This window comes from Bradyrhizobium sp. 521_C7_N1_3, from assembly GCF_052075975.1.
Classification (GTDB): domain Bacteria; phylum Pseudomonadota; class Alphaproteobacteria; order Rhizobiales; family Xanthobacteraceae; genus Bradyrhizobium; species Bradyrhizobium japonicum.
This window is the reverse complement of sequence record NZ_CP197232.1, coordinates 9640397-9695013: the sequence shown is the minus strand read 5'-3', so window position 1 is coordinate 9695013 and position 54617 is coordinate 9640397. Positions and strand designations below refer to the sequence as shown.

General features: G+C 63.9%; 57 protein-coding genes and 2 tRNA genes (2 of these 59 running past the window's edge). 39 read left to right on the top strand and 20 right to left on the bottom strand.

Annotated features, from left to right (window positions below):
- Together AB7008_RS46015 and AB7008_RS46010 are read left to right on the top strand one after the other, a co-directional pair.
- Positions 1 to 125, top strand: the 3' portion of a protein-coding gene (locus AB7008_RS46015) for a hypothetical protein (RefSeq protein ID WP_014491478.1). Its footprint begins 112 nt before the window's first position; the window shows 125 of its 237 coding nt (coding positions 113-237); its start codon lies off the left edge, out of view; its stop codon occupies positions 123 to 125.
- Positions 122 to 571 (top strand): DUF3085 domain-containing protein, encoded by a 450-nt coding sequence (locus AB7008_RS46010; protein WP_441260987.1) that lies wholly within the window; start codon positions 122 to 124, stop codon positions 569 to 571. Before AB7008_RS46015 ends, AB7008_RS46010 begins: the two co-directional genes overlap by 4 nt.
- Positions 572 to 584: 13 nt before the next feature.
- Here the strand turns inward: AB7008_RS46010 and AB7008_RS46005 are convergent, their stop codons facing one another.
- Positions 585 to 2339 carry a SulP family inorganic anion transporter gene (locus AB7008_RS46005; RefSeq protein WP_441260986.1) on the bottom strand — a complete coding sequence of 585 codons (1755 nt, stop codon included), beginning with the start codon at positions 2337 to 2339 and terminating at the stop codon, positions 585 to 587.
- A 371-nt stretch (positions 2340 to 2710) separates the two neighbouring features.
- On the opposite strand from AB7008_RS46005, the gene AB7008_RS46000 reads away from it, so the two are divergent.
- The 3 genes from AB7008_RS46000 to AB7008_RS45990 all read left to right on the top strand — a co-directional run bounded on the left by AB7008_RS46000 (position 2711) and on the right by AB7008_RS45990 (position 4548).
- Positions 2711 to 3199 (top strand): Twin-arginine translocation pathway signal, encoded by a 489-nt coding sequence (locus AB7008_RS46000; protein WP_304491787.1) that lies wholly within the window; start codon positions 2711 to 2713, stop codon positions 3197 to 3199.
- Positions 3200 to 3210: 11 nt separating this feature from the next.
- Positions 3211 to 3849, top strand: a complete 639-nt coding sequence (locus AB7008_RS45995) for a ferric reductase-like transmembrane domain-containing protein (RefSeq protein WP_304491786.1) — start codon at positions 3211 to 3213, stop codon at positions 3847 to 3849.
- Between the two features lie 210 nt (positions 3850 to 4059).
- The gene (locus AB7008_RS45990; RefSeq protein WP_038957677.1) at positions 4060 to 4548 is read left to right on the top strand and encodes a cyclic nucleotide-binding domain-containing protein; all 489 of its coding nucleotides are present in this window, start codon (positions 4060 to 4062) and stop codon (positions 4546 to 4548) included.
- A gap of 58 nt (positions 4549 to 4606) precedes the next feature.
- On the opposite strand, the gene AB7008_RS45985 is transcribed toward AB7008_RS45990, so the two are convergent.
- Positions 4607 to 5098, bottom strand: a complete 492-nt coding sequence (locus AB7008_RS45985) for a septal ring lytic transglycosylase RlpA family protein (RefSeq protein ID WP_028159141.1) — start codon at positions 5096 to 5098, stop codon at positions 4607 to 4609.
- Between the two features lie 1045 nt (positions 5099 to 6143).
- Between AB7008_RS45985 and AB7008_RS45980 the strand changes: the two genes are divergently transcribed.
- Both AB7008_RS45980 and AB7008_RS45975 read left to right on the top strand, forming a co-directional pair.
- Positions 6144 to 6329: a hypothetical protein gene (locus AB7008_RS45980; RefSeq protein ID WP_304491785.1), complete on the top strand. Its 186-nt coding sequence runs from the start codon at positions 6144 to 6146 to the stop codon at positions 6327 to 6329.
- A 278-nt stretch (positions 6330 to 6607) separates the two neighbouring features.
- Positions 6608 to 8404 (top strand): ATP-binding protein, encoded by a 1797-nt coding sequence (locus tag AB7008_RS45975; protein WP_304491784.1) that lies wholly within the window; start codon positions 6608 to 6610, stop codon positions 8402 to 8404.
- A gap of 321 nt (positions 8405 to 8725) precedes the next feature.
- Here the strand turns inward: AB7008_RS45975 and AB7008_RS45970 are convergent, their stop codons facing one another.
- Entirely contained in the window at positions 8726 to 8872 is a 147-nt protein-coding gene (locus AB7008_RS45970) for a helix-turn-helix domain-containing protein (RefSeq protein WP_304491783.1), read from the bottom strand.
- A gap of 37 nt (positions 8873 to 8909) precedes the next feature.
- A tRNA-Thr gene (locus AB7008_RS45965) sits at positions 8910 to 8984 on the bottom strand.
- A gap of 318 nt (positions 8985 to 9302) precedes the next feature.
- On the opposite strand from AB7008_RS45965, the gene AB7008_RS45960 reads away from it, so the two are divergent.
- From AB7008_RS45960 to AB7008_RS45940, 5 genes are all read left to right on the top strand, one after another.
- Positions 9303 to 9491, top strand: a complete 189-nt coding sequence (locus AB7008_RS45960) for a hypothetical protein (protein ID WP_304491782.1) — start codon at positions 9303 to 9305, stop codon at positions 9489 to 9491.
- A 41-nt stretch (positions 9492 to 9532) separates the two neighbouring features.
- Entirely contained in the window at positions 9533 to 11239 is a 1707-nt protein-coding gene (locus tag AB7008_RS45955; protein ID WP_441261290.1) for an FAD-dependent oxidoreductase, read from the top strand.
- A 236-nt stretch (positions 11240 to 11475) separates the two neighbouring features.
- Positions 11476 to 11784: an EthD family reductase gene (locus AB7008_RS45950; RefSeq protein ID WP_028151418.1), complete on the top strand. Its 309-nt coding sequence runs from the start codon at positions 11476 to 11478 to the stop codon at positions 11782 to 11784.
- A gap of 281 nt (positions 11785 to 12065) precedes the next feature.
- Complete coding sequence (locus AB7008_RS45945) at positions 12066 to 12575, top strand: hypothetical protein (RefSeq protein ID WP_028159144.1); 510 nt, start codon at positions 12066 to 12068, stop codon at positions 12573 to 12575.
- A gap of 114 nt (positions 12576 to 12689) precedes the next feature.
- Positions 12690 to 13514, top strand: a complete 825-nt coding sequence (locus AB7008_RS45940) for an alpha/beta fold hydrolase (protein WP_248880318.1) — start codon at positions 12690 to 12692, stop codon at positions 13512 to 13514.
- A gap of 215 nt (positions 13515 to 13729) precedes the next feature.
- On the opposite strand, the gene AB7008_RS45935 is transcribed toward AB7008_RS45940, so the two are convergent.
- Positions 13730 to 14383, bottom strand: coding sequence for a TetR/AcrR family transcriptional regulator (locus AB7008_RS45935; protein ID WP_441260985.1), 654 nt, complete (start codon positions 14381 to 14383; stop codon positions 13730 to 13732).
- Between the two features lie 84 nt (positions 14384 to 14467).
- Here AB7008_RS45935 and AB7008_RS45930 point away from each other — a divergent pair, with 84 nt between their 5' ends.
- From AB7008_RS45930 to AB7008_RS45885, 10 genes are all read left to right on the top strand, one after another.
- Positions 14468 to 15406: an SDR family oxidoreductase gene (locus AB7008_RS45930; RefSeq protein ID WP_441260984.1), complete on the top strand. Its 939-nt coding sequence runs from the start codon at positions 14468 to 14470 to the stop codon at positions 15404 to 15406.
- A 26-nt stretch (positions 15407 to 15432) separates the two neighbouring features.
- Complete coding sequence (locus tag AB7008_RS45925; RefSeq protein WP_304491781.1) at positions 15433 to 16092, top strand: NAD(P)H-binding protein; 660 nt, start codon at positions 15433 to 15435, stop codon at positions 16090 to 16092.
- An 81-nt stretch (positions 16093 to 16173) separates the two neighbouring features.
- Positions 16174 to 16623, top strand: coding sequence for a DUF2948 family protein (locus tag AB7008_RS45920; protein WP_041957341.1), 450 nt, complete (start codon positions 16174 to 16176; stop codon positions 16621 to 16623).
- Positions 16624 to 16767: 144 nt separating this feature from the next.
- Complete coding sequence (gene hisD / locus AB7008_RS45915; protein WP_248880313.1) at positions 16768 to 18063, top strand: histidinol dehydrogenase; 1296 nt, start codon at positions 16768 to 16770, stop codon at positions 18061 to 18063.
- On the top strand, positions 18060 to 18557 hold the full coding sequence (locus AB7008_RS45910) for a UPF0262 family protein (RefSeq protein WP_304491780.1): 498 nt from the start codon (positions 18060 to 18062) through the stop codon (positions 18555 to 18557). The genes hisD and AB7008_RS45910 overlap by 4 nt, the downstream gene beginning before the upstream one ends.
- Before the next feature lie 132 nt (positions 18558 to 18689).
- On the top strand, positions 18690 to 19157 hold the full coding sequence (locus tag AB7008_RS45905; RefSeq protein ID WP_014491499.1) for an arsenate-mycothiol transferase ArsC: 468 nt from the start codon (positions 18690 to 18692) through the stop codon (positions 19155 to 19157).
- 145 nt (positions 19158 to 19302) lie between these two features.
- Positions 19303 to 19932, top strand: a complete 630-nt coding sequence (locus AB7008_RS45900; protein ID WP_014491500.1) for a Maf-like protein — start codon at positions 19303 to 19305, stop codon at positions 19930 to 19932.
- Positions 19933 to 20077: 145 nt separating this feature from the next.
- Positions 20078 to 20260, top strand: a complete 183-nt coding sequence (yacG, locus tag AB7008_RS45895) for a DNA gyrase inhibitor YacG (RefSeq protein WP_248880311.1) — start codon at positions 20078 to 20080, stop codon at positions 20258 to 20260.
- A gap of 184 nt (positions 20261 to 20444) precedes the next feature.
- Positions 20445 to 20520, top strand: a tRNA-Phe gene (locus AB7008_RS45890).
- A gap of 573 nt (positions 20521 to 21093) precedes the next feature.
- Positions 21094 to 22035, top strand: coding sequence for a class I SAM-dependent methyltransferase (locus tag AB7008_RS45885; protein ID WP_441260983.1), 942 nt, complete (start codon positions 21094 to 21096; stop codon positions 22033 to 22035).
- A 68-nt stretch (positions 22036 to 22103) separates the two neighbouring features.
- Here the strand turns inward: AB7008_RS45885 and hflX are convergent, their stop codons facing one another.
- Positions 22104 to 23507, bottom strand: coding sequence for a GTPase HflX (gene hflX / locus AB7008_RS45880; protein ID WP_304491778.1), 1404 nt, complete (start codon positions 23505 to 23507; stop codon positions 22104 to 22106).
- A 432-nt stretch (positions 23508 to 23939) separates the two neighbouring features.
- Between hflX and AB7008_RS45875 the strand changes: the two genes are divergently transcribed.
- Entirely contained in the window at positions 23940 to 24191 is a 252-nt protein-coding gene (locus AB7008_RS45875; protein WP_441260982.1) for a hypothetical protein, read from the top strand.
- Between the two features lie 688 nt (positions 24192 to 24879).
- On the opposite strand, the gene AB7008_RS45870 is transcribed toward AB7008_RS45875, so the two are convergent.
- Entirely contained in the window at positions 24880 to 25263 is a 384-nt protein-coding gene (locus tag AB7008_RS45870; protein WP_014491504.1) for an SHOCT domain-containing protein, read from the bottom strand.
- Positions 25264 to 25419: 156 nt separating this feature from the next.
- Here AB7008_RS45870 and AB7008_RS45865 point away from each other — a divergent pair, with 156 nt between their 5' ends.
- Positions 25420 to 25545, top strand: coding sequence for a hypothetical protein (locus AB7008_RS45865; protein ID WP_259181515.1), 126 nt, complete (start codon positions 25420 to 25422; stop codon positions 25543 to 25545).
- Positions 25546 to 25665: 120 nt separating this feature from the next.
- Here the strand turns inward: AB7008_RS45865 and AB7008_RS45860 are convergent, their stop codons facing one another.
- Complete coding sequence (locus AB7008_RS45860) at positions 25666 to 25893, bottom strand: DUF3551 domain-containing protein (RefSeq protein ID WP_441260981.1); 228 nt, start codon at positions 25891 to 25893, stop codon at positions 25666 to 25668.
- Between the two features lie 721 nt (positions 25894 to 26614).
- Positions 26615 to 28735: an ATP-binding protein gene (locus AB7008_RS45855; RefSeq protein ID WP_441260980.1), complete on the bottom strand. Its 2121-nt coding sequence runs from the start codon at positions 28733 to 28735 to the stop codon at positions 26615 to 26617.
- A 142-nt stretch (positions 28736 to 28877) separates the two neighbouring features.
- Here AB7008_RS45855 and AB7008_RS45850 point away from each other — a divergent pair, with 142 nt between their 5' ends.
- From AB7008_RS45850 to AB7008_RS45840, 3 genes are read left to right on the top strand one after another with little or no spacing between them, the layout of a single operon-like run.
- Positions 28878 to 29540: an FABP family protein gene (locus tag AB7008_RS45850; RefSeq protein ID WP_441260979.1), complete on the top strand. Its 663-nt coding sequence runs from the start codon at positions 28878 to 28880 to the stop codon at positions 29538 to 29540.
- Positions 29541 to 29559: 19 nt separating this feature from the next.
- Positions 29560 to 30270, top strand: coding sequence for a RibD family protein (locus AB7008_RS45845; RefSeq protein WP_014491508.1), 711 nt, complete (start codon positions 29560 to 29562; stop codon positions 30268 to 30270).
- Between the two features lie 9 nt (positions 30271 to 30279).
- Entirely contained in the window at positions 30280 to 31548 is a 1269-nt protein-coding gene (locus AB7008_RS45840) for a flavin monoamine oxidase family protein (protein ID WP_441260978.1), read from the top strand.
- Positions 31549 to 31579: 31 nt separating this feature from the next.
- Here the strand turns inward: AB7008_RS45840 and AB7008_RS45835 are convergent, their stop codons facing one another.
- The 7 genes from AB7008_RS45835 to AB7008_RS45805 form a co-directional block, all read right to left on the bottom strand.
- Entirely contained in the window at positions 31580 to 31903 is a 324-nt protein-coding gene (locus tag AB7008_RS45835; RefSeq protein WP_014491510.1) for a hypothetical protein, read from the bottom strand.
- 121 nt (positions 31904 to 32024) lie between these two features.
- The gene (locus AB7008_RS45830; protein ID WP_248880303.1) at positions 32025 to 32600 is read right to left on the bottom strand and encodes a cysteine hydrolase family protein; all 576 of its coding nucleotides are present in this window, start codon (positions 32598 to 32600) and stop codon (positions 32025 to 32027) included.
- A 131-nt stretch (positions 32601 to 32731) separates the two neighbouring features.
- A complete protein-coding gene (locus tag AB7008_RS45825; RefSeq protein ID WP_441260977.1) occupies positions 32732 to 33079 on the bottom strand; it encodes a DUF3088 domain-containing protein in 348 nt (115 codons plus the stop codon).
- Positions 33080 to 33134: 55 nt separating this feature from the next.
- Complete coding sequence (locus tag AB7008_RS45820) at positions 33135 to 33710, bottom strand: hypothetical protein (RefSeq protein ID WP_014491513.1); 576 nt, start codon at positions 33708 to 33710, stop codon at positions 33135 to 33137.
- Between the two features lie 202 nt (positions 33711 to 33912).
- Positions 33913 to 35229 (bottom strand): tetratricopeptide repeat protein, encoded by a 1317-nt coding sequence (locus AB7008_RS45815; RefSeq protein ID WP_441260976.1) that lies wholly within the window; start codon positions 35227 to 35229, stop codon positions 33913 to 33915.
- Positions 35230 to 35241: 12 nt separating this feature from the next.
- Positions 35242 to 36264: an aldo/keto reductase gene (locus tag AB7008_RS45810; RefSeq protein ID WP_441260975.1), complete on the bottom strand. Its 1023-nt coding sequence runs from the start codon at positions 36262 to 36264 to the stop codon at positions 35242 to 35244.
- A gap of 203 nt (positions 36265 to 36467) precedes the next feature.
- Positions 36468 to 36893 (bottom strand): PaaI family thioesterase, encoded by a 426-nt coding sequence (locus tag AB7008_RS45805; RefSeq protein WP_441260974.1) that lies wholly within the window; start codon positions 36891 to 36893, stop codon positions 36468 to 36470.
- Positions 36894 to 36964: 71 nt separating this feature from the next.
- On the opposite strand from AB7008_RS45805, the gene AB7008_RS45800 reads away from it, so the two are divergent.
- Positions 36965 to 37591: an NUDIX hydrolase gene (locus tag AB7008_RS45800; protein WP_441260973.1), complete on the top strand. Its 627-nt coding sequence runs from the start codon at positions 36965 to 36967 to the stop codon at positions 37589 to 37591.
- A gap of 56 nt (positions 37592 to 37647) precedes the next feature.
- Positions 37648 to 38859, top strand: a complete 1212-nt coding sequence (locus tag AB7008_RS45795; protein ID WP_441260972.1) for a hypothetical protein — start codon at positions 37648 to 37650, stop codon at positions 38857 to 38859.
- Between the two features lie 173 nt (positions 38860 to 39032).
- On the opposite strand, the gene AB7008_RS45790 is transcribed toward AB7008_RS45795, so the two are convergent.
- Positions 39033 to 39341, bottom strand: coding sequence for a hypothetical protein (locus AB7008_RS45790; RefSeq protein WP_028159164.1), 309 nt, complete (start codon positions 39339 to 39341; stop codon positions 39033 to 39035).
- Positions 39342 to 39538: 197 nt separating this feature from the next.
- Between AB7008_RS45790 and AB7008_RS45785 the strand changes: the two genes are divergently transcribed.
- The 5 genes from AB7008_RS45785 (at position 39539) to AB7008_RS45765 (ending at position 44725) form a co-directional block, all read left to right on the top strand.
- Complete coding sequence (locus tag AB7008_RS45785) at positions 39539 to 40018, top strand: hypothetical protein (protein WP_028159165.1); 480 nt, start codon at positions 39539 to 39541, stop codon at positions 40016 to 40018.
- A 195-nt stretch (positions 40019 to 40213) separates the two neighbouring features.
- A complete protein-coding gene (locus AB7008_RS45780; protein ID WP_248880295.1) occupies positions 40214 to 41161 on the top strand; it encodes a TAXI family TRAP transporter solute-binding subunit in 948 nt (315 codons plus the stop codon).
- A 184-nt stretch (positions 41162 to 41345) separates the two neighbouring features.
- Complete coding sequence (locus tag AB7008_RS45775) at positions 41346 to 43454, top strand: TRAP transporter permease (RefSeq protein WP_304491766.1); 2109 nt, start codon at positions 41346 to 41348, stop codon at positions 43452 to 43454.
- Complete coding sequence (locus AB7008_RS45770) at positions 43415 to 43828, top strand: DUF1850 domain-containing protein (protein ID WP_304491765.1); 414 nt, start codon at positions 43415 to 43417, stop codon at positions 43826 to 43828. Before AB7008_RS45775 ends, AB7008_RS45770 begins: the two co-directional genes overlap by 40 nt.
- Positions 43829 to 43918: 90 nt before the next feature.
- Entirely contained in the window at positions 43919 to 44725 is an 807-nt protein-coding gene (locus AB7008_RS45765) for an SDR family NAD(P)-dependent oxidoreductase (protein WP_441260971.1), read from the top strand.
- 172 nt (positions 44726 to 44897) lie between these two features.
- Here AB7008_RS45765 and AB7008_RS45760 read toward each other — a convergent pair whose 3' ends face one another.
- Together AB7008_RS45760 and AB7008_RS45755 are read right to left on the bottom strand one after the other, a co-directional pair.
- Complete coding sequence (locus tag AB7008_RS45760) at positions 44898 to 45668, bottom strand: hypothetical protein (RefSeq protein ID WP_304491763.1); 771 nt, start codon at positions 45666 to 45668, stop codon at positions 44898 to 44900.
- A gap of 203 nt (positions 45669 to 45871) precedes the next feature.
- Positions 45872 to 47449 (bottom strand): cation:proton antiporter, encoded by a 1578-nt coding sequence (locus AB7008_RS45755; protein ID WP_080669635.1) that lies wholly within the window; start codon positions 47447 to 47449, stop codon positions 45872 to 45874.
- Positions 47450 to 47555: 106 nt separating this feature from the next.
- Between AB7008_RS45755 and AB7008_RS45750 the strand changes: the two genes are divergently transcribed.
- The 4 genes from AB7008_RS45750 to AB7008_RS45735 all read left to right on the top strand — a co-directional run bounded on the left by AB7008_RS45750 (position 47556) and on the right by AB7008_RS45735 (position 52586).
- Entirely contained in the window at positions 47556 to 48320 is a 765-nt protein-coding gene (locus tag AB7008_RS45750) for a hypothetical protein (protein ID WP_304491762.1), read from the top strand.
- 210 nt (positions 48321 to 48530) lie between these two features.
- Positions 48531 to 49916 carry a tetratricopeptide repeat protein gene (locus tag AB7008_RS45745; protein WP_441260970.1) on the top strand — a complete coding sequence of 462 codons (1386 nt, stop codon included), beginning with the start codon at positions 48531 to 48533 and terminating at the stop codon, positions 49914 to 49916.
- Positions 49917 to 50242: 326 nt separating this feature from the next.
- Complete coding sequence (locus AB7008_RS45740; protein WP_441260969.1) at positions 50243 to 52153, top strand: propionyl-CoA synthetase; 1911 nt, start codon at positions 50243 to 50245, stop codon at positions 52151 to 52153.
- Between the two features lie 163 nt (positions 52154 to 52316).
- Positions 52317 to 52586: a hypothetical protein gene (locus tag AB7008_RS45735; RefSeq protein ID WP_039154465.1), complete on the top strand. Its 270-nt coding sequence runs from the start codon at positions 52317 to 52319 to the stop codon at positions 52584 to 52586.
- Positions 52587 to 52771: 185 nt separating this feature from the next.
- Here the strand turns inward: AB7008_RS45735 and AB7008_RS45730 are convergent, their stop codons facing one another.
- Positions 52772 to 53467, bottom strand: a complete 696-nt coding sequence (locus AB7008_RS45730; protein WP_014491531.1) for a DUF1013 domain-containing protein — start codon at positions 53465 to 53467, stop codon at positions 52772 to 52774.
- Positions 53468 to 53732: 265 nt separating this feature from the next.
- Between AB7008_RS45730 and ispH the strand changes: the two genes are divergently transcribed.
- Positions 53733 to 54617, top strand: partial view of a 4-hydroxy-3-methylbut-2-enyl diphosphate reductase gene (gene ispH / locus AB7008_RS45725; protein WP_014491532.1) — the 5' portion only. It continues 84 nt past the right edge of the window; only the first 885 of its 969 coding nucleotides appear in the window; it begins with the start codon at positions 53733 to 53735; the stop codon falls past the right edge of the window.

Sequence of the window (54617 nt, the reverse complement as noted above, 5' to 3'; positions counted from 1 at the left end):
CCGAAACCTATTGGCTGACGTTCGCTCTGCCGAATGATGCCCAGATCGTGTGCGTTGTGCCACGCGACCAGATTGCCGACGCGATCACGTATAACCACGCAGCTCGGCGGAACCAATTCCAGTGAAGCTGACCTTCCCTCATGCAAGGCTGAAGGCGCTCTGGAACGAGGCCGTCCGGCAATGGCCGGTTGCGGTGCGAGCCATGAACGGTCGAGATTCACCCGGTTTCTGGCTTGTCGGTGGCCAAGGCATCTATCTCGTGCATAACGGCGCCAGGCCTCGGGGCAGCGTGACTCTGGCCTACGCAAACGAATGCGACCCGCTCAAAGTGCCGGTCCAAAGTTGGTTGGGTATCAAGCGCGCCATCTTCGGCGATAACGATGGGAGGGAATTCGTCGATCTGGTGATGATCGGCACTGCCGTCGATGCCGGCGCCGACGTCGAGGTGACCTTCGAGCCCGACACGATGACGGTGGCTGTCGTCGAAAAAGGAACGGCGAGCATACGACTGCAATCGCCGCGCATCCGGGACAAAAATGATACCGCGTCAGGACGCAGTTGTCGGGTTTGAGTCTGAATCTCGGCTAACGACCAGACGCGGTATCTTGGCCCGCTGCTCTCGCCAAGCCCTGCACATCGTCGTCCTCCCAGTCCTCCCATTCCACGTTGTTGGTTTCGAGATAACGGGCGACGGCTACGCCGATTGTCGGGAAGAAGTAATGCTCTCCAAGCTGCGCGAAGAGGCCAAATCTTTTCAGCTTGTCCTTCACGGGATCTTTGAGTTCGGCAAAACAAAACTCTATGCCTTGCGCGTGCAACGATCGGTCCAGTTCGGCAACCACGTCGCAGGCGGTGACGTCTACGCTCGTGACCGGCTCTGCCGCAACAACCAGCCAACGCACGGGTGTTGGCGATGTCGCTACGGCATCCAGGACGCGTTCCCTGAAGAATTCGGCGTTGGCAAAAAACAGAGGTGCATCCCAGCGAAACAGGACCAGCCCGGGGACCCGGCGCGCATCCGGATATCGTGTGATGTCGTGATAGCCTTTGACGCCGTAGGCGCGCCCCAATACGGCGGAGTGTGGGCGCCAACCGTCCCACAGGAACTCGATGATGGCGATTGCGATCGCAAGACCAATTCCTGGAATGACTCCGAGCACTGCTACACCGACAAAGCAGATGATGGCCAGCCAGAATTCCCATCGTTGAATGCGATAGATTCGTTTGAGGTCGGTAACTTCAATCAAGCCAATCGCCGATGCGATGACGACGGCGGCCAATGCGGCGGTGGGTAAATGTTGAAGCAGGCTCGGCGCGACCAGGAGGAGCAACGCGATGGCAAGCGCGCCTACGACGCTGGTGAGTTGAGTGCGGGCACCGGCGGCTTCCGCGACGGGTGTCCGTGAACTGCTGCTGCTGATCGGGAAGCCCTGGAAAAATCCCGTCGCCAGATTGGCGGCACCGAGCCCGACCATCTCTTGGTTGGGATCGACCCGAGACCCCAATCGCGCAGCGTAGGCACGTGAAAGTACGCTCGTATCGGCAAACGAAACCATCGCTACTGCACAACCGCCGACCAGCACCGGGACGAGATCGCTGGAGGTAATCCATGGGACAACGAAGCCCGGCAGGCCCTGGGGAAGGGGGCCCAGCACCTTGACGCCGTATTGCGTCCCGAGATCAAGCACCCCGACGACGAGCGTGGCCCCAACGACCGCGATCAGAAGGCCCGGTACCCGCTTGTTGTTCCTGAGAAGCAGGATCACGATCAACGTGGCGAGGCCAATCGCGAACGCGACCCAGTTTATCTGCCCCCCAAGGATCGCGCTGACAATCGCCCACAGGCTTCGCAGTGGCCCCTCGCTCTCGATGGAAAAGCCGAAGAGCTTGGGCAGCTGGCTGATCAATACGGTCAGGGCAATTCCGTTCATATACCCGTAGCGTATCGGCTTCGAGAGAAGCTCGGTGATAAAGCCAAGGCGCGCGACACCTGCCAGGATACAGACCGTCCCTGAGACAATCGCCATCATGCCCGCGAGTGTTACGGCCCGCAGGGGATCGCCCTGGGCCAAGGGAGCGATGACTCCAAGGAGTATTGCCGCCAGCGCCGAGTCCGGGCCAAGGACGAGAATGCGGCTTGGGCCGAACAGCGCGTAGGCCAGCAGCGGCACGATCGTTGCGTACAAACCGTAGATGCCCGGCAGGCCCGATGCAGCTGCATAGGCAATGCCGACCGGGACCAGCATTGTCGCCAGGACGATGCCGGCGAAGATATCGTGCGGAAGCGATGCCGCCTCATATTGACGGAGAGTGTCGAGTCCGGGCAACCAGCGCTTCATTGATGGTCTCTCCCAGCCCGCATTGAGCAAGTTTGCCCCGCATGATGCATTGGACCGATCAGGCTATTACGCCCGCAGCAGGCTGAACAGTGGCCCGGCGCTATGGCCGAAGCAGCACAGCGGGCCATGGGTGCCAGCCGGCGCCAAGTTTTCCCCTGCGCCCTCTTCACGGAAGAGGGGAAGGACCAAAACCGAACGCGGGTGTTTCATGCCACGAGAACGGCGTTCGTTCGCCGCTGGTTGAGTGGCTCGCACCTCCGTTCACAACCCTGTTATTGCGACCTATGGCGCCCGTTGTCTCAACTGGGCGTTTTGCGCCTGTTGTTGTACCCTTGGTGAGACAACTGCTGGGGTCGCGAGGAGGAACTGACATGACCATGGTCGTACTCAACCGACGCTATCTCCTCGCCGCGGGCGGCTCGGTCCTGGCGGCCGGGATGTCCGGGCTCCTGTTGCCTGCCCGCGCGGACGGCCTCGCACCGACCGAGTCGATGTCGGGTGGCGCGAACAACTACCGCAAGGGCGCGGCGATCGTGGACCGGATCGGCAAGGGCGGCTTCTGGATGAGCGGCACCGTACGCCGCGCAGGCGACGGGGCGCCACTCGCCGGGCAGCGCATCCAGATCTGGGCGCACACGACCGAGGGGCAGGAGCACGAGCCGCAGAGTCATGGCGCCACGCTCACCGACAAGGACGGCAAGTTCCGGCTCGAGATGCCGCAGATCATTCCGATCTTCGGCCAGCCGCATGGTCACCTCGCCTATGACAGCGGTGAGTTCAAGACCGTCTTCCTGCGGCCGGTGATGCGGAGCGCGAAGGAGACGAGCCTGGAAGCGCACTTCGTCCTGCAGCCGGCCTGACCGGGTTGCGAATGAAGGGGTGGAGACTGGCCCGGGTGATCCTGATCTGGGTCGCCCTTGCTTTCGCCATTGGCGTGCCGATCGCCGCGGCAGCGGCAAGCGAGCAGCTCGCATGGCGCGGTCCGCTCTACATCCTGGCCGGGTTTGCGGGGATCGTTGCCCTCGGCCTCGTGCTCGTTCAGCCCCTGCTGATCGGCGGATATCTGCCGGGATTCCCGGCCTATCGCGGACGGCGTGCACATCACTGGATCGGCGGCACGCTGGTCGCGGCGATCGTGATCCATGTCGCTGGCCTCTGGGTCACCAGTCCGCCCGACATGATCGACGCGCTGACCTTCTCATCGCCGACGCCGTTCTCTCCCTTTGGCGTAACCGCGATGTGGGCCATCTTCGCGGTCGCGCTTTTGGCCGCCCTGCGCCGGCGATTGGGACTGCGACCGCGGACCTGGCGCTTCATTCACATGCCGCTGGCGATCGTCATTGTCGCAGGCAGCGTGATCCATTGCCTGCTGATCGAGGGGACGATGGAGACGATCTCGAAGGCGGCGCTCTGCGCGCTCGTCCTCGCGGCAACCGTAAAAGCCATGATCGACCTGCAGGTGTGGCGAAAGCGAAGGACGTTGCGCGGCGAGAGCACTGCGCCGCAGTAACATGGCCTCGCGTAGATGGCCGCGCTTAGGATGGGTAGAGCGAAGCGAAACCCATCGCACTGTGTCTGCGCGGAAGCATGATGGGTTTCGCAAGCGCTCTACCCATCCTACGAAATTTTTGCTGACCGCCTTGTTCAAACACGTTCGGCGTCGTCAGCACCAATCTCCGCTCCGCTTGTCGCAGATAGCGACGGGGCGTATCCTAGCGCGATGGTTGTCAGTGCCCCCGAGCTGAAAGCGTTCCTGCTCGCGACACCGTTCTTCGGCGGTCTTCCGGATCCGAGCCTCGACCTGCTGATTTCGATGCTGGTCGAGTGCCGCTTTGATGCCGGCGCGACCGTCGTGGCGGAAGGCGAGCCGGGTCGCTCGCTGTTCATCGTCAAATCCGGCCGGCTGGCGGTGAGCAAGCAGGCGAACTCGGGGAGCGTCATTCCGATTTCCGTCCTGGAGGCTGGCGATTTCTTCGGTGAAATGACGCTGATTGAAATGCAGAATCGCTCCGCCACGGTGGTCGCGGAGAGTCCGACGGTGTTGTACGAGCTGACGGCGCAAAAGCTCTACGCCTGCTACAAGGCCGATATCCACGCCTATGTGATCGTCCTGCAGAACGTCAATCGCGAGCTATGCCGGCGGCTGCGCCGCGCCGACGATCGCCTCACCGGACACCAGGCGGGCGAAGACGAAACCCCTGCGCGATGAATGTGGCCCCGGATTACGCTTGCGCGCCATCCGGGCTACGCCACTTCGCGCGGGACGTTCAGCCCACCGGTCCCGGGATCCAATCGTCCCCTGAAAGTGGGCTGACCCTCACGCCAGCAATGACTCCGAGCTCCAGGGTTGGATCGAAGTGGCGCATCGTCCGCTCGTTGAGGTCGATGATGCGGCCAGGCCTTAAGGGCCCCACGTCATTTATCTTGACGATGACCTTCTTGCCGACGGCCTCGACGAGGGCATATTTCGGCCTCGCGCCAAATTGGACCCCACCGAATTTCCCGCGCAAATTCGTCTTGATGGCAGCCGCCCAGACAGAGGGATCATAGCGCTCGCCGGAGGCTGTGTTCGGACCGCCCTCTTCCTTGCCGGGCTTGAACGGATTGTACATGGATGCGGCGCCAACGATCGCCTCCCCGGAGGCGGCATCGACGACGGCGCTTGAGTGAGCGCCACGGCCTTCACTTCGAGCAACGGTAATGGAAACGGCAAGCGCAACCAGGGCGCCGCAAATTGCGGCGCTCGAGCGGAACAGCATTATAACTCCTGTGATTTTTTCGATCGTCCGGTTCCGACACCGCAAGCATGGTCAAGCGAACGCGGAGGCGTTCATGAACTTGCGCCAATGCTTTGCGGGATTTGAGCCAACCCCTGGCTACGGAACCGATGTGCGAACCAGAGCGGCCCGCACGCAGTGTTTTAGGTTGTCACCGACTAAGACAGAGAATGCGTCAGCAGCATGACCTGATGGAACCTGCGGTGAGTGACATGTGCGATGTCGCCACAAGCTGACATGCTCGCGCTAATTGATCCGTCGGGCAAAACACCCGCCGCTCGCACAAACCCGTCAATCCTCTTCAGTAAAAATATTCCGCTTTACCGAAATTCGGAATTACGGCATTGTCTCCGCCATCCCGGCCCGAGAAGAGGGGCGATCGTACGTCGTCACGAACGTGGGCCGGGGTGCGGTGGACGCGGCGGTGCCGGGCACGCGAATGCGGGACCAGGGCGAGATGAACCTCGTGAGGGCCTTGACTGCGTGCGGAACGGACGGCGCCTGTGTCCGGCGAAGCCCTTGGGCGGAGCTGGATCGCTGCGTACGGCGAAAACGCGTGGTCCTGACCGTCGTTGCTACGGTCAAGCCTTGCGGAGATGGATCGGGGCTCTACCGGGTTTCGAGGCATCGCCAATTCGCGAGGTGACGGAGGCCAGAAGGAACTCGGCTCCGGGGAGAGCGCGCATAAGCCGTCAGACCATCGCGCAGGGAAGGCCGGGTGTTTTTCCGGCCCACCTGTTTCCCGCCTGCGCATTTGCGTGTGCAAAGTCCTGGCGCAGCGGATCATGGGTGCCAGCCGGCACCCGGCCTTCCCTGCGCCCTCTTCACGGAAGAGGGCGAAAGAGGAGAGCAAAACTCGGGCGCCAGGTGCCGCGAGAATGCTGATCTGTGCCTGATGTGAGCCAGAGAATGGTGCTGCCGACTGGGGGAAGCGTGTTAACTTGGGCGGCCAATATCGCTGGGAGCTCGAGCTCACGACGGATGAAATTGTCCGCCTTTTAAGAGCAAGCTTGGATCTGAGCTCGTCGTGACTCTGCTCGATCATCATGGGTTCACCGTTTCCGACGCGCTTCAGAAGAAGATGATCGGCAACATCAAGATTGCCGATCTAACGCTTGGCGAGTTGGCAAAACTTTCGTCACCGGTGGAGGAGGTAGCTTCGACGCCCGAGGCAGCTCCGAAGGGGGGCACTCCCTTTCGCAGGCGGATATAGTTGTCGGGTCGACCAGGGGACAGGCATGGCCGGCCTATAGCGCCGGTGCTGCTGGATGAACTTGCCACTGTCGCAGTTCGTGTTTAGGTTGTGAGTGCTAACGGTGCGATTGGTGAGTCCCAGGCGTCTTGCCTCACACAAATCAAATGCTCCGGAGGCAACTTTCCGCGGATTCTGTCCCCTGAGAGCATTTTGGGTGAATCTCTATATGGGCAACGTTTGCCCTTAGGCTTACCTACCTTATGGGTCGGGATCCTCATTCATGAAATGAGGTTTCCATGTCGAATAGCTTCCAACCGACCGGTGTCAACTCAAGCGGGTTGACCGCGCTGATCCAAAATCTGGGGCGCGACTGCACTCCCACTCAGTTTTTGCGAGAGTTCGTAAAAAATGCCTTCGAGGCCTGTCAGAGAGCTGACGGCAGTGGGAGAATCGAAGTGGACTTTAACGAGTCACTTCACGCCTCGAAGGAGCACTATAAAATCTCGTTTACCGATAACGGGGACGGTATGACCGCTGATCAGATGGTCAGTCTGCTCAATAACTTGTCCGCGACGGGCTCAACGAACCAACATAAGAACTACGGCGTCGGTGCGAAGATCAGTGCGCTAACCCGTAACCATGAGGGAATCATCTACGAATCTTGGCGCGACGGCCAAGGGCACCTTGTGGCGATCCGCTACAATGAGGACGAGGGTGTTTATGGGTTGCAGGGTGCAGTGCACGCTAATGGGTTGACCGAATACGCGCCCAAGATCCCGAATGCGAAAAAACCGAAGATCATTAACGGCCATGGCACGCGAGTGACTCTGCTGGGCATGTCATCGAGCCAAGACACGATGCTGCCTCCTGAAGGAGTTGGCGGGATTCGTGAATCGTGGATCGTTAAGTTTCTCAACACCCGCTTTTTCAAGATTCCCGAGGGCGTCGAGTTGTTCGCGCGTATCGGCTACTATAGAGACGTGGCTGACAAAAAGCACAATCACCTTCTTCGAATTCTTGGTCAAAAGGCTGTTTTGGATGGCAAGGCGGAAAACTTTGGCGAGGTGCAGGTTACCGGCGCAAAGGTTTACTGGTGGATTATGCCCGAAGGAGTCGATGGACATGGCAGAGAGGTGCTGAAAGGGCATTCTGCACTTCTGAATCAAGATGAAATCTTTGACATCAGTGATGCCCGCTCTAACCGTCTCGCCTATTTTGGGGTTATCTTCGGTCGCGATCGGATCGTTATCTATGTTGAACCCGAGAATGCGGTTCAAAACACTGCACGGACGGGACTGGTCCGGCCTGACGGATCGCCATTGAAATGGGACGTTTGGCAAGACGAGTTCCGTCAGAACATGCCGCCTGTGCTGCGCCAATTCCTTGACAAACTAATCAACGAGAATTCCAAAGACTCGCACGCGGACTCAATCCGTGAACGGCTCAAGTCGTTAAAGGACCTATTCCGCATCAGTCGCTATCGTCGGTCTGCTTCTGGGAAACTTCGTGCCAATCCGGACTCCGAAGCGCCGCTCGGAACAGGACACACACACGAAGCGGGCCACGGCTCTACCAGTATCAAGGGGGCAACCGGAGCTCGGTCGGGTGAACTTGCTACGTCCTTGTTAAGCGAGTTGGTTGATGATGAGAGCGGTGTTCCGGTCGAATTAGTTTCTCCCGATCCTTTTCCGCAGTTGCAATGGTCGGAAGAATCTGAGGCGCTCCGGGATCGTGCGGCGGAATACCTGCCTTCGGACAACTTGATTGTCGCGAACAAGAACTTTCAAGGCCTTCAAGATCTGATCGTTTTCTTTTCCAAGAGCCATCAAGACACGCCGGAATTGCTGCGTGTGATTGAAGATGTAGTAAAGGAGGCATTCGAGCAGGTTTTGATCGAATGTGTCGCAGGTGCCCTTTCCCTGCGTCATCGTCAGCATTGGAACATCGATGACTTCGATCGAGCCATTTCTCGCGAGGCGCTTACTACGGTCGTTATGCAGCGCTACTGGATGTGCAGCCAGATCCGCCGCACTCTCGGAAGCAAGATCAAGGGCTTTAACGATTTGATGAACCAGCCGTTGGAAGTGGCTTGAGTTTATCCTTCGGTATCAGCGAGGGTCGCCCCCGGGCGGCCCTTTGCGACCAAACGGTCAAGTCGTTCGAGTGGCGATAGCAAGTTCGCTAACCACTCGCTCTATCTCTTCCACCGTGTAGTGCAAACGCCGGCCGTGAATGACCGGCACCGGTGGCCTCACACCCAGATCGCGGTAGTGCGATTTGGCGCGCCTTGTGTCTGCGAGCCAATTCATTGGATTGGTCCATCCCAGGTGCGGCTCCAGCAGTGCTGCAGCTTGAATCAGGGTCAGTAGCTTCGATGTCCCGAGAGGGATAGGCATGATTACAGTAGGCACTATTTACTCCTTACTTTGGTAACGGATGGCCTGAGATCCGACACTGCGGTTTTGGGGGGATGAAACCTCCTTGAGCGCCCGATATACGGACGCGCGACCGATCCCGAGTTGTCTCGCGATCTTGGTCGCTCCAAGGCCTTGATCGGCCAAGGATTGCAAGAGGCTCTAGATGTTTCAATGAGATGGATGGTGCTGCCAGACAGGATTGAACTGTCGACCTCTCCATTACCAATGGAGTGCTCTACCACTGAGCTACGGCAGCATATGCTGGGATAAGAATCGGCCGCCAAGGGGGCCTACCAAGCGGGCCGATATCTGCCACAAGCCCCCCTCCTGTGCAAGCTTGCTGGCTCCGTCAAAACGAGAAAATCGGGTCGATATCGGGGCCAAAACGCCCGTTTTCAGGTGAAAGTACCGACTTTCCGCCGATTTCGGTTCCGATATCCCCGGCCAACTGGCCAGTTGGCCGCGGCATGGCATTCGGCGCATTTTGGATTTTCGCACGAACAGTTCGCAAGGGGCCTCTTGAGCTGCCGCATTCTCCGGGCATGTTATCGCGGATCGCTGTAATGGACCGCTGATGGCTGACGAGAACGACAAGAGCACGAGACAGGCGAGAGGGGCGCGGGACGACCGGCTGAAATCGGCGCTGCGCGAAAACCTGAAGCGGCGGAAGGTGCAGGCGCGCGAACGCGCCGCAATCACCGACCCCTCGCAGAATGACGATGCTTCCCTAGATGAGGGGGCCGCCGGCAAGACCGGCGATTGAAGTCTGGCGATTAGAATTTTTTGGAGTGCATGGACGTGGCAATGGGGCAGGACGAGCGGCAACGAAACGATGGTGACGCGCAGATGTCGCGGTTCACACGCCCTGAGCAGACCTTTCCGGCGCTGACATCGGCCGAGATCGAGCGCATGCGGAATTTCGGCGAGGTCCGCACTTACGCCGACGGCGAATTCCTGTTCGAGACCGGCAAGCCCGGTCCGGGCATGTTCGTCGTGCTGAAGGGCCACGTCGCCATCACCCAGCGTGACGGGCTCGGCAATGTCACGCCGCTGATCGACCAGGGGCCGGGGCAATTTCTGGCCGAGCTCAGCCAGCTCTCGGGCCGGCCGGCGCTGGTCGACGGCCGCGCCGAAGGCGAGGTCGAGACACTGCTGCTGCCGCCGCCCCGCCTGCGCGCGCTGCTGGTCGCCGAGGCCGAACTCGGCGAGCGCATCATGCGCGCGCTGATCCTGCGCCGGGTCAATCTGCTTCAGGCCGGCGTCGGCGGTGTGGTGCTGATCGGACCCTCGCATTCGGCCGGCGTGGTGCGCTTGCAGGGCTTCCTCACCCGCAACGGCCAGCCGCATCATCTGCTCGATCCCGAGCGTGACCGCGACGCCGCCGAGGTGATCGCGCGCTATTCGCCGAAGCCGGAAGACTGGCCGCTGGTCGTCGCGGCGAGCGGCGAGGTGCTGCGCAACCCCAGCGAAAACGAGGTTGCGCGCGCGATCGGCATGATCGGCGGCCCTCGCAACGACCGCATCTACGATGTCGCGATCGTCGGCTGCGGACCCGCCGGGCTGGCGACCGCGGTGTATGCCGCCTCCGAAGGGCTTTCGGTCGCCGTGCTCGACACCCGCGCCTTCGGCGGCCAGGCCGGCGCCAGCGCGCGCATCGAAAACTACCTGGGCTTTCCGACCGGCATTTCCGGCCAGGCCCTGACCGCGCGCGCGTTCAACCAGGCGCAGAAATTCGGCGCCGACATCATGATCCCCGTCACGGTGAAGTCGCTCGACTGCACGCGCAGGGACGGTGCCTTTGCGGTGACGCTCGACGGCGGCGATCCCTTGCGCTCGCGCGCAGTCGTGGTTGCGAGCGGCGCGCGTTATCGCCGCCCCGAGATCGAGAACCTCGACAAGTTCGAGGGCCGCGGCGTCTGGTATTGGGCCTCTCCGGTCGAGGCGCGGCTCTGCGCCGGCGAGGAGGTGGCCCTGGTCGGTGCCGGCAATTCGGCGGGGCAGGCGGCCGTGTTCCTGTCGGGTCACGCCAAGAAGGTGCTGATGATCATCCGCGGCGGGGGCCTGGGGGCCAGCATGTCGCGCTATCTCATCGAGCGCATCGAAGCGACACCCAACATCGAATTGATGTTCAACACCGAGATCACCGCGCTCGAGGGCGACGAGGCCTCGCTGCTGCGGCGCATCCGCTGGAAGAGCCGGCTGTCTGATGACGAGGACTCCGCCGACATCAAGAATCTCTTCTTGTTCGTCGGCGCCGATCCCGCCACCAGCTGGCTCGACGGCTGCGGCGTCACGCTCGATCGCGGCGGCTTCGTCGTGACGGGCGCGCAGTCCGAGCTGAACCAGGGCAAGCTGGTGGCCCCACTGGAGACCTCGGTGCCCGGCGTCTACGCGGTCGGCGACGTCCGCTCCGGCTCGGTCAAGCGCGTCGGCGGCGCCATCGGCGAAGGCGCGCAGGTCGTGGCCTCCCTGCACGGCTATCTCGGCGACGCCGCAAAACCGGCGCTTTAGTCAAGGACAAGACAAGGGAATGGCAAGTCGAATGAGGCTTGCCATCCTGACGTGTCCCACAGACTATCCCCTCATCCCGAGGAGCCGCCATAGCGGCGTCTGGAAGGATCGAGGCCCGGAACGATCAGCCGGGCCCTCATGGTTCGCGGGGCGATGCGAAGGCATCGTCCGCAAGCGTGCTTTGCGCACACCTCGCCATGAGGATCTACAAACAAAACGCTTAATGGGAGGACCAAATGGCCGAACTCGTCGTGCTCTACAAGACGCCCAAGGACGCTGCCGCCTTCGACAAGCATTATGCCGAGACCCACATTCCGCTCGCGAAGAAACTTCCCGGCCTGAAGAAATACGCCGTCAGCACTGGCGCAGTCGGCTCGCCCGCCGGACCATCGGGCGTCCACCTCGTCGCCATTCTCAGCTTCGACAGCGTGGGCGACATCCAGAAGGCCTTCGGCAGCGACGCGGGCAAGGCGGCCGCAGGCGACGTGCCGAAATTCGCCAGCGGCGGCGCCGATCTGCTGATCTTCGACACCAAGGAAGTGTGATCCAACTTTCGTCGGAGACCTGAGGGCTCGTAGCCCGGATGGCGCGCAGCGTAATCCGGGACGACACCATCCACACGCGAGAACCCCGGATTTCGCTGCGCTCCATCCGGGCTACAACTGCTCTCGTTTGTGACAGCGGTGCAAAAAATTCAGTCATGCGCTTGTCGATTCGCACGACGGCGCATGGCTCCGCACGAGCCTGTGACATCGCGTGTGTAGCCATCCGATGAGGACCGTAATATCAATCGCCTGATCTCAATGCAGAGAGTAGGAGAGATGCCGTGGTTCTTGGGTTGAGCCTGCCCGCCTTCACGTTGGTCCATGTCATCATCAGCCTGATCGGCATCGTCGCCGGCCTGGTCGTCATGTTCGGCCTGCTCGGGTCGAAGCCGATGCCGGGCCTCACCGCGATCTTCCTGCTGTTCACGATCCTCACCAGCGTCACCGGCTTCCTGTTTCCGTTCAAGGAGCTGCTGCCCTCGTACATCATCGCCGGCATCTCGCTGGTGCTGCTCGCGATCGCCTGCCTCGCGCTCTACGGCATGAAGCTCAAAGGGGTCTGGCGTCCGGTCTACATCGTGACCGCGATGATCTCGCTCTATTTCAACGTCTTCGTGCTGGTGATCCAGTCGTTCCTGAAGGTGCCGGCGCTCGCCGCGCTCGCGCCCGCCGTGCCGCCGAATCCACCGGGAGGCCCCGTCTTCGCCGTGGTGCAGGGCATCGTGCTGGTGTTCTTCGTGGTGCTGACCATTGGCGCCTGGCGCCGCTACAAGCCGATGACGTTTGCCTGATTGCACGTTCGCGGTCGGTGCGCGGCATCGACCTCGTGATATCGCACAGCCATCTCCGGATTGCCGGCTCGCGTTTTTGCGGGCCCGCATTGTTTTTCACTGAAGGAGCCATTCATGCCCACCATCACCACCAAGGACGGCGTCGAGATCTTTTTCAAGGATTGGGGCTCGGGCCAGCCGATCGTGTTCAGCCATGGCTGGCCGCTGTCGGCCGACGACTGGGACACGCAGATGATATTCTTCGCCAATCACGGCTACCGCGTCATCGCCCATGACCGCCGCGGCCACGGCCGATCCTCGCAGGTCGCCGATGGCCACGACATGGATCACTATGCCGATGATCTCGCGGCGGTGACCGCGCATCTCGACCTCAAGAACGCCATCCATGTCGGCCACTCCACCGGCGGCGGCGAAGTCGTGCACTACATCGCGCGTCACGGCGAGAGCCGGGTGGCGAAGGCTGCGATCCTCTCCGCCGTGCCGCCGCTGATGGTGCAGACGCCGGCCAATCCCGGCGGCCTTCCCAAGAGCGTGTTCGACGATCTCCAGAAGCAGCTCGCCGCCAGCCGCACCGGCTTCTACCGCGACCTCGCTTCCGGTCCCTTCTACGGCTACAACCGTCCCGGCGCGAAGCCGTCGGAAGCGGTGATCCAGAACTGGTGGCGCCAGGGCATGATGGGCGGCGCGAAGGCGCATTACGACGGCATCGTCGCGTTCTCGCAGACCGATTTCACCGAGGACCTCAAGAAGATCAGCGTGCCCGTGCTGGTGATGCACGGCGACGACGACCAGATCGTTCCCTACGCCGATTCCGGGCCGCTGTCGGCCAAGCTGCTGAAGAACGGCACGCTCAAGACCTACAAGGGCTTCCCGCACGGCATGCCGACGACGCACGCCGAAACCATCAACGCCGACCTGCTGGCGTTCTTCAAGGCGTGAGGGAGTCTTCCTTCTCCCCTTGTGGGAGAACGTGGCGTAGGCGGCCTTCGGCCGCCGTTCTTAAGAACGCCGATGCTCTGCATCGGCTACGGCGCCGGATGAGGGAGCTGCTTCAACGAGTCGAACTGCAAGAGTTCACGCGCGGAGACAACCCCTCACCCGTCTCGCCGCTTCGCGGCGAGCCACCCTCTCCCGCAAGGGGAGAGAGAAGAGTGTCACTTCAAGATCGCCCTGATCGCATCGAACGTGCGCTTCACAAACACCTCCGGCTTCTCCCGCACATCTTCGCCGATCCAGCTCTCGCCGCCGACGCGCATCGCGCCGGTGGCGATCATGGCGACGAGCCGTGCCTTCAGCCTGTCCGATTTGGTTTTGGCGCGCTGCAAAAGCCCTTCGGCCAGCGCGCGCTCGAGCTTCTCGTATTTGAGCTGATCGCGCGCCTGAAGCGCGGGATTGTCGCGCTTGAGCCGCGACATCGCCGCCGCTTCCGCCGGGTCGATCCGCCTGACCGCCGCCGCGATCGCATTCTCCGCCGCCGTCAGCATGGTTTCGCCCGCCGGCCGCGCCACGACCTCTGCGACCAGCGCGCTTGCTGCGCCCTCCTGCCAGGCGGCGACCACATCCTCTTTCGACGCGAAGTAGTGAAAAAAGCTGCGGCGTGACACGTCGGCCGCGGTCGCGATGTCGTCGATGGTCGTGGCCTCGAAGCCGCGCTCCAGGAACAGCGCCATCGCCGCGCGGGTCAGCCGTTCGCGGGTCTCTTGCAATTTACGCTGGCGCAGGCCGGGGCCATCAGGGAATTTTGCTCCTGCCGGCAATGGCTTGGCGCCTGTCCTGACCGATTTCCCGCCGGGCTTCGAAGCCTTCAAATTATTTCACCTCTTGCAAACTTGCACTCAGTGCACATTTGGACCGGTCGCGGGCCTCATTCCAGCCCCGAACGGAGATACGGCATGACCGACTGGAGCACGGCAGACATCCCCTCCCTCAGCGGCAAGACCGCCGTCGTGACCGGGGCGACGGGCGGCCTGGGCTACGAGACGGCGATGGCGCTGGCGGGCGCCGGTGCCATTGTCATACTCACCGGACGCAACGACGCAAAGGGCCTGCGGGCGATCGAGGGCATTTGCGAGCGGTTTCCCAACGCATTGATTGCTTACGAGCATCTCGATCTCGCCAGTCTCGCCTCCGTCGCCGATTTTACCAGGCGCTTTGCCGCCAGCAACGAGCAGCTCGATCTCCTGATCAACAATGCCGGCGTGATGGCGCTGCCGAAGCGGCAGCAGACGGGGGATGGTTTCGAGATGCAGCTCGGCACCAACTATCTCGGCCATTACGCGCTGACGGCACAACTGTTGCCCCAGCTTCGCCGCGCGAAAGCGCCGCGCATCGTCAATCTGTCGAGCCTCGCGCACCGCTCCGGCGCGATCAATTTCGACGATCTGCAAGGCAAGCGTTCCTATCGTCCCTGGCGCGCCTATTGCCAGTCCAAGCTGGCGATGCTGATGTTTTCGCTGGAGCTGCAGCGCCGCAGCCTCGCCGCCGGCTGGGGCCTGACGAGCCTTGCTGCCCATCCCGGCTACGCGCGGACCGATCTCATTGCGAACGGGCCGGGCGCGAACACCTTCCAGTCGCGCGTGAGCCGCTGGCTCCAGCCTTTCATCAGCCACTCCGCAGCCGAAGGCGCGCTGCCCACGCTGTTCGCGGCGACCTCGCCGGCTGCAGAACCCGGCGGCTATTACGGTCCGAACTGGTTCTACGAATTGAAGGGGCCGCCCGCGCCGGCGAAGATCATGCCGCAGGCGAAGGATTTCGCCGCGGCCGCCATGCTGTGGGATGTCTCGGCGACGTTGACCGGTGTATCCTTCGACGAGATCGCGGTCGCCGCATGAGCCGCGGGCCGGTTGGGGACGTCACGATGCAAGTCATCATCTTCGGCGCGACCGGCATGGTCGGGCAGGGCGTATTGCGCGAATGCCTGATCGACACAGGCATCGACCGCGTGCTCGTGGTCGGCCGCAGCCCGACCGGCGTGCGCAACGCCAAGCTCACCGAAATCTCGCACGGCGATTTCACCGACTACTCGGCGATCGAAGCGCAGCTCACGGGCTTCGATGCCTGCTTCTTCTGCCTCGGCGTCTCTTCGATCGGCATGAGCGAGGATCGCTATCGCCATCTCACCTACGATCTCACGCTCGCGGCCGCGACGACGCTCGCGAAGCTCAATCCGCAGATGACGTTCGTCTACGTCACCGGTGCCGGCACCGATTCCACCGAGCAGGGATCGCGGATGTGGGCGCGGATCAAGGGCAAGACCGAAAACGATCTGCTCAGGCTGCCGTTCCGGGGCGCCTACATGTTCCGGCCCGGCGCGATCCAGCCCCTGCACGGCGCCCGCTCCAAGACCGCCTGGGTGCAGGCCGTCTATGCCGCAACCGGGCCGCTCTGGTCGGCGCTGCGCCGGATCTCGCCGCGGCTCGTCACCTCGACCGAGCAGATGGGCCGCGCCATGATTCGTGTCGCCCGGGAGGGGTATCCGCGCAAGGTGCTAGAGATGGAGGATATCAATAGCCTCTAGCCAGCTGGCCCGTTAGTTTCACGGAAATTTCCGCGTCCGCGCGCGTTGAGCCTTATCGGTCCCCGAGGAGAAATGCCGGCGATGTCTCCCCAGCTCAAACTGATCGCGCTCGACGCCGACGATCTCGCCGTGATCTCGACCCATGTGCAGGACGCCCGCGTGCAGGCCGCCGACATCATCTGGCGGCAAAGCGAGAAGCGGCTGGTGGTCGGGATGAGCCGGCTGGACTGGGAGCAGACTCTGGACGGCGAGGCCGAACCCCGCCGGCTGGTCGCCGCGCTCCGCTTCGACCGCGTGCTCGCCTGCAAGTCGCGCAACATCGACCTCGGCGCGCCGGACGAGGTTCTGGACCTCATCGGCATCGAGTTTCACCCCCAGGACGGCCGCGACGAGGAGCCCGGCGGCAGCGCCCTGCTGCTGTTCGCCCATGGCGGCGCCATCCGCCTCGACGTCGAATGTCTGGAATGCGAATTGACGGATCTGGGGGCGGACGAGCTGGGGGCGGGACTGGGCATCGAGGAGGAGGGGTGAGTTGGCCGGTATACCAGTCGAGCCAGGTCGGGCCGCTGCCGGAACGGCATCTCCCGAGGGTTGACGCAGCTTCCCCGCCGCGCCATTGAGCAGGGGGTCGGGTGAGCCAATCCGCCCCAAAGACCAGCCGGAAGCCAAGCCAAAATGCCCGTTCGTCTCGACCGCAGCAGCGCCGATTTTGACCAGCGATTCGCGGCCTTCCTCGCCGCCAAGCGCGAGGTCTCGGCCGACGTCGAGGCCGCCGTGCGCGTCATCGTCGACGATGTGGCCAAGCGTGGCGATGCGGCCCTGCTCGAGGCCACGGCAAAGTTCGACCGGCTGAAGCTGGATGCATCCGGCCTGCGCGTTACCGCCGCGGAGATCGAGACGGCCGTGAAGGCCTGCGATGCCGCGACGCTGGATGCGCTCAAGCTCGCGCGCGACCGCATCGAGACTTATCACCGCCGCCAGCTTCCGAAGGACGAGCGTTTCACCGATCCGCTCGGCGTCGAGCTCGGCTGGCGCTACACTGCGATCGAATCCGCCGGCCTCTACGTGCCCGGCGGCACCGCGGCCTATCCCTCCTCGGTGCTGATGAACGCCGTACCCGCGAAGGTCGCCGGCGTCGCGCGCCTCGTCATGGTGGTGCCGTCGCCGGACGGCAAGCTCAATCCGCTGGTGCTGGCGGCCGCTTCGCTTGGCGGTGTCAGCGAGATCTACCGGGTCGGCGGCGCGCAGGCCGTGGCGGCGCTCGCGCACGGTACCGCCACGATCGCGCCGGTCGCCAAGATCGTCGGGCCCGGCAATGCCTATGTCGCCGCTGCAAAACGGCTGGTGTTCGGCAAGGTCGGCATCGACATGATCGCCGGCCCCTCCGAGGTGCTGGTGATCGCCGACGACACCGGCAATGCCGACTGGATCGCCGCTGATCTGCTGGCGCAGGCCGAGCACGATGCCAGCGCGCAATCGATCCTGATCACGGATTCCGCCCGCCTCGCAGCCGACGTCGAGAAGGCCGTCGAAGCGCAGCTGAAGACATTGCCGCGCACAGCAATTGCCGGCGCCTCCTGGGCCGATTTCGGCGCCATCATCATGGTGAAAGATCTTGCCGACGCCATTCCGCTCGCGGATGCGATCGCGGCCGAGCATCTCGAGATCATGACTGACGATCCCGACGCGCTTGCCGCAAAGATCCGCAACGCCGGCGCGGTGTTCCTCGGGGCGCATACGCCCGAGGCGATCGGCGACTATGTCGGCGGCTCCAACCACGTGCTGCCGACGGCGCGCTCGGCGCGGTTCTCCTCAGGCCTCGGAGTTGCCGACTTCATGAAGCGCACCTCGATCCTGAAATGCGGTCCGGACCAGCTGCGTGCGCTCGGACCTGCCGCGATGACGCTCGGACAAGCGGAGGGGCTGGACGCTCATTCGCGCTCGATTGGATTGCGCCTCAATCTGTCATGACCCAGCCGCCCGAACAGGACGACTCGACCAATCGCATCGTCGCGGTCACCCTCGACGAGGACTCGATCGGCCGTTCCGGGCCTGACATCGAGCATGAGCGCGCCATCGCGATCTACGATCTGATCGAGCAGAATCTGTTCGCGCCCGATGGTGCCAACGGGAAGGGGCCGTTCACGCTGCATATCGGCATCACCGGCAGCCGGCTGATGTTCGACATTCGCTGCGAGGACGGCACGCCCGTGGTCGCGCATCTGTTGTCGTTGACGCCGTTCCGGCGGATCGTGAAGGATTATTTCATGATCTGCGACAGCTACTATCAGGCGATCCGGACAGCGACGCCGGACAAGATCGAGGCCATCGACATGGGCCGCCGCGGCATCCATGACGAGGGATCGCGTACGCTCCAGGAGCGGCTGAAGGGCAAGGTGCGGGTCGACTTCGAGACCTCGCGCCGGCTGTTCACGCTCATCACCGTCCTGCACTGGAAGGGTTAGGCGCATGATCCCGAAAAGTGGACACCGGTTTTCGGACCAGATCATGCGCAAGACAGAAGGCTTTATGGCCCGGAAAAATGTGCAGCGGTTTTCCGACAAGGCCATGCCCTCTTTCAAAAGAGGCTAGGCGCGATGGCGGCGCCGCCACGCGCACGCGATCCGCAATCGGTGCTGTTCGCCTGCGCGATGAACAGCGTGCGCTCGCCGATGGCCGAGAGCCTGCTGCAGCACATGTTTCCGCAGGGCCTCTACGTGAAGTCGGCCGGCGCCAGGAAAGGCGAGCTCGATCCCTTCGCGGTCGCCGTGATGGACGAACTGGGGCAGGACATCTCCGCCCACAAGCCGCAGACCTTCGAGGAGCTGGAGGATTGGGAGGGGCTGAATTTCGACCTCATCATCACGCTCTCGCCCGAAGCGCACCACAAGGCGCTGGAGCTGACCCGCACGCTCGCCGCCGACGTCGAATACTGGCCGACGCAGGATCCCACCACCATCGAAGGCAGCCGCGACCAGAAGCTCGCCGCCTACCGCGAGGTCTGCGACCAGCTCCTGATGCGCATCCGCAGGCGTTTTGCAAAGGTCGGCGCGGCGAGCGGTTAGCCGTAACACCCGCGTCACAGACCGAGGGCACCCGCATGTGGGACGCCTCGAATCAGTAAAGTCCGGGTTCCCGGGTTGTGAAATCAGCCCCCTTCCGATAGGTTCCGCGCGCAATTCACCCCCTGCTTCATCCCCCAATCACCTGATGCTCGGCCGCCCCAAATTCGTACTTGCCTCCGGTTCGCCGCGGCGCCTGTCGCTGCTCAACCAGGCCGGCATCGAGCCGGACGCGCTCCGGCCGGCCGACGTCGACGAGACGCCGAAGCGGGGCGAGCTGCCGCGCGCCTGCGCCAACCGTCTCGCAAGGGCCAAGGCCGATGCGGCGCTGAAATCGGTGCAGCTCGACGACGAGCTGCGCGGCGCCTTCATTCTCTCGGCCGATACGGTTGTGGCGGTCGGCCGCCGCATCCTGCCCAAGGCCAATCTGGTGGACGAGGCGGCGCAGTGCCTGCGGCTGCTGTCGGGCCGCAACCACCGCGTCTACACCGCGATCTGCCTGGTCACGCCGCGCGAGGCCTTCCGCCAGCGCCTGGTCGAGACCCGCGTCCGCTTCAAGCGCCTCTCCGAGGACGACATCCAGGCCTATATCGGCTCCGGTGAATGGCGCGGCAAAGCCGGCGGTTACGCCGTGCAGGGCATCGCCGGCTCCTTCGTGGTCAAGATGGTGGGGTCCTACAGCAACGTCGTCGGCCTGCCGCTCTACGAGACCACGACGCTGCTCGGCGGCGAAGGGTTTCCGACCCGCTTCGGCTGGCTCAACGCCACGGCCATCTAGCGCGCCGACAAAAATCTCGAAAACAACCCCATGCACAGTAGAATGAGCCCGCGGGACCCGGCCCGCGACGCCTGCGCGTCCGCCCGAGGAACCGCTTTGCCGACAGGCTCTTGAACGCCTTCACCCCGAGTAAGCCGCCGACATCATGGACGACCACGTCAAAAAGCCCGCCGGCCCGCTCAAAACCTGCCCGATCTGCGGCAAACCGCAGTCGGAAGCCACCCGCCCGTTCTGCTCCTCGCGCTGCCGCGACGTCGACCTGAACCGCTGGCTGAAGGGCTCCTACGTCATCCCCGGCCGCGACGACGAGACGGATGGCGAAGAATAGCCAATAATATCAGGTATTTGTTTCGATCTCCGATTCGCCGCGCGCCAGCCCCAGCAAGCCCACCCCACCTTGTGCACAGCCGGGCCGCGCCCGGCGAAGCCACTTGGCGAAGCTGGGTGGACATGCCGCTCCGAGCCCACTATAAACCGCCCGCTCGATGGGCCTTGGCCCCTCTTTGGAGCACGCCCAGGTAGCTCAGTTGGTAGAGCATGCGACTGAAAATCGCAGTGTCGGTGGTTCGATTCCGCCCCTGGGCACCATTCTCGGGGCCTGAAATTGGCCACCGCGGTCCAGGTCTTTTTTTTTGATCCCCGATCTCCCTGGCAGGGCGGCTTAAACAATAACCGGCTGCTGTCAGTATCGTCCCCGTGGCACGTATCCATCCGTGTATATCTAGCCAAGCCAAACCGCGATCAGCTGAACCCACCACGCAAAGCGGACATTTCGCAGCTGTCGAGCATCGCGGAGAAAAGAAGGACGCCGGTTTGGCGCGACAGATACAGGTATCGCGACAACGGCTGTATCGCAGTTCGATCCAGTTTCGTCATGATGCCGCTTCGCCCTGTATGGGGCAACGCCCACATCGACCGCCAGAAATCTGACTAGGTCGCGTCCCGCCACCTATGACGCGCTTATGAATGGCGAGAGCAATCCATCTCGATTTCGCATGCTCCCCGGAACATCTTCGCCTGTTGCCGGCTTCGCCAAAGTTGAAGCTCGCGGCGTAGCATTTCATGGATGGCAAGCCTCACATCATGTTTGACCACGATTCAATCCACGCGCGGAACCAGAAGTCACATTTTCCCGTTTCGGATGAAGTTGGGCAGTCTGTCATGACAGTTGCCGATGCGGCGCCGGCTGAAGTTGCTAAGGTCTACAACGATGCTGGTTACGATTACGCCGCCTATGCTGATGGCGATCTTTCGCGACCATTTGCCTTTGAAGGAATGCACGCATATGCGGATCGCTGTGTCTGGGCCGTATTGGAAAAGAAACTGATCGATCTGCGGGCTTCGGGTGCAGGCTCGGTCAGGCTGCTTGATGCGGGTTGCGGACCCGGTACGTGGTTGCGCCGACTGGTCATACGCGCACGTTCGCTAGGATTCAGCAGCATCACCGCGCGGGGCTTCGATATCGCAGATGCGCAAATACAACGGGCGCAGTTGGCTGCCCGAAATCCTTCCAGCCTTCCTGGTGTGAATCTCACATTCGAAGTCGGCGACCTTGCCGACCGGCTATCGGAGCCCGACGCCTCGGTCGATCTGACCCTTTGTCTGTACAGTGCTCTCAGCCATCTGCCCGTCACACGTCTGCCGGAAACCTCAAATGAGTTAGCACGCGTCACATCGGGATATTTCATAACGACAGTGCGTCCAATTGGCAGTATGCCAACGGCCTTTGTGGACTCGATCGAGAAGGTCCGCCGATTGAACCAAGATCACGCCAGAGACCGATGCGAAATCGACCTCAGCGACGGGCGGCATATTGCCTTTCCCTTCCATCAGTTTACCGCGGCCGAATTGCGGAACTATTTCGCCAGCCGTTTTGATATTGAGGATATTCGCGGTCTCGATCTTTTTCACAGTCGATTTATGCCGGACTGCCGTTGGAATCCCGTCTCTCCGTCAGACGATAGCCAGCTAATCGATGAACTTGAGCGGCTCGAGAAGGCGTATGCTACGCGCACGGAGTTCCTGGATCGCGCCACCCATCTCCTGCTCGTGGCGGGCCGTGGGCGAACCGCTGCGCCTGCCCGTGTCGCTGGGTCGAACTGACACGGCTTTTGTCGTACGACCCATTTTTCACGGTTCCACTGTCGCAGTCGACCGATCGGCGATCGAGCTCATGAGGCACCTAGCGTTCTTTGCAGCTGCGCGATCGCACTGGGCATGCCGCGTACCTTGATGATCCGGCCGGAGACGCCGTAGTCTTCGGAGAGCACGCGCGTATTCTCATATACCTCGCTCAAGAGACCTTGCTTCGCGTACGGAAGCACCAATTGGTCGTCCACCATTGCAGCTTCAAAAAAACCGATGATTATCTCGCGCAATGCGGCCACATCCTTAGGCGAGATTGCCGAAAGCAAGATCGCGTCCGGGTGTTTTGCGCGGAGAGCGTCGCGATCCGGCTCGCTCACGCGATCGATCTTGTTGAAGAGCAGACGCGACGGAACGGCCTCCGCGCCAATGTCACGCAGCACGTTGCGGCTCACCTCCAGTTGCGATTCGTATGCCGGATCAGACGCGTCAACGACGAACAGCAGCAGGGATGCTTCGAAGGCCTCTGCGAGCGTGGATCGGAATGACGCGACGAGATCGTGCGGGAGCTTTTTGATGAACCCGACCGTGTCGGAAACCAGCACGCGCGGTTTGGTCTCGGGCTGCAATCCGCGCACCGTCGTATCGAGCGTTGCGAAGAGCTTGTTCTCGGCCAATACCTCGCTAGCCGTAAGTGCTCGCATGAGCGACGATTTCCCCGCGTTGGTATATCCGACCAGTGCGACCCGAAGCTGATCGCGCCGCGCGGACCGGCGTTGGTTGCTGTCGCGCTGGATATCATCCAGTTCGTCCTTCAGTTCCGAGAGGCGCTCGCGGATCTTGCGGCGATCAAGTTCGAGATCGGACTCGCCTGAGCCAGCGCCCTGCTGCCGTCCGCTGCCCGGCGCTTCCCGCAGGCGCGGCGAAACATACTTCAATCGCGCGATCTCAACTTGCACCTTCGCCTCGCGACTGTGCGCGTGGCGATGAAAAATCTCCACGATCACGCCGGTCCGATCAAGCACCTGCACGCCCGTGGCGCGCTCAAGGTTGCGGACCTGGCTCGGTGAGATTTCATGATCGACGATCACGAACTCCGGCCTCAGCCCGGCCTCCAGATCAGGCGCTACACGCTTGATGGCCGGCTTCTTCCCATCGGCTTCCTGAAATCGTTCGCGGGCCTTCGACTTCCGCAGTATCGCCATCGATCCGACCACGCCCGTTCCGCCGGTGAACGCCGCGAGTTCTTCAAGCCGCCCTTTGCCAAGCACCGTAGCGCCGTCGAGCTCGTCACGCTTCTGCGATATCGTGCCGACAACCTCGTAGCCGAGCGTGTCCACCAGACGGCCAAGCTCTTCCATACTCATAGCATGTGCGCGGTCATCGATACCCGGAAGCTGCACGCCGACCAGGATCGCGCGTGGAGCAGGCGGTTTGGTGTCCACGGTGTGCCGCTCGCCAGCTTCGTGAAAGGCACCTGTTTTCGCCATTTGACATTCTCCTGTACATCGCCGCTGCGAGGCGCGGGGGCTGCCGTATTGCGCATTCCGCGTGCGGCGACGATCGCCGTTTCGTTTCGGATTCAACTGTTGTTTGAAGCTGGCGGGGATAGGTCGGCAGCCATCAACCGAGCGTCTCGCGTGGGGCCTGGCCCGAGCGTCGCATGCGCAACGGGCGTTGTCGCGAGGCCTACCCACTTAGGTATTGAGTTCGAAAGAACCGGCAGCCGCGGCTCACTGCCGAGCGGGACTCTCTCCGCACGCTGGCTTTGCTCGCCAAGCGATCGAAGTGCCACCGCACTTGGGATGGAACGACATGACACCATCTCGCTTGAGAAACAGCCGTAGACGACATTCACTGCAAGATAGCCAAGACAACATAGAGAAACGAGACAGACGAAACGGCCGTCGTATAATAAGCACATGATGGCCGCCGCGGCGCGTAGGCTTTTTCAAGAACGCGAAACGAGCAGCTGTGCCGGCGGTTGCCAATCGAGCTTCAAGACAGGAAATCAGCCCTGGATCGGCTGCAACGCTTCGGGCGGCGTGTACTCGTTCACGTGCCGGAACGTCGGCAATTTCAAGACCTACGACGAGTGCTGGGAAGCCGGACGGGTCACGGGCTGGCGATCGGTCGAGACCTCGGCCTATTGCAGCAGCCTGGCGTTGAAGTAGACGGCGGCTGGAAGTGACAGGGCTGGCGTCAACTCAGGTCGCTCATACGGGCTGCTTGCTACTTGCTCGCTAGACGCCGGCGCTTGGCTTCAAAGTCGAGGTGGACAAGGACGGATGGCGGCACTCACGCTGCGGTTCCGGTCGAAAGCGCGACCAAGCCCAATAATGCTCAGTAGCGCTCCGTCAGAACTTCTAACCGACACCTCGATTGTTGATGCGAGAGCGATCCGGTGGGCAACCTGCAATCCCGCAAGACGAAGTCTGCCTTCTAATTCCCTTTGGGCCCGGGCGGTCCGATCGGGCCTGCAGGTCCGGCCGGCCCTGGAGGACCCGCTGGTCCGGGCAGGCCGCAATTCTGTATCACCACGTCTCTCGTATCTGATCCGGACGTGATCTTGACGATGCAAGTCGATGGAAACTCCGGTCCAATCCACCGAAATCCTCCAGTCGAAGTGCTCTCGACTTTCACGGTTTTGCTCGGACTGATCTTTATTTCCACGCTGGGCTCGCGGGGCCGTCTTACTCTTCCGACGATGACCAACTCGCCCTGCGATATGGTGGCGGTTGTTATGAATATTTCCGCATGCGCGCTTTCAGTCCACGCAATTGCAAAGCCAGCAATAAGAGCTCCAACGGTGCCAAAAGGCTTTGCGAACATCATGGGCCTCCCCGCTTCCCTCACCGATGGTCAGGAGACCAGCTTGGTGCGAAGGCGCCCGTACTCGGCGTCGGTTATGGATCCCGATTTTTTGAGCTGATCGAGCTTGGAAAGCTCGTCGGCGACACTAAAGCCGACGATGTGCCGTAATTCCTCGCGCGCCCGCTGAGCCTGCTCAGCGCTGCGTTCCGCCATTCCCCTGCCTTGGGTGATGAGGTAAGCAAAGATGCCGAGGTAGGAGGTCAGAACAAGTGCAAGCACCCACAGTGCCTTACCCCATCCGGAAATGTCGTGGCGCCTGAACAGGTCGCCATAGATGACAATGAGCAGCCAGAACCAAACGACAAATGCGAATACAGCGATTATATCCATCAGAAAATTTCGATATGTGAATCCTTCCTGAGCGAAGAACATTGCGATCTCCTTATTGAGTTGCCGTTCTCGATCTTTTCTGCAGGCCAGTCGCACGGCCCGCTACGCGAAGGCTCAACGGCAGTACCGATGCGACACGCGGTGCGACCTTCCGCTGGTCGAGCGGTACCAGCAGTTGCCGTTCCTCCAATAATATCGATGCCAATGGTGATGTCGCCGGTGGGCGCCCGCGATGGCTCCGGCCGTCGCACCTATGGCAGCGCCGCGGCGACCACCAACAGCACCACCGATGACGGCACCTCGAAGCGCACTCTGAGCAAATGATTCACTGGAAGGGACCATTCCTGCGAGCGAGAGCAGGATGACGAACAGTGCAAGCTTTCGCATCGGGACCTTCCTTGATTGACCGCTTCTGCCATGCCGCCGAATGGCTCTGAGCGGTGATTAGCGCCGCCGCGGAGCGGCATAGCGCGGGTTGATGCTGCAATATGCGTTCGTGCCGGAAGCAGCAGCCAGGCATTGCGAGCGGGTGGCGAACTGACAATTGCCCGGAAAGCCCCAATTGCGACCTCGCAGGCAGTATCGATCCGCCTCGGCAGCTCGGACTGGCTCCAAAAAAGCAAGGAACACAGCGGCAATGAGTAACGTCAGCATCGGAGCGACACGATGCATATCGATCTCCGTGGGTGGATGAAGGTGAATATACCGGCGGCGCGAGGGGAATACCGCCGGTAAAAGCCCTTGCCAGACGCTGGGGCGTTTATTGATGCTACCTGGCGTGAAAAGCGCTCATGCCATTCAGGCTCGGAAACGCTTGTCCTGAGGGAGTGGCGTTCGAATACGAGGTTCTCGATGAACCGGATCGGCCGCAGGATCATCTCGTAATCGTTGTGCTGCTGATCGTCGGGTAGATTCTCGCGCCGCTTTGAAGGAGTGAGACGTCGTCGCGCAAGGCCAATGAACCTTGCATACTTGTAACGAGGCGGACACCGAAGCGCCTTCTGGGTGGCCAAATGCTGGCGGAATGTGAGGGCTTATGAAAGCCGACCCTGGCCCACGGAATTTACTCCGATGTTATTTCAAGCGGCGATTATTTGCCTGATCGTACTCAGCATTGGCGTTCTCGTCGCCCATGCGGTTGACGCTCTCAGAACGTAGCGAGCCCGCCAGCGTGAACCGGCGGGCCTCCACCTCGGTCTTGTCGGTTCACGCCCAGAGTCTGGCGTTGAAGTAGGTGCGGCTGGGGTCGAGGAGGTTCGTCCGCTGGGCAGCCTCCTCCGATCGGACTGGGGTACAGTCGCCCGCGCATCGATCATCACGGCGTGATCGCCGATACACATCATCGCACCGGCACGTCGCTTTCGCTCATGCGAGCTGCTCGCCGCTTGCGTCGCTACCGCCCCGCCTTCGCCAAGCCCGCCAAACTCGCCGCCAGCTCATCGCTTCGGAACGGCTTCGTCAGCCGCGACAGGTCCGGCGTGATGCCTTCGTTGTTGGCGTAGCCTGACACGACGAGGATCTGGAGCTCGGGATATTGATTGCGCAGCGCCAGGCCGAGGTCTGTTCCGCTCATGCCGGGCATCAAATGGTCGGTGACGAGCAGGTTCGGCCGCAGGCCTTCCCTGACGCGTTGAAGCGCATCCTCCGCCGAGCCGGCTTCAACGACGCTGTAGCCGAGCTCGCCCAGCATCTCGGCGGTGCTCATGCGCACCAGCGGTTCGTCATCCACCAGCAGAGCCGTGCCGACGGGCGGTGGCCGCAGTTTTGATTGCGGGACGGCATCGATGGCGCCCGCAACGGCGTGGCTGACCGGCAGCCACAGCTCGACCGTCGTCCCCGCGCCCACGGCGCTCCTGATCGTCAGCGCGCCGCCGAGCTGTGACGCAAGGCCGTGGACCATCGAGAGGCCAAGACCGGTGCCTCGCCCGACGCCCTTGGTCGAGAAGAACGGTTCGACCGCGCGGGCCAGCGTGGACTCGTCCATGCCGATGCCGGTGTCGGCGACAGAGATGCAGACATAGGCGCCAGGTGCCAATTCCGAATTGTGAGAGTCTCCAACCGTCCAGGCCTTCGCCGAGATGCGCAACTTGCCGCCGTCGGGCATGGCATCCCTGGCGTTCACGCTGAGGTTCAGGATCGCCATCTCGATCTGGTTGGGATCGGCCATGGCCGCGGGAAGGTCTTCTGGCGTGTCCACCGTCACCTGGATCTGCGGCCCGGTCGTGCTGGAGATCAGGTCTCCCATCTCGGCAACGAGGAGGCCGATGTTGACGGGAATGGCCTGAAGCGGTTGCCGGCGCGCGAAAGCCAGCAGGCGCTGAACCAGCGTCTTGGCGCGCTCGGCCGCCTGCGCTGCACCGGCAATGAGGCGATGCTCGCGCTCGCCGCCGATGCCCTTGCGCTGAAACAGGTCGAGCAGGCCGACGATCGGCGTGAGCAGATTGTTGAAATCGTGCGCGACGCCGCCCGTGAGCTGGCCCATGGCCTCCATCCTCTGGGCCTGGCGGAGCGCCTCCTCGGCCTGCGCGAGCCGCGCCTGCTCCTCCAGGCGATCCGTCACGTCGACCCCGGTGAGGAATGCGCCGATCCGCGTGCCATCGGGAGCGCGCAGCACCTCGAACTTCATCTCGTAGACGCGGCGGTCGAACCGGGGATCGCCGAACTCATCGATGTTGGTGAAGGCTTCGCCGGCCAGCGCCCGGCTCCAGATCGCGATTGCCGCGGCGAGATGCCCGGGCCGGTCGGCCAGGAATTCGTGCAGGGAATCGCCGATTTGCGGCCGCTTGCCGTAGATGCGCTGATAGGCATCGGCGCAGGACGTGTTGATCGCGAGCCAGCGATAGTCGAGATCGAGCGCCTGGATCTGTCCGTCGGTGGTTTCCACGATCGTCGCCAGCAAATGACGCTCGGCAGTGCGTTCGGCCACGCGCTGCTCGAGGGTCGTGGTCAGCTCCCTGTATCGCGCTTCGCTCGCCCGCAGCCGCGTCTCGCCCAGCACGCGCTTGGTCGTCTCGGACACGATGCAAAGCACTCCGCCGACCGAGCCGTCATCGTCACGCACGGCCGAGTAGGAGACGTCCCAGTAGCTGGTTTCGCCGTAGCCGTGGCGCTCGACGTAGAATGGACGATCCTTGGCGGCGAATGTCTTTCTGGTTCGGCGCACGCCTGACAGCAGCGGTTCGAGATCGTCCCACAGCTCGCCCCAGTTTTCGATCGCGGGGCGACCGAGGGCGCGGGGGTGGTTGGCGCCGATGCCCGGGGCGTAGGCGTCATTGTAGAGCGAAACGAAGTCGGGCCCCCAGAACAGGACGATCTGGGCTTGCGCGGCCAGCAGCATGCTGACCGTCGTTTTCAGTGCCTGAGACCAATCGCGGGGATGACCGAGCGGTGAATCCGACCAGTTGCGGGCACTCATCATCGCGCCCAGCTCGCCTCCGTCAGCGAGGAAGCCCATTTCAGTCGACTGTCGAGCAGCCTTCTCCGACAGCACCGGATCCCCCGCTACGCGTGACATGGGCGTCCTTGCCCATTCGAGCCGGCTTTCGAGGGCTCGTGCTCAAGCGTACATAACACCCGGCGCGCGCTCCGGTTCCGTTCCAGTCGATTCCCGCCGCCCTTGTGCTATTGCTGCTTCCGTAACTTGACGCGAGGTTCCCATGCTCCCCATTCCCGCCGACATCTTCACCGAGCCCGAGGACGTCTCGCCCGATGGCCTTGCCAATCTCGGCCCGCTCCGCCGTCTCGCAGGGAGCTGGCAGGCGGACAAGGGCATCGACATCAATCCAAAGGCGGAAGGGCCGGAGCGGCGGACCTTCATCGAGCGCATCCGCATGGACCCGATCGACCCGCAGGCCAACGGGCCGCAGCTGTTTTACGGGCTGCGCTATCACATCCACATCAACACGCCCGAGGAAGACATCACTTTCCACGACCAGGTCGGCTACTGGCTGTGGGAGCCCGCGACCGGGCTGATCATGCAGACGCTCGCGATTCCGCGCGGACAGGTCTTGCTCGCCTCGGGCAAGGCCGCCCCGGATGACAGGAAGATATCGGTCACGGCGAAGCGCGGCGATACCGCTTACGGAATCTGCTCGACCGATTTCCTGGAACAGGCTTTCCGCACCGACTCCTATCGCTGCGACATCACCTTCAACGATGACGGAAGCTGGAGCTATCTGATCCAGACCGAGTTGTTCGTGCGCGGCGCGCCGTTCAACCATCACGACAGCAACACGCTCAAGCTCGTCGCGCCGCCCAAGCTCAATCCACTGGCGGTGATCGTGAACGATCGCGCCGGGCGCGATGGATCGTCGACCTGAAGCGTACCCGGAGAATTGCATGAAGCCCTACGTCATTTGCCTGATGCACTCCAGCCTGGACGGCCGCACGCATCCCAGCCGCTGGCGGCCGAAGGGGGCGGGTACAGACTGGTTCGAGAAGATCCATGACGAACTCGGCGGCGACGCCTGGGTGATCGGCCGCGTCACCGGCTCCGAGTTCGCAAAGGGCAAGCCCTATCCCGAAACGGCGGGCGAGACGTTTCCCCGCCAAAGCTGGTTCGCGCGGCGCGATGCGAAGACCTACGGCGTCGTGCTCGACGCGCAGGGCAAGATCGGCTGGGGCCGGTCGGACATCGGCGGTGACCCGATCGTGGTGGTGCTGACCGAGGGCGTGCCGGATTCGCACTTGGCGGGGCTCCGCGGCGAGGGTGTGTCCTACATCTTCGCCGGCAAATCCGAGATCGACCTGGCGCTGACGCTGGACATCCTCAATCGGGAGTTAGGGGTGAAGCGCCTGCTGGTGGAAGGCGGCGGCGTCGCCAACGGCGCCTTCTTGCGCGCCGGCCTGATCGACGAATTCAACCTGATCCTCAGCCCCGCGATCGATGGCGCCAGGGGCGCACCCTTCGTGTTCGATTCGACGGACGCGGACAGCGACAAGCGCGCGCCGCTTGCCGCGATGACGCTGGAGAGCACGCGCGACCTCGGCGGCGGCGTTCTGCTGCTGCGGTATCTGATCAAGAACGACCCTCAAGCGATGCCCAAGTAAGGCATCGGCATGGGACAACCGGAGCACATCGTCATCGTCGGCGCCGGCGCGGCCGGGCTGATGGCGGCGCGCGAGCTGGCACGTGCGGGCAGGACGGTCACGATCCTGGAGGCGCGCGAGCGCTGCGGCGGGCGTATCGATCCGCTGCCGGCGTCGGAGTTCGGCTACCCCGCCGACGGCGGCGCCGAATTCGTCCATGGCGAGGCGCCGGTCACGCGCAAGCTGGTGCGCGAGGCGGGACTGTCGCTGCAGAAGATCGAAGGCACCCAGTGGAGCTTCGACGGAACGGGGCTCTCGCACGAAGACCGTCACGATCCGCACGAGGCAGAGCTTCACGCGGCGCTGGGGGCGTTGAAGGATGATCTCACGGTTGCCGATTTCCTGCGCCGTCATTTCGCCGAGCCCGAGTATGTGCAGCTGCGCCATTCGATCGAGCGCATGGTCGAGGGCTATGACGCCGCCGACCCCGAGCGCGCCTCGACGCTGGCGCTGCGCGAGGAATGGATGGACGGCGGGCATCACACCCAGGCACGCATCGTCGGCGGCTATGGCGCGCTGATCGATTTTCTGGCGAGTGCGTGCCGCGGGCTTGGCGTGACGTTTCGCTTCGGCTGCGCGGTGTCGGCGATCGAGGAGACGGGCGGCGCGCTGGCCGTCCGCTGTGCCGGCGGCGACGCGCACGGCTGCGATCGCGCGGTCCTCACCGTGCCGCTGCCGTTATTGCGCGAGATCGCGCTTCCGGAGCCCGCACGCGCGAAGGCTGCGGCGGCCGACGATATCGGCTTCGGCAGCGTGATAAAAATCCTGCTGCGGTTCGCGCGGCCGTGGTGGCGCGAGCGAAGCGAAGATCTCGCGGACATGACCTTCCTGCTGTCGGACCAGTCGATCCCGGTGTGGTGGACGCGGCATCCGGACCAGCATCCCGTGCTCACCGGCTGGTTCGGCGGGCCGCGGACGGCCGAGCTTGCGAAGCTCGATCGGCAAGGGCTGATCGATGCCGGAGTCGATTCGCTTGCGGCCATCTTCGGGGTGTCGGGCGACGACATCGTGCGCGATCTCGTGGCGGCTGCGGCGACCAACTGGCTGCATGATCCCTTCGCCCGCGGCGCCTATTCCTGGGCGACGCCGCGGACGCGCGAGGCCCAGGCGATCCTCGCGCGCGCCGACGGCCCGGTGCTGTTCTCCGGCGAAGCGCTGTATCGCGGCCGCGATATGGGAACGGTCGAGGCGGCGCTGGCGAGCGGGCTGGAGACCGCGGAGATGATTTTGCGGGGATGAAAAAAGGCCCGCACAAGGCGGGCCTAATGTCTCACCAGCGGCCGCCGCCGAAGCTGAACGTCACGCCGGGACCTCCGCCGCCATAGTAGCCGTACGGTCCGCCGCCGTAATAGCCGTGATGGCGCGGGTAGTAGCCATAGTTCCGGTAGTGCGGGCGATAGTAGCCGTGGTGGTGATGGCGCCATTGGTGATGGCGATGGCCGTGGTGGTGGTGGTGCCTGTGCTGCGCGCTGATGTCGGTGGACTGGCCGGCTGGCGCGTTCTGCTTCGCGCTGGCCTTGCCCGCCGCGTTGGCCGTGGATCCGCCGGCGAGCGCCGCTGCACCCACAGCCATCGCGACAAAGAGATACTTCATGTCATCACTCCAGTTGAGAAGTCGCGTGATAACAGATGGCTGCCCGGTGCGTTCCGGCCAGTGCGGGCGTCGAAACGACGCAGACGGAGTTACGATCGACGTGTGAATGATGCGGCGCGATCTATTGTCGCATCGCTTCGAGTGAAGCGATCACGTCGGCGGCGGCAACGATGCGCGCGAATTCGCCGTTGAGATTCGACAGCGTCATCGCATGAATCTCTTCAGCCGAATGCTTGTCGCCATCTGGCCCGATCCGGTCGAAGGTCCAGGTCGCATCGCGCACGAGGCTCGCGTCGAAACCGAGATTGCCGGCCATCCGCGTCGTCGTCTCGACGCAATGATTGGTGGTGGCGCCGCAGATCACGAGCGTCGTGATGTTGCCTGCGCGCAGGCGTGTCTCGAGATCGGTGCCGATGAAGGCGCTGTTGACGCGCTTGACGATCACCGCCTCGCCCGGCGCTTCGCGCGCCTCGTCCTTGACCGCGTAGCCGGAGTTTTGCGGCAGGAACGTCGAGTTCGGCTTGGTGCCTTCGTGGCGGATGTGGAAGATCGGCGCGCCGCGCGTCCTGAATGCCTTGAGCAGATCGGCGATGCGCGCCACCGCGTCCGGATTGTTGCGCCGCTTGCCCGCTGCCTCCCATTCATCGAATGCGCGCTGGACGTCGACGACGACGAGGGCGGGGAGGGAGTGGGACATGAGGGGCGACTTCCGGACTTGCTTGCTGCGCGAAGTATGCGAGGCGACCGACGTGGCAGGCAATGTCAATTTTCCCTCGTTTCGCGACAGCTCTCGTGCCCCGGACGCAGAGAGCTGCGCGTGCTCGGCCCTCACGGATGCGGATCGGGAAACCCGTGACGTTCGGAGAGCGCGGCGAGGATCGCGTCCTTGTCGGCGATGAAGGCGCGGCCGTGGTGACTGCCGGTCTGGTGCGGCGACGTCGTCTCGTCGGCCAGCACGAGCAGCGGCAGCGACTGGTTCTCCTCGCCGACCAGCGCGATCGCCGGCAGCCTTGGCCGCGGCCATGCGATGCGCTCAATGTCGAGCTGTTCGGCGAGCTGCGGAAACGAGGCGAGCACGCCCTCGATCAGCGCGCAATGCCAGCAATAGAAGCGCTGGCCTGGAAAGGCGGGATCCTCGAAACCAGGGCGCAGCAGAAACAGGCGGTCGCGCGTCATGAATCGCTCCAAAGCATGGCGCGATCATACATGCCGGCAGCAGCGGGGGATGCCGTTACTTGAACGGATCCTGGATCGACGGCGATGATTGCCGGATGCGGCGCACGCTCACCGGCTTGCCGTCGGAGACGAACAGCAGCTCGTATCGGCGGCCCTCGCTGTCGGTCGCCGTGCAGGTGACGTCCGTGACCTTCTTTGCGGCGAAATTGCCGGTCTGGCGGCAGACGCCGGTCGAGGTCTGCTCGGCCGGCACCGGCAGGCCGTCGACCTTGGGCCGGTCCTTGGAATTGAGCAGCATGCGGTCGATTCGCAGCTCGTAGGAATTGTCGTCCGCGCGCTGGCCGTTCTCGCCGGAGAACGACACGACATGGTTGGCGTCGGAGGGATCGTCGACGGCGACCGCGAAATTGACCCGGCCCTTGTCACCATGGGCGTAAGCCACCGTCTTGCAAGCGAAGGTGCGCCCAGCGACCTTCAGCGTCTTGCAGTGGCCCGACATCAGCGCCAGCAGGTCGATGAAGGCGTTTTGCGCCGGCGGGTTGTTGACGGGGATGGGCGCGGAAGACTCGGCAAAACAAGGGCTTGCGAGAGTCGCGAGGGCCGCGGCGAAGACCGGTCGGCGGAGGCGCATCATCAGGCTCGTATGCCAGGGGGCCACGGCGGCGGAAAAGTTCCGCTCAACAACGAGCGAACCACAAATTGGTTGCGATCCCGTTTGTTCAGCTGAGCCCGACTGGAATACCACCGCACCACCCATCGGCGATTCATCCGATCGCCCCATCCCGTCCTAGCAGGCCACTTGCTGCCAGACCGATGTTTTTTTCGTGGCGGAGTTAGCCCATCGCCGCCTGCCAGCGCGTATCGCGCAAGGACGGCCGGCGGTGCAGGCGGGCGTCGAGCAGCGCGCGGGCGCGGGGCAGCTCGCCGCTGCGCATGAGCGCGACGATGTAGGTATCCTCGATCAGTTCGCGCTGGGCATGGCTGCCGCCGATGCGCACGACCTCGCCGAGGACGGGCGCGAGCGCTTGCACGCATGAGGCGTAATCCTCGCGGGCAAAGGCCACGAGCGCACGGCAGATCGCCGGCACCACGGCACCGGCCGGCAGCTCGCCGTCGCCGAGCCGCTGCTCGATCGCCGCGAGGCGCGCGGCGAGCGCCTCCTGGTTCTGCGTCGCCGCAGCGAACAGCGCCATGTGGACGTCGGCAAAGGGCAGGCTCGATTTCGGAAACAGTTTTTGCGCGGTGGCATCGGCCTCGAGCCAGAGCGCTTCCGGCACGGAGTGGCCGTAAGCCGACAGGCGCCAGAGCAGCGAGGCGCCGTCGGTGACGACGTTGAGCGGCGGCGCCTGGGTGGCGGAGGGCTGAAGCACGTCGGCATAGATCGCAAGCGCGCGCGCCGCATCGCCGTGCTCGAGCGCGCCGAGCGCCTGGTGCCAGCGGATATGGCCGTGCAGGATGCCGGTGCGGTCGTAGGAGGGGATCCATTCGTCGACGAGACGGTCAGCCGCGTCGATCGAGCCGTCCTCGAACATCGCGTGCAGCACGGCGTGCGCGGCGTGGGCGTTCTGGCGGCGCAGGTCGAAGCCACGCTCGGTGATGCCGCGGCCGCGCGCGACGTCGCCATTCTCGGTCATGGCCCAGCCGGACATGGTGAGAAACCACCAGTCCTCGCCATAATGCCGCGCGACGCGCTCGCACAGCTCGTGCCGCGCGCGGTCGTGATCGGGCATGCCGGAGAACGCGAACAGGCCGAACGCGCCGAGCGGCAGCGACAGCACCACGGCGTCGCGCGGCCATGCGTCGACATGTTTCAGCGTCGATGCGATGGCCTCGGGCAGCCGGCCCTCGATCGCAAGCGCCAGCGTCTCGACATGCGAGCGCTCGCGCTCCGCGCCGCGCTTGGCAACGCGTTCGCGTGCCACAGCCGCCTTCTGCCGGGCGAGGTCGCCCTGCTGATAGAAGGCATGCACGCGGGCGCGGGCGATATGGGGAAGAGCGAAATCCGGATCGGCCGCAATCGCGCGTTCCAGCGCCTCCGCCGTGCCGGTCCAGCCGGCCAGCATGAGATCGACGCCTTCGCGATAGGCGCTTGCCGCCTCGTGTGAAGACGTCGAGAGCGAAAGGCCGTAGCGGTCTTCGTGCGCGGTCATCTTGTTCAGCTCTCAAGCCGTCCGCGCGCGGCGTCCCTCGATCGGATAGGCGGGGTCGTTGTAGCCCGGCGTCGAGGGATGGCCCGGCACGACCAGTCTGTCGATCAGCGCCTCGTCATCCGCCGTGAAGCGGTAGTCGAGCGCGCGGATGTAGCCGTCCCACTGCTCCTCGGTGCGCGGGCCGGCGACGATCGAGCTGACGAAGGCGGAGTTCAGCACCCAGGAGACCGCGAACTGGCCGGCGGTGATGCCTTTCTTCTCGGCGTGGGTCTTGATCTCCTGCGCGAGCTGGAGCGATTCCGGCCGCCATTCCGTCTGCATCATGCGGGTGTCGTTGCGGCCGGCGCGTGTCTCCTTGTCAGGTGCCGCATCGGGCTTGTACTTGCCGGTGAGCACGCCGCGCGCCAGCGGGCTGTAGGGCACGATGCCGAGGCCGTAATAGGAACAGGCCGGGAAGTGCTCGACCTCCGGCATGCGGTTCATCGCGTTGTAATAGGGCTGGCTCACCGCGGGCCGGTCGATGCCGAGCCGGTCGCAGATGTTGCAGATCTCGGCGACGCGCCAGGCGCGGTAGTTCGAGACGCCGAAATAGCGCACCTTGCCGGCGCGGATCAGATCGCCCATCGCGCGCACCGTCTCCTCCAGCGGCGTCGCATGGTCTTCCTTGTGCAGATAGTAGATGTCGATGTGGTCGGTGCCGAGCCGCTTCAGGCTCTCGTCGGCGGCCTGCAACACCCAGCGCCGCGACAGGCCGACACGGTTGGGATCGTCGTGCATACCAGTGTTCATGGGGTTGGCGAGTTTTGTGGCGAGCACCCAGGCGTGACGGTTGTTGCCGATGGCGCGGCCGACGACCTCCTCGGAGCCGCCCTTCGAATAGGCATCCGCCGTGTCGATGAAATTGATCCCGGCCTCATGCGCCTTGGCGATGATCCGATTTGATGCGGCTTCATCGGTCGGCCCGCCGAACATCATGGTGCCCAGACAGATCGGCGAGACTTTCAGGCCGGTGCGGCCGAGCTGGCGGTATTGCATGGGCTGTTTCCTCAACGCTATCGAAGCTGGCAGCATAGCCAGCTAATTCCGTCATTGCGAGCGCAGCGAAGCAATCCAGAGATGCGTCCGCGGAAAGATGCTGGATTGCTTCGCTTCCGCCGTCGCTCTTCGAGCTATGGCGGTCAAGCCGGGCGACGACAGCGATGGGGGTGGCACGCAGCAGCGGCAGGCCGACCGCGCCGCTACGCCGGCCCCTTCAAGATCTTGAACACGCCATTCGCCATCACGATGCAGCGACCATCCACCGTCACTTCCGTGCTCATGAAGATGAGGCTGCGCGTCGAGCGCACCACGCGCGGGCGGGAGATCAGGATGTCGCCGATCTGGCCGGCCTCGACGAAATGGGTGTCGAGCTGCACCGTCGCCATGAACTCCTTGCCGGAAGCGTAGCGGGCGGTCATGCCGCAGGTGCGGTCCGCGAACGTCATCATCACGCCGCCCTGGACCATGCCGCGGCGATTGTGGTGCTTGTCTTCGGTGGCGAGCGCGAATTCGTAGTGGCCGTCGACCTTGCGCTCCCACAGGGGGCCGATCAGGTGCATGAAGCCCGTGGTCTCCAGGATGCTCCAGCCGTCCGATTTGAGCCTTGAGGCGGCCTTGTTGGTCATGTCGTCGTCCATTGCTGCGCGGGCCTTGCGAGCTCATTTCATCGGGGCCGGACGTGGTGTAGTCAAGCATCATGAGACCGTTCGACGATGCCACACGGCGGAATATCACGGCCGCCTGCGCGGCCTTCACGCGGCTGCCCGAGGACGATGCGCCGGCCGCCTTGAAACGCGCCGCGGTGGCGGTCGCGCTGACCGCGGCCAGCGACGGCGATGACACCGCATTCCTGCTCACGCTGCGCGCGTCACACCTGCGCGCCCATCGCGGCCAATGGGCCTTGCCGGGCGGTCGCTGCGATGCCGGCGAGACGCCGGTCGATGCGGCGCTGCGCGAGCTGGATGAGGAGCTTGGTCTTCGCCTCACGCACGCGGAGGTGCTCGGCACGCTCGACGATTATCCCACCCGCTCCGGCTATCTGATCACGCCGGTGGTGGTGTGGACGGCCGACAGTGCCGCGATCCGGCCGAACCCGGATGAGGTCGCCTCGGTCCACCGCATCGCGCTCGCCACGATCGAGCACGAAGACGCGTTCGACTTCATCGCGATTCCCGAAAGCTCCCGCCGCGTGATCCGCTTCCATCACGAGACGAGCCTGATTCATGCGCCGACCGCGGCACTGATCTACCAGTTCCGTGAGGTGCTGGCGGGACGTCACACCCGCGTCACCGAGCTGGAACAGCCGGTGTTCGCCTGGAAGTGACGATGGTAAACGGCGCGTTAACGTGACGGTTACCGGATGCCTGCTAAGAGGGCAGCATGCATTCGATTCGAAAACATCTCGCGCTGGTTCCATTCGCGCTCGTCCTGCTCGCGCCCAGTGCGCGAGGCGGCGAGGCCGACGCACTGCCGCCCGCCGTCCGCGATGCCAAGGCCCAGTTGCTGTCGCAGTTCTTTGCGCAGGGTGGCGCGTCGCCGGCCGTGCTCGAATATCGGCGCAAGCTGCAGGAATATCAGGCGGCGCGCGCGGCCTTCGACGAGGAGGCGGGCGCCTATTGGAGCCAGATCTCCGAGAAGCGGAAAGGCCGCAACGCCAAGCGGCGCAGCGGACAGCAGGTCACGCTTGACGATTATGTGCTGCAGCATCCGCCGCTCTATAGCGGGCCGAAGCGGCCGGTGAATCCGGAGCCGGAGGAAACGCCGGATCGTCCGACCAGAAAGCCGATACCGGTGGTCGCCGATCTCCTGCAGGCGGCGCGGGAGCTCTATCAGTTCACGCCGCAGCGGCCATCCAGCGAGGTCGAGTTCAAGCGCGCCTATGCGCGCTACGCGCTCGCCTCGGGGCTGACGCGCGAGCAGGCGGTGCGGGTCTATTCGTTCGAGACCGGCGGCACCGGCAGCTACGACGTGCAGGCGGGAATCGAACACGGCGGCAAGCGCGCGATCTCGACCGCGATGGGCTACAACCAGCTCCTGACCACCAACAGCGTCGAGCTGCTGGCCGAGCAGGGCCACGAATTCATCCGCGCGCTCTCCGAGAAGGTGGCGCGGACGTCGGGGCCGGCGCGCCAGCCGCTCGAGCACAAGCTTGCCGTGCTGAAGAAGATGGTGGCACAGGCGAAATCGGTGCCGGACACCTGGTCGGAGCACGAGAAGATCGGCAACACCGCGCAAGGCTGGGCCATGCATGCCATGGTGCTGGACGTCGACATCGGCCCGATGCTGCAAACCCATAAGCTTTTGACTTCGGTGCTGTTCGCGCGCGCCAAGGGCTACACGCGGCCGCTCACCGCCGCCGAGCTCGAGATGATGAACCTCACCGGCGACGGCACCGGCCTCGACATGGTGACGATGCCGCAGGCGATGCGCGAGCAGGTGCCGACCTCGAACTTCTTCCAGCGCGGCGGCTACGAGCGCAACCCGGTCGCGATCCGCCACAACACGGTGGCCAAGCTGCTGGCGGTCACGGACACGCGGATGGACAGTAACAGCAACAATGCCGGTGCACGGGAGCTGGCAGGGGCGTTTTAGATATTCGGTGTCGTCCCGGACAAGCGCGCCTAAGGCGCGCGCAGATCCGAGTCCCATAACCACAGGAAGAAGTTTGGCGAAGACTCGCGGTTACCGGCTTCGCGCCGCTACTGCTCCCTGGGGATATGGGTCCCGGGTTCGCGCTTCGCGCGCCCCGGGACGACAAAGAGGGATTACTGATCCGACCCGAACTTGAACTTGCCGTCGCCTTCGAGATACGGGGCGCTGCGCATGTAGAGCTGGCCGTTGTGGCCGATGAAGAACAGCGTGCCTTTCGGCACCTTCTTGGCGCCCTTCAGGAGTTCACCGGCATTGTTGGTGCCCATCTTGTAGGAGAAGGTCTTGCCTTCCTTGTCATAGGCATAGCCGGTGTCGGGCTTGAGCTCCCAGGGCGTTGCCGCGGTCTGCGCCAATGCGGGTGCGCTGAATGCGCCGAGTGTTGCCGTGAGTGCAAGTGCAAATGTCTTCGTTGAAAATGCCATCATCCCATCCTCCCCATCATTGGGGTTGCCGTCTTGAACAAATCACGAACGGCGTTTACAGGTCAATTTGCGAAAGCGCCGCAGCGCATCACGTCCTGGCCAGCAGTTTGTGATTTTCCCTTCGTCCCCGCGCGACTATGTTCCGCTTTCAGTCTAGAACGCAATTCGACAAAAATATTGGTAGGGGGATGATTCGAATGAACCATGTCATGAAAGCCTGCTCGGCCGCCGCGCTGTTGGTGACGGCGCTGGCGCCCGCCGCCCGGGCGGATGACTACCAGCTCAGCCACAACCAGCGGATTTCGTGCAGCCGTGGCCTCGCCCCGGGCAAGCTGAACACCGCGACCTGCAAGTCCTACACCTACCTGTTCAATACCAGGACCTCGGAATATTTCCGCTGCCAGGTCTCGCTGGCGCTGACCCGCGACAACAAGGAAGTCATCAACGTCCAGACCGACGGCGGCTGCACGAAGAAGCCGCGTATCTTCGAGACCGACGGCCACTACGATTTTGACGCGACCGAGACCGAACCGCCGAACACCAACTCGTTCTTCGGCCCCGGCGGCTATTCGGTATGGGCCGCCGACGTCACCGCACAGAAGGTGCGCGGCTGCATCATCATCTCCTCCGGCCTCGGCTCCGACATCTCCAAGTGCCTGGACATGACCTTCCAGTAAGAGCCTGCCAGTAAGGCTTGCCAGCGGGGTGAGACGGGCGCCAGACCCTGACTGCGCCACCTCGCCGCACCCGCGGGTTCCCCAAAAATCGAGCCGGGTCAGCCGTTTACCGCAGTCCTGTTGTGACTTTTGGATGGGTTGACCCGCTTCCCCCATCCGGCCAATTTCCCGGCCGGTTTGGGGAGTACAACAACCATGAAACGGACGATTTTCGGCGCGGCCGCGGCTCTTGCCCTGGCGGCGTCGGCACCTTGCGCGCATGCGCAATCCTTCATCAACGTGCTGACCGGCGGCACCTCCGGCGTCTACTATCCGCTCGGGGTCGCGATCGGGAAGATCTACGGCGACAAGATTCCGAACGTGAAGACGCAGGTGCAGGCCACCAAGGCGTCGGTCGAGAACCTGATCCTGCTCCAGCAGGGCCGCGGCGAAATCGCGTTCACGCTGGGTGACTCGCTCAAGGCCGCCTGGGACGGCGAGGAGGAAGCCGGCTTCAAGACCAAGCTCGACAAGCTCAGGACCATCGGCGCGATCTATCCGAACTACATCCAGATCGTCGCGACTGCCGAGAGCGGCATCAAGACGCTCGCGGACCTCAAGGGCAAGAGCCTGTCGGTGGGCGCACCGAAGTCGGGCACCGAGCTCAACTCCCGCGCCATCCTCGGCGCCGCCGGCATGGGCTACAAGGATCTCGGCAAGGTCGAATATCTGCCGTTCGCCGAATCCGTCGACCTCATGAAGAACCGCCAGCTCGGTGCGACCCTCCAGTCGGCCGGCCTTGGCGTTGCCTCGCTGAAGGATCTCTCGACCTCGAGCCCGATCACGGTGGTGTCGGTGCCGAAGGAGACCGTCGACAAGATCGGCCCGCCCTTCATCTCGGCGATCATTCCGGCCAACACCTACACCGGCCAGGATAAGGACGTTCCGACGGCGGCGGTGGTGAACTATCTCGTGACCAGCTCCGCGGTGTCGGATGATCTCGCCTATCAGATGACCAAGCTGATCTACGAGTCGCTGCCGGAATTGCAGAATGCCCATGCCGCGGGCAAGGAGATCAAGCTCGAGACGGCCGCCACCGGCAGCCCGGTTCCGCTGCACCCCGGCGCGATCCGCTACTACAAGGAAAAAGGGCTGATCAAGTAGTCAGCTTTCGTTGTCGGACGTCATGGCCGGGCAAAAGCGCGAAGCGCGTCTTCGCACAGATGTCCCGGCCATCCACGTTCCAAGGCTGGGCGAGAAAGTCCGTGGATGCCCGGGACAAGCCCGGGCATGACGGTCCGGAGTCGCTGCGCGATGCTAAAAGCGCTGGACGGTTGGGGACATATCGATGTTGCAGGCAGAGGGCTCCGCAGAGCCCATCAAGGTTGAGTTCGACAATTTCGAGCATGGCTTTCCGGAAGGATTCGGCCCGGGCTGGTGGGGCACGCTCGCCTACTGGATCGGCATCGCGTTTGCGACCTTCCAGCTCTATGTCGCCGCCTTCAACTATCTGCCGAGCCAGGTGGTGCGCGGCGTCCATGTCGGCTTCCTCGTTTTCCTTACCTTCGGCCTGATCGCCAACTTCACCGCGAAGAGCGATGTCGGTCGCGCGCTCGGCTGGGTGATCGGCGCCGCGGGCTTCTTCTGCGGCCTCTATCAATGGATCTTCTATGCCGACCTGATCGCGCGCGACGGCGATCCGACGCGGCTCGATCTCGTGGTCGGCACGCTGCTCGCGGTGCTGATCTTCGAGGGCACACGGCGGCTGATGGGCGCGGCGCTGCCGCTGATGTGCGGCGCGTGTCTTCTCTACTGGTTCTTCGGGCAATACCTGCCGTCGCCGCTCAACCATCGCGGCTACGATTTCGACCAGATCGTCACGCATCTGTCGTTCGGCACCGAAGGTTTTTACGGCGTGCCGATCTACGTCTCGGCGACCTACATCTTCCTGTTCATCCTGTTCGGCTCGTTCCTGGAGCGCGCCGGCATGATCCAGCTCTTCACCGACGTTTCTCTTGGGCTATTTGGCAGGACCCGTGGCGGCCCCGCCAAGGTCGCGGTGTTCGCCTCGGGCATGATGGGCACGATCTCCGGCTCCGGCGTCGCCAACGTCGTCACCGTCGGCCAGTTCACGATTCCGCTGATGATCAAGTTCGGCTATCGCCGCGCGTTTGCGGCGGGCGTCGAGGCGACGGCCTCGATGGGCGGGCAGATCATGCCGCCGGTGATGGGCGCGGTCGCTTTCATCATGGCGGAGACGCTCGGCGTCCAGTACTCGGAAATCGTCAAGGCGGCGGCGATCCCCGCCATCCTCTATTTCGCGTCCGCCTTCTGGATGGTGCATCTGGAGGCCGGCAAGCACGGTCTCGTCGGCATGAAGCGCTCGGAGATCCCGAGCGCTTGGAAGGCGCTGGTGACGCGCTGGTACCTCGTGCTGCCGCTCGCAGCGCTGGTCTACATGCTGTTCGAAGGCTTTACGCCGCTCTATGCCGGCAGCATGGGCCTTGCGCTGACGGTGACGCTGATCCTCGGCACCGCGATCACGACGGGCGCCTCGTCGATGGTGATCCGCTACATCTTCTGGATCGGACTTGCGCTGGTCGTTGCCGCACTATCGCGCGATGGCCTCCAGATCGTGCCGGTCGCGAGCGTCGTCGTCGGCCTGATCGTGATCACGGCGTTCGTCCGGGGCGGGTTCAAGGCCTTGCGCGAGTGCCGCGATGCGCTGGCTGAAAGCGCGAAGTCCGCGATCACCGTCGGCATGGCCTGCGCCATCGTCGGCGTCATCATCGGCATGATGTCGCAGACCGGTGTCGGCACCATTTTTGGCAGCTGGGTGATCGGGCTCGGCGAGAAGAGCCTGTTCCTGGCGCTGATCATGACCATGCTGCTGTCGATCCTGCTCGGCACGGGCATTCCGACCATCCCGACCTACATCATCACCGCCGCGCTCGCAGCACCCGCGCTGGCAAAGCTCGGCGTGCCGCTGATCGCGAGCCACATGTTCGCGTTCTACTACGGCATCATGGCCGACCTCTCGCCGCCGGTGGCACTCGCCGCACTCGCGGCGGCGCCGATCGCGAAGGAGAACCCGGACAAGATCGGCTGGGAGGCGATGCGCATCGCGCTCGCCGGCTACGTCATTCCGTTCATCTTCGTCTATTCTCCGGCGCTGATGTTGCAGGCCGGTGATCCCATGGCGGCCAAGCTCGGCTTCTACGGCGCGGTGGCACTCGCGAGCTTGAAAGCGCTGGTGGCGATCGCCTTGTTCGGCATGGTCGCGATCGGCTTCCTGTTCACGCGGCTGACGCTGCTCGAGCGCGTGGTCGCGCTCGGCGCCGCGCTGTGCCTGCTCGGCGATTTCGCCTTCAGCGACACCGCCGGCTTCGTGCTCTCGGCGACCCTCGTGCTGTGGCAATGGCGGCAGCGTCCGCCGGCCGTCGTCGAAGCGGCGTGAGCCTCTGCTTCGCAACAGCTTCAGGCGTGAAAGCGCTCGCGCTGTCCGCCTTCACGCTGGTGTGGACGCATTCGATCGCGAAGGTCGACTGGCAGGAGGACTGGCGCGTGACGCCTGCCGGCCTCGAACTGGTGCAGGCCCGCGTCAAGGGCACCGGCCCCGGCATGGAGCCGCCGCCCGAGGCGCGACTGGTCGACGGCTGGTTTCAGTGGAAGCCTGCGCGCGCGCCGATGCGGGAGGTCGTGCTCGGCAATTCGGGCGCGGCCGGGGAATGGCGGCTGTGCCATGATGGAAGGTGCCGGACGTTGTCGGAGATTGTCGGGCATCCGATCGGTGCTAACGTCACGACGATGAAGATTTGCAGCGATCCGTAGCCCGGATGGAGCGAAGCGCAATCCGGGAACAGTCGCCCCGGATTACGCTGCGCTCCATCCGGGCTACAAGAACAGCAAGGGAGAAATGCGATGGATCGGCTCAAGGGCAAGGTTGCGATGGTGGTGGGCGCCGGCTCGATCGGGCCCGGCTGGGGCAACGGCAAGGCGACCGCCGTGACCTTTGCGCGCGAGGGCGCGCAGGTGTTTTGTGTCGACCGCAACGGTGCTGCAGCCGAGGAGACCGCGAAGATCATCACGGGTGAGGGCGGCAATGCGACGGCCTTCACCGCGGACGTCTCGCGCGCAAGCGAGATTGAGCCGATGGTGGCGGCGTGCCTGAAGGCCTATGGCCGCATCGATGTGCTCGACAACAATGTCGGTATCGCCGAGATGGGCAGCGTGGTCGAGGTCGCCGAGGAGAGCTGGGATCGCGTCTTCAGCGTCAACCTCAAGAGTGCCTATCTCGCCATGAAGCACGTCGTCCCCGTGATGGTGAAGCAGGGCGGCGGCTCGATCATCAACATCTCCTCGATCGCCTCGATCCGGCATGTCGGGATTTCCTATGTCAGCTATAACGCCAGCAAGGCCGCGATGAACCAGCTGACGCGCTCCACTGCGATCGAGTTCGCGAAGAACCTTGTGCGGGTGAATGCAATCCTGCCCGGCCTGATGAAGACGCCGATGGTGGAGCATTCCGCGGGTCTCGCGAATAGCTACGCCAAGGGCGACGTCGAGGCGATGTGGCGCGCCCGCGATGCGCAGGTGCCGATGGGGCACATGGGCGAGGCCTGGGACGTCGCCAATGCCGCGCTGTTCCTGGCGTCGGACGAGTCGAAATATGTGACGGGGATCGAGCTGGTGGTGGACGGCGGGATCACGTGCAAGGCGGGGGCTTAAGGCGCCTCATACTCCACTGTCGTCCCCGGGGCGCGCAAGGCGCGAACCCGGGACCCATAACCACAGGACAGAGTTGTTTTGCTAAGTTGTAACTCCGAGTCTTCGTAACCACGCTGGCCCGTGATTATGGGTCCCGGATCTGCGCTGCGCTTGTCCGGGACGACAGCGGTGACTACTGCGCCAACGCCAGAATCCCGCCGGCAAACGAATGCCACGCCGCACTCTCGCTGACCGGCCAGTTCAGCACCTTCACCGCCAGCAGCGCGAGCGTGCCGTAAATGTAGACGGGATGCATGCGGCCATCGGTGCGCCAGTCGCGCACCATGGCGAGGACGAGCAGGAGCGAAGCGACCACGGCCGGGGCGATCGTGACGGGCACCGGCGGCGGGCCGGGCGGCCCGGGAGGCGCGAGGAAGGTAATGAACCAGCGCGCGACCGCGGCGTCGAGGATCGAGACCGCGGCAAGCAGCATCAGGCGCTTGTGAATCTCGGGCTTTCGCGTGTTGACGATCGCGAGCACGAACACCACCGCGAAGAACGCGATGCCGCTCATCGGCACGATCGAGAAGCCGATGCCGGCATCCTTCTGCCCAAGCGCGGCGGCGTGCTGCATCACGTGCACCGAGGCAAGAAAGCCGAAGATCGTCATCGCGGTCGCAAGCGACACGCCGGTAATCCCGAGCGCGCGGTGATTGACCACGCGGCCCGACGCTGCGAGCCAGGTCTGAATCACGAAATAGAGAGACCAGGTGAAGAACAACAGCCCGTGAAAATGAATCACCGGGCTCGCGGAAAACGTCCGCTGTGCGAGTGGCACGAAATAGGTCGGCGCGAAGCCGAGAAACGCGGTGGCCGCACAGGCCAGTGCCATATTGAGATAAAAATATCGTGCAGGCGACGCATCACGCGCGCGTACACGACGGTCGTCGATCAAGGTCGTCATCTGGAATGAGTCTGGAGAGGCGGTGTTTGGTTCAACGCCCCCGCTGTCGTCCCGGGCGCGCGCAGCGCGAGCCCGGGACCCACAACCGAAGGGAGCGGTTTGACGCGAAGCTGGTAACTCCGAGTCTTCGCAAAACTATTGCTGCGACGTATGGTCCCGGATCTGCGCTTCGCTTGTCCGGGACGACGGCGGTGCTTGCGGATCTATCCCCCCGCGCTCAATTCTGCGCGATCGAGCTCTTCCTCGATCCGATGAAACGCGTCGTCGCCGATCACCTCGGTGGCGCGGAGGTCGAAGATCGACTTGCGCGCGGCTTCGATGGCGCGGCGGCGCAGGGGATCGGCGGGCAACTCGCCGCTGGCGATGCCGCCGTGCGGATCGTCATCGGCCTGCATCAGGATGGCGCGGTATTCGAGCCGCAGGATTTCCGCTTCCTCCGACGGATCGTCCTCGATCGCATCGAGCGCGGCGCGATAGGCGACAGCGCGGGCGCGCGCGACCTCGATACCGACAGGATCGTCGTCCTTGAGGCCGAAGGCGAGGATCAGCGGCCGCAGCGTCAGGCCCTGGATGACCAGCGAGCCCAGCACCACCGCAAAGGCGATGAAGACGATGAAGTCACGATAGGGGAAGTTCTCCGGCAGGGCGAAGGCGGTGGCGAGCGTGACGAGACCGCGCATGCCGCACCAGGAGATGATGAGGCCGCCCTTCGGCGAGGCGACCTGCTTCGGATCCTTCGGGTGATAGATGCCGTGTGCGATCAGCACGCGCAGCGTCGTGCGGTAGAACGTGATCCAGGCGAGCCGCACCAGGACCACCGTGAGTAGGATCCAGGCGGCAGCCACGCAATATTCCCAGCGCACCTCCGCGTCGAGCCGCGTCCAGATCGGCCGCATCTGCATGCCGATCAGCATGAAGGCGAGCACGTTGAGCACGAACACCATCGTCTCCCAGACCGCATAGGACGGCACCCGCAACCGCGCCGGCATGCGCGCCCCCGCCGTGCGCGCGACGGTGATGGCGTATACGACGATGGTGAGGATGCCGGAGAGGCCGAGATGCTCGGCTGCGATCCAGACCATGAAGGTGGTAGCGAACTGCACGATGATCGCGCTCGGCGCTTCCTTCACGCGTTCCAGGAATAGCGGGATGATGCGCCCGGCCAAAAGACCGGCGAGGACGCTGCCGACCAGCCCGAGTGCAATCGTCGGCGCGACCTCGCTCCATTTCAGATGCTCCATGACGACAGCGCCGACCGCGATGCGATAGATCAGAAGCGCGCTGGCGTCGTTGAGCAGGCTCTCGCCTTCCAGGACCTTCACCATGCGATAGGGCAGCTTGACCTGGCTCAGGATTGCAACCGCTGCCGCGGCATCCGGCGGGGCCACGATGGCGCCGAGCGCAATGGCGGCGGCCCAGGGCATGTCAGGCATCAGCCGGTGCGCGACGAAGGCCACGCCGACCGTGGTCAGGCCGACCGCGGCGACCACCAGGGTCGAGACCGGAACCCAGTTGTTGCGGAGATCGCGCAGCGAGGTGTCGAAGGCGGCATCCATCAGCACCGGTGCGACAAAAAGTGCCAAGGCCAGGTCGGGTTCGAGCGTCCAGGAGGGGCTGTTCGGCACGAAGGCGATCAGCGCGCCGCCGATGGCGAGAAAGGTCGGGTAGGGGACCTTGATCCGCCGCGCCAGCGCCGATAATGCAACGGCGCCGAGCAGAAGCACGATGATCCATTCGAATGTCGACACGTTGATCCCCGGAACCGATTTTGGCTGTGCCACAAGCTAGCACCAATCCGGCCGTATGATGGATAGTGCGCCCTCAAGGCAAGCCTCAAGCCAAGATTCAAGCCGAGATTCAAGCCAAGACTTTCCGACTGCAGCAAGCATGCGTTCTCAAAATCTCATTCGATTGTCCGGTGCGGTGGCGCTCTGTGCGCTTTCGCTCGGGGCGGCCCATGCCGCGACCGGCGGCGAGCCCGCCGCCGTCGTGCAGGTCGATGTCGCGCCGTGCCTCGCTGCTGCTGCCGCCGATGACATGGACAAGGCCGGCTCCGCCTGCGCTTCCGTCATCGACAACGAGAAGACGGCCAAGGCGGACCTGGTCAAGGCGCTGGTCGCGCGCGGCGCGCTTTATGCTCGACATGACCAGGTCGACCGCGCGATCGCCGACGACAGCCGCGCGCTTCAGCTCGATCCGACCCTGGCCGACCTCTTCAACGCCCGCGGCGAGCTCTGGCTGAAGAAGGGCGACAAGCCGAAGGCGGTGCTGGATTTCGGCGCCGCGCTGAAGATCGATCCGAACCACGAGAAGGCCAGGGCCAATCACAAGGCGATGGCGCGCGAGCTCGAGCGGATCGGCGCGCAGATGGCGGTCGCCGGCAAGCCCAGCTTCAATTGCAGGAGTGCGGCCCGGGCCGTCGAGAAGGCGATCTGCGCCAACCGCGAGCTCGCCGATCTCGATCGGGAGATTTTTGCGTCGAATGCCCGCGTGATCCGGGAGGCGCGCAATCCCGCGGAAGCCAAGGCGCTTCAGCGCGAGCAGGACGAGTTCATTGTCCGCCGCAATGCCGGATTTGGCCGGCCGGGCTACGATCTGAAGAAGGCGATGCAGGAGCGGCTGCAGCGGATCAACGGGGTGGACGGGTATTGAGCCGCTAAGGCTTCCGCGGCGTCATGGCCGGGCTTGTCCCGGCCATCCACGCCTTGCCACACGGTAGAAAGACCGTGGATGCCCGGGACAAGCCCGGGCATGACGACCTTTCGTGAGAAGGGCGCGGGTGCATCCGTAACAGGCCCGAATTGAACCCATTCCTGGCCCGCCGCGACAATGGTGAAAACCTGATGTCACGGAGTCTTCCTGATGTGCGGCACGCGTTCTTCCGCGCAAATGTTCCCGTTTGCCAAGATCCCGCTTCGTGCCTTGCTGCTCGGCGCCGCGATGAGCCTGGTCCTCGCCGCCCCGGCCTCTGCCGCCGTCGATTGCGTGATGGGCAGCAAGACTGCGCCCGCCGAACTGATCACGGCGTGCGGCGCCATCATCGACCAGACCTCGAATTCATCGGCCGACCGCGCCGCCGCGCTGCTGGTGCGCGCCGACGCCAATGCGCGAACCTCAGGCGGCTTCACGCAGGCGCTGCGGGATATCGACCGCGCCATCGCGCTGGACGGCAGGAATGCAAAGGCATGGCGCCTGCGCGGCGACCTGCTGCGCGAGGCCGGCGGCGATCTCAACCGTGCCGCGGCCGACCTCAGCAAGGCTATCGAGCTCGATCCGCAGGACGCGGAAGCCTACGAGCTGCGCGGCGTCGTCTACACCAATCAGCGCCGGCTCGACCGCGCGCTCGCCGATTACGATCAGGCGATCAAACTGAAGCCGGGTGATGCGCAGGCCTGGTCCGACCGCGGCGTGAACTATTATCTCGGCGGCGACAACGAGAGGGCGATCCGCGATCTCAGCGAGGCGCTGCGGCTCGATCCGAATCGGCCGCGCACCTACACCAATCGCGGCGCGGCCTACAAGAAGCTCGGCCAGCTCGACAAGGCGGTCGCCGATGACGGCGAGGCGATCAGGCTCGATCCGAAGGTCCCCGAATATTACGACAATCGCGGCCTGGTGCTGGCCGCGATGGGTGAGTACGACAAGGCGATCGCCGACTACGACCGGGCACTGCGGCTGGCGCCGAAGTCGAACTTCTTCACCAACCGCGGCGATTCCTACCAGCTCAAGGGCGAGCTGGGCGCGGCGCTCAGCGACTACGAGGCTGCGCTCAAGATCGATCCGAATTTCGCGCAGACCTACAACAACCGCGCGGTGCTCTACAAGAAGATGGGCGAGCGCAAGAAGGCGCTGGCCGATTACGAGACGGCGCTGAAGCTCGATCCCGGCAACGAGAACGCGGCCAACGGCCGCCGCAGCATGGTCGCGGAGATCGCGAAGTTCGGCGCCGAGCCGCCGCGTCCGCTCGCGGCGAATTCCGGCAACGGCCCGTCGTTCGATTGCGCCACGGCGAAGCGCGAGGTCGAGAAGGTGATCTGCGCCGATCCGCAACTCGGCGTGCTCGATCGCCAGATCGCCGAGACCTATGAGCGCGTGCTGAAGGCCACGAAAGGCCGCTCGGCCGGCGACCTGCGCAGGACCCAGCGCGATTTCCTCAGCACGCGGAATGCGAGCTTCGGCCGGCCCGGCTATGATCTGAGGAAGGTCATGCAGGATCGGTTGCAGCGGCTGAATGCGATGGAGAGTTGAGGCGTGATTCTTCGCCCCTTCCCGCGTGCGGGGAGAGGCCGGAATTTGCGGGAGCAAATTCCGGGTGAGGAGGAGTCTCCGCGAGTTCAGCTCTCACCGTGATTGCGGATGCAGCCCCTCGCCCCCACCCTCTCAGCGCGAGCGAAGCTCGTCGCGGCCCCGTAAGAACGGGGAGAGGGAGAAGATACGTTCTTTTCAGCTTGAACCGCGGCCCGTTCCCGGGAAAATACCTCTCAAACAACGCCGGTACTTGATCCCTGTCATGGCGGGACGCTCGTCCTGTCGGTCAGGTCAAGGCCAGGCGAAAAGGGAACGGGAGCGCGGGAATGAACGTCAAGGGAACGAGCCTCTATCACGAGGTCCATGCGCGCTCGCTGGCTGATCCCCAGGGCTTCTGGGCCGAGGCGGCCACGGAGATCGACTGGATCGAGCCGCCGAAGACGATCTTCGATGCCTCGCAGGGCGTCTACGGCCGCTGGTTCATGGGCGGCGTCGTCAACACCTGCTACAACGCGCTCGACCGCCATGTCGAACGCGGCCGCGCCGACCAGGTGGCGCTGATCCATGATTCACCGCTGACGGGCTCGGTCACCAGATTCACCTACGCCGAGCTATTGGGTGAGGTGCAGGCGCTCGGCGCCATCATGCAGGATTTTGGTGTCGCCAAGGGCGATCGCGTCATCCTCTATATGCCGATGGTGCCGGAGGCTGTCGTCGCGATGCTCGCCTGCGCGCGCATCGGCGCGGTGCACTCGGTGGTGTTCGGCGGCTTTGCCGCCAAGGAGCTCGCCACCCGCATCGACGACGCGCAGCCGAAGCTCATCCTCTCCGCAAGCTGCGGCATCGAGCCCGGCCGCATCGTGCAGTACAAGCCGCTGCTCGACGAGGCGATCAAGCTTGCGGGCACGAAGCCGAAGGCCTGCATCGTGCTGCAACGTTCCCAGCACATCTGCGACCTCACGCCGGGCCGCGACTACGATTGGGCGAGCCTGCGCCGCAAGGCGATGAACGACGGCAAGAAGGCCCCTTGCGTGCCTGTCGCCGCCACCGATCCGCTCTACATCCTCTACACCTCGGGCACGACCGGTATTCCCAAGGGCGTCGTGCGCGACAATGGCGGGCACCTGGTCGCGGTGAAATGGTCGATGTTCAATCTCTATGGCGTCAAGCCGGGCGAGGTCTGGTGGTGTGGCTCCGACATCGGCTGGGTGGTCGGCCACAGCTACATCATCTATGGCCCGCTGCTGCATGGTGCGACCTCGATCATGTACGAGGGCAAGCCAATCGGCACGCCCGATGCCGGCGCGTTCTGGCGCGTCATCAGCGAGCACAAGGCGGTCGCCTTCTTCACCGCACCGACGGCGTTCCGCGCGATCCGCAAAGAGGATCCGGAAGGAAAGTTCATCCGGCAGTACGACCTGTCGCAATTCCGCACGCTGTTCCTCGCCGGCGAGCGTGCCGATCCGCCGACGGTGGAATGGGCGGAGCAGCAGCTCAAGGTGCCGGTGATCGACCATTGGTGGCAGACCGAGACGGGCTGGTGCATCGCCGGCAATCCGGTCGGTCTCGGCATGTTGCCGGTGAAGCATGGCTCGCCGACGGTGCCGATGCCGGGCTACCAGGTCGACGTCGTCGACGAAGCCGCAAAGCCCGTCGGCCCCAACACCATGGGCTCGATCGTCATCAAGCTGCCGATGCCGCCGGGTTGCCTGCCGACGTTGTGGAATCAGGATGCGCGCTTCAAGGACGCCTACCTCACTGAATTCCCCGGCTATTACAAAACCTCGGACGCCGGCTACAAGGATGAGGACGGCTATGTCTTCGTCATGGGCCGCACCGACGACATCATCAACGTCGCCGGCCACAGGCTCTCCACCGGCGGCATGGAGGAGATTCTGGCCTCGCATCCGGATGTCGCCGAATGTGCCGTGCTCGGCGTCAAGGACGCGATCAAGGGCGAAGTGCCCTGCGGCTTCCTGGTGCTCAAGGCCGGCGTGAAGCGCGCGCCTGCGGACATCGAAAAGGAGATCGTCGCGCTGGTGCGCGACAGGCTCGGCCCCGTCGCCGCCTTCAAGCTCGCCATTACCGTCGGCCGCCTGCCGAAGACGCGTTCCGGCAAGATCCTGCGCGGGACCATCAAGAAGATCGCCGATGGCGAAGCCTGGACCATGCCGGCCACGATCGAGGATCCCAAGGTGCTGGACGAGATCGGCGAGGCGCTGAAGGGCAGGGTGTGAGGCGATCTCCGGCCGTCGTGCCGGTGAGGCGCGACGCTGTTGCACCAACCTCCGCTGTCATCACCCGCGAAAGCGGGGCATGACTGCGGGAGGAAACCGGGCCTTGCGGACTTACAATCTCCTCATTCCGCGCTAAACAGGGCCGGCCAACAGGGGACCTCGTATGCCACTCGCCACCGCGCCGCGCCTGCTTGTCGCCGTGCTGCTCGCCGTCGCTGTCTCCGCCTGCTCCGCGCGCTACCAGACGCCGGTGGCGGTCGGCGGCGACGATGACGACGCAGTCTGCCAGGGCCGCGGCTATGCGGCGGGCTCGCCCGAATATGTGGCGTGCCGCAAGGACCGTGACGTCCAGCGCAACGCTGCGACCGCACGCGCCGACCGCCGCCAGCGCGATCTCGGCGAATACATGCTGAACCATCCCGAGCGGCCGTAGGTACAACTCGGTTCGTAGCCCGGATGGAGCGAAGCGCAATCCGGGACACGTGCATCGGCGTGTCGTGCATCCCGGATTACGCTGCGCTCCATCCGGGCTACTCTTGTTGAAGAGACAAAGCAAAAACACGGCAGGTTTCCCCGCCGCGTTCAAACTGCGTTCGATGACGAATCGAGAGGGGAGCCTTACTCCTCCTCCTCGTCCTGCTTCTTGCCGCCGAGCGTCTTCAGCTTGGCGAACACGGCGTCGACGTTGAGGTCGTCGCTCGATCGCTCCGCCGGCTCGAACTCGTCCTTCTTGGTGGTCTCGGAAGCCGGGAGCAAGGTGGCGCCGCCATAGGCTGCGTCGATCGGCTTCTCCTTCGCCGCGCGCGCCACTTCGAAATCGAGCTCGATCTGCGAGCAAAGGCCAAGCGTCACCGGGTCGATCGGGGTCAGCTGGGAGGTGTTCCAATGGGTGCGGTCGCGAACGCTGGCGATGGTGCTCTTGGTGGTGCCGACCAGGCGCATGATCTGGGCGTCCTTGAGCTCCGGATGGCTGCGCAGCAGCCAGAGGATGGCGCTCGGGCGCTCATGGCGGCGGGAGACCGGGGTGTAGCGCGGACCCTTGCGCTTGGGCTGGGGCGGCAGCACGACCTTGCTCTCCTGAAGGCGGAGCCGGTAGTCCGGGTTCTTCTCGCCCTTCTCGATCTCCTCGCGGGTCAGCTGGCCGTTGGAGAGGGGATCCATGCCCTTGATGCCCTGGGCAGCGTCGCCGTCGGCGATCGCGCGCACCTCGAGGGGATGCATCTTGGTGAAATCGGCGACCTGGTCGAAGGTCAGCGCGGTGTTGTCGAGCAGCCAGACGGCGGTCGCCTTGGGCATCAGAGGTGCGTTGCTCATGGCAAATCTCCTTTGTGCTTCGCCCACCCCTCTGGAGGCGAAACCGGTGGTCATCAGCGATGACAGGGAATTCGCGCTATATAAGCCCGGAGGGGCTAGCCACGCAATGGTTCTGCTATAGATAGTGCCTTGACAGCGCCCGAAAGGGGGGCCAATTCCCTTGGAAGCGCCTGTAAAGTCCTAGCAGACCCATTAAAGCCCAATTCCATCCATTGACCGCCCCCGCCAGAAGGCGAAACGGGTGATTCGGTCCCGAGATCGCTCAATGTCAGCCAAACCAGACCTCAAGATCGTGCTTTGTTCTCCCCGCGGCTTCTGCGCCGGGGTGGTCCGGGCGATCGACACCGTGGAACGGGCCCTCGATAAATACGGCGCCCCCGTCTATGTTCGCCACGAGATTGTGCACAACAAATACGTCGTCGACGGGTTGAAGAAGAAGGGCGCGATCTTCGTCGAAGAGCTCGCCGAAATCCCGGAAAACACCACCGCGCCGGTGGTGTTCTCGGCCCATGGCGTGCCGAAATCGGTCCCGGCCGACGCCACCTCCCGCAATCTGTTCTCGCTGGATGCGACCTGCCCGCTGGTCACCAAGGTGCACCGCGAGGCCGCGATCCACTTCAAGCGCGGCCGCGAGATCTTCCTGATCGGCCACTCCCATCACCCCGAAGTGGTCGGCACGCTCGGCCAGCTTCCGGTCGGCGCCGTGACCCTGATCGAGACCGCCGAGGACGCCAAGACGATCTCGCCGAAGGATCCGAACAACCTCGCCTTCGTCACCCAGACCACGCTGTCGATCGACGACACCGCGGAGATCGTGGCGCTGCTCAAGGAGCGCTTCCCGAACATCAACGGCCCGCACAAGGAAGACATCTGCTACGCCACCACCAACCGCCAGCTCGCGGTAAAGAAGGTGGCGCCGGTGGTCGATGCGCTGATCGTGGTCGGTGCGCCGAATTCGTCGAACTCGCAGCGCCTGCGCGAGGTCGCCGAGCGTGAAGGCTGCAAGATCGCGGTGCTGGCGCAGCGCGCCGCCGACCTCGACTGGACCAGGTTCGGCAACATCTCGAGCCTCGGCATCACCGCGGGCGCGTCCGCGCCGGAAGTGATCGTCGAGGAGATCATGGACGCCTTCGCCGAGCGCTACACGCTG

Excerpts from the sequence above, each read along its gene's own strand:
- AB7008_RS46005 (WP_441260986.1), bottom strand. The coding sequence starts at position 2,339 with ATGAAGCGCTGGTTGCCCGGACTCGACACTCTCCGTCAATATGAGGCG.
- AB7008_RS46000 (WP_304491787.1), top strand. The coding sequence starts at position 2,711 with ATGACCATGGTCGTACTCAACCGACGCTATCTCCTCGCCGCGGGCGGC.
- AB7008_RS45995 (WP_304491786.1), top strand. The coding sequence starts at position 3,211 with ATGAAGGGGTGGAGACTGGCCCGGGTGATCCTGATCTGGGTCGCCCTT.
- AB7008_RS45990 (WP_038957677.1), top strand. The coding sequence starts at position 4,060 with ATGGTTGTCAGTGCCCCCGAGCTGAAAGCGTTCCTGCTCGCGACACCG.
- AB7008_RS45985 (WP_028159141.1), bottom strand. The coding sequence starts at position 5,098 with ATGCTGTTCCGCTCGAGCGCCGCAATTTGCGGCGCCCTGGTTGCGCTT.
- AB7008_RS45975 (WP_304491784.1), top strand. The coding sequence starts at position 6,608 with ATGTCGAATAGCTTCCAACCGACCGGTGTCAACTCAAGCGGGTTGACC.
- AB7008_RS45960 (WP_304491782.1), top strand. The coding sequence starts at position 9,303 with ATGGCTGACGAGAACGACAAGAGCACGAGACAGGCGAGAGGGGCGCGG.
- AB7008_RS45955 (WP_441261290.1), top strand. The coding sequence starts at position 9,533 with ATGGGGCAGGACGAGCGGCAACGAAACGATGGTGACGCGCAGATGTCG.
- AB7008_RS45950 (WP_028151418.1), top strand. The coding sequence starts at position 11,476 with ATGGCCGAACTCGTCGTGCTCTACAAGACGCCCAAGGACGCTGCCGCC.
- AB7008_RS45940 (WP_248880318.1), top strand. The coding sequence starts at position 12,690 with ATGCCCACCATCACCACCAAGGACGGCGTCGAGATCTTTTTCAAGGAT.
- AB7008_RS45930 (WP_441260984.1), top strand. The coding sequence starts at position 14,468 with ATGACCGACTGGAGCACGGCAGACATCCCCTCCCTCAGCGGCAAGACC.
- AB7008_RS45925 (WP_304491781.1), top strand. The coding sequence starts at position 15,433 with ATGCAAGTCATCATCTTCGGCGCGACCGGCATGGTCGGGCAGGGCGTA.
- AB7008_RS45920 (WP_041957341.1), top strand. The coding sequence starts at position 16,174 with ATGTCTCCCCAGCTCAAACTGATCGCGCTCGACGCCGACGATCTCGCC.
- hisD (WP_248880313.1), top strand. The coding sequence starts at position 16,768 with ATGCCCGTTCGTCTCGACCGCAGCAGCGCCGATTTTGACCAGCGATTC.
- AB7008_RS45910 (WP_304491780.1), top strand. The coding sequence starts at position 18,060 with ATGACCCAGCCGCCCGAACAGGACGACTCGACCAATCGCATCGTCGCG.
- AB7008_RS45905 (WP_014491499.1), top strand. The coding sequence starts at position 18,690 with ATGGCGGCGCCGCCACGCGCACGCGATCCGCAATCGGTGCTGTTCGCC.
- AB7008_RS45900 (WP_014491500.1), top strand. The coding sequence starts at position 19,303 with ATGCTCGGCCGCCCCAAATTCGTACTTGCCTCCGGTTCGCCGCGGCGC.
- yacG (WP_248880311.1), top strand. The coding sequence starts at position 20,078 with ATGGACGACCACGTCAAAAAGCCCGCCGGCCCGCTCAAAACCTGCCCG.
- AB7008_RS45885 (WP_441260983.1), top strand. The coding sequence starts at position 21,094 with ATGACAGTTGCCGATGCGGCGCCGGCTGAAGTTGCTAAGGTCTACAAC.
- hflX (WP_304491778.1), bottom strand. The coding sequence starts at position 23,507 with ATGGCGAAAACAGGTGCCTTTCACGAAGCTGGCGAGCGGCACACCGTG.
- AB7008_RS45875 (WP_441260982.1), top strand. The coding sequence starts at position 23,940 with ATGATGGCCGCCGCGGCGCGTAGGCTTTTTCAAGAACGCGAAACGAGC.
- AB7008_RS45870 (WP_014491504.1), bottom strand. The coding sequence starts at position 25,263 with ATGTTCTTCGCTCAGGAAGGATTCACATATCGAAATTTTCTGATGGAT.
- AB7008_RS45865 (WP_259181515.1), top strand. The coding sequence starts at position 25,420 with ATGCCAATGGTGATGTCGCCGGTGGGCGCCCGCGATGGCTCCGGCCGT.
- AB7008_RS45860 (WP_441260981.1), bottom strand. The coding sequence starts at position 25,893 with ATGCATCGTGTCGCTCCGATGCTGACGTTACTCATTGCCGCTGTGTTC.
- AB7008_RS45855 (WP_441260980.1), bottom strand. The coding sequence starts at position 28,735 with ATGTCACGCGTAGCGGGGGATCCGGTGCTGTCGGAGAAGGCTGCTCGA.
- AB7008_RS45850 (WP_441260979.1), top strand. The coding sequence starts at position 28,878 with ATGCTCCCCATTCCCGCCGACATCTTCACCGAGCCCGAGGACGTCTCG.
- AB7008_RS45845 (WP_014491508.1), top strand. The coding sequence starts at position 29,560 with ATGAAGCCCTACGTCATTTGCCTGATGCACTCCAGCCTGGACGGCCGC.
- AB7008_RS45840 (WP_441260978.1), top strand. The coding sequence starts at position 30,280 with ATGGGACAACCGGAGCACATCGTCATCGTCGGCGCCGGCGCGGCCGGG.
- AB7008_RS45835 (WP_014491510.1), bottom strand. The coding sequence starts at position 31,903 with ATGAAGTATCTCTTTGTCGCGATGGCTGTGGGTGCAGCGGCGCTCGCC.
- AB7008_RS45830 (WP_248880303.1), bottom strand. The coding sequence starts at position 32,600 with ATGTCCCACTCCCTCCCCGCCCTCGTCGTCGTCGACGTCCAGCGCGCA.
- AB7008_RS45825 (WP_441260977.1), bottom strand. The coding sequence starts at position 33,079 with ATGACGCGCGACCGCCTGTTTCTGCTGCGCCCTGGTTTCGAGGATCCC.
- AB7008_RS45820 (WP_014491513.1), bottom strand. The coding sequence starts at position 33,710 with ATGCGCCTCCGCCGACCGGTCTTCGCCGCGGCCCTCGCGACTCTCGCA.
- AB7008_RS45815 (WP_441260976.1), bottom strand. The coding sequence starts at position 35,229 with ATGACCGCGCACGAAGACCGCTACGGCCTTTCGCTCTCGACGTCTTCA.
- AB7008_RS45810 (WP_441260975.1), bottom strand. The coding sequence starts at position 36,264 with ATGCAATACCGCCAGCTCGGCCGCACCGGCCTGAAAGTCTCGCCGATC.
- AB7008_RS45805 (WP_441260974.1), bottom strand. The coding sequence starts at position 36,893 with ATGACCAACAAGGCCGCCTCAAGGCTCAAATCGGACGGCTGGAGCATC.
- AB7008_RS45800 (WP_441260973.1), top strand. The coding sequence starts at position 36,965 with ATGAGACCGTTCGACGATGCCACACGGCGGAATATCACGGCCGCCTGC.
- AB7008_RS45795 (WP_441260972.1), top strand. The coding sequence starts at position 37,648 with ATGCATTCGATTCGAAAACATCTCGCGCTGGTTCCATTCGCGCTCGTC.
- AB7008_RS45790 (WP_028159164.1), bottom strand. The coding sequence starts at position 39,341 with ATGGCATTTTCAACGAAGACATTTGCACTTGCACTCACGGCAACACTC.
- AB7008_RS45785 (WP_028159165.1), top strand. The coding sequence starts at position 39,539 with ATGAACCATGTCATGAAAGCCTGCTCGGCCGCCGCGCTGTTGGTGACG.
- AB7008_RS45780 (WP_248880295.1), top strand. The coding sequence starts at position 40,214 with ATGAAACGGACGATTTTCGGCGCGGCCGCGGCTCTTGCCCTGGCGGCG.
- AB7008_RS45775 (WP_304491766.1), top strand. The coding sequence starts at position 41,346 with ATGTTGCAGGCAGAGGGCTCCGCAGAGCCCATCAAGGTTGAGTTCGAC.
- AB7008_RS45770 (WP_304491765.1), top strand. The coding sequence starts at position 43,415 with ATGGCGGCAGCGTCCGCCGGCCGTCGTCGAAGCGGCGTGAGCCTCTGC.
- AB7008_RS45765 (WP_441260971.1), top strand. The coding sequence starts at position 43,919 with ATGGATCGGCTCAAGGGCAAGGTTGCGATGGTGGTGGGCGCCGGCTCG.
- AB7008_RS45760 (WP_304491763.1), bottom strand. The coding sequence starts at position 45,668 with ATGACGACCTTGATCGACGACCGTCGTGTACGCGCGCGTGATGCGTCG.
- AB7008_RS45750 (WP_304491762.1), top strand. The coding sequence starts at position 47,556 with ATGCGTTCTCAAAATCTCATTCGATTGTCCGGTGCGGTGGCGCTCTGT.
- AB7008_RS45745 (WP_441260970.1), top strand. The coding sequence starts at position 48,531 with ATGTGCGGCACGCGTTCTTCCGCGCAAATGTTCCCGTTTGCCAAGATC.
- AB7008_RS45740 (WP_441260969.1), top strand. The coding sequence starts at position 50,243 with ATGAACGTCAAGGGAACGAGCCTCTATCACGAGGTCCATGCGCGCTCG.
- AB7008_RS45735 (WP_039154465.1), top strand. The coding sequence starts at position 52,317 with ATGCCACTCGCCACCGCGCCGCGCCTGCTTGTCGCCGTGCTGCTCGCC.
- AB7008_RS45730 (WP_014491531.1), bottom strand. The coding sequence starts at position 53,467 with ATGAGCAACGCACCTCTGATGCCCAAGGCGACCGCCGTCTGGCTGCTC.